Here is a 56,130-nt window from a genome sequence, read left to right on the forward strand (position 1 = left end):
CCGGTGCTGGCGGTCTGCTTCGGCGCCCAGCTCCTCGCCGAGGCCCTCGGCGGCTCCCGGACGACGCTGCCGGCCGCGCGGATCGGATGGCACCCGGTCGACCCGGTCGACGGCCGCCTCCCGGCCGGGCCGTGGTTCTGCTGGAACGCCGAGCAGCTCGTCGCGCCGCCCGGGGCGGAGCTGCTCGCCACCAGCGGGGCCGGGCACGAGGCGTTCGTGGCCGGTCGCAGCGTGGGCGTGCAGTTCCACCCCGAGATGACCGTGGACCTGCTGGAGCGCTGGTACTCCCTCGGCGTGCCGGACGGTCTCGACGCCCACGCGCTCCGGGCGGCGACGGCGGCGCAGGACCCGCAGCGGCTCGCCGAGCGGGCCGAGCGGGTCCTGGCGCTCGCGCTCAGGCCCCCAGGAAGTGCTCCAGGGTGATCGGCAGCGACCGGACCCGCACGCCGGTGGCGTGGTGGGCGGCGTTCGCGACGGCCGCGGCCACCCCGACGATCCCGATCTCCCCGATCCCCTTGGCGCCCACCGGGTTGACGTGCGGGTCGTCCTCGTCGACCCACTCGGCGTCGATGTCGCCGACGTCGGCGTTCGCCGCCACGTGGTAGCCGGCGAGGTCGTGGTTGACGACGTGCCCGCGGGCCGGGTCGACGACGCCCTCCTCGTGCAGCGCCATCGACAGCCCCCACACCATCCCGCCGAGGAACTGCGAGCGCGCGGTCAGCGGGTTGAGGATGCGGCCCGCGGCGAACACCCCCAGCATCCGCGGCACCCGGATCTCCCCGGTGTCGGCGTGCACCGCGACCTCGACGAAGTGCGCCCCGTGCGCGCCCATCGCGTACTCGGCCATCGCCGGGTTGTGCCCGGCGACGCCGTCGGCCTCCGCCGCGTCCTCGGGGTCGGTGCCCCACTTGTCGCGGAACCGGTCGGCGGCGTCGACGATCGCCGTCGCCCAGGACGCGGTGCCCGCGGAGCCGCCGGCCACGGTCGCGTGCGGCAGACCGGTGTCGCCCAGGTTCAGGTCGACCTGCGCGGGTGGCACCCCGAGCGCCTCGGCGGAGATCTGGGTGAGCACCGTGCGGGCGCCCTGCCCGATGTCGGCCGCGGCGATGTCCACCCGGTAGCGGCCGGGCGCACCGGCACCGCCGGCGTCGAACCGGATCGCGGCGGCGGAGCCGGGCATCGCGAAGGACGGGAAGAACGCGGCGGCCACGCCGGTGCCGTGCCACCAGCCGTCGACGAGCCGGGTGCGCGGGCGCGGGTCCCGGTCGGCCCAGCCGAACCGCTCGGCGCCGCGCCGCAGGCAGGCCACGAGGTTGCGGCTGGAGAACGGCCTGCCGGTGTCGGGGTCGACGTCGGGCTCGTTGAGGATCCGCAGCTCGACCGGGTCGATCCCGAGGGCGACGGCGAGCTCGTCGAGCGCGGACTCCGCGCCGAAGCTGCCGGGCGCCTCGCCGGGTGCGCGCATGAACGTCGGCGTGGACAGGTCCAGCGGCACGACCCGGTGCGAGGTCCGCCGGTGCGGCGACGCGTACAGGTGCCTGCTGATCACCGCGGTCGGCTCGCCGAACTCGGCCATCCGCGCCCCGGACTCGACGACGTCGTGGCCGAGCGAGTGCAGCCGCCCGTCGGTCCCGGCGCCGAGCCGGAGGCGCTGCACCGTCGCCGGGCGGTACCCGGTGGTGTCGGTCATCTCGCGGCGGGTCAGCGACAGCTTCACCGACCGGCCGGGGACCGCGCGCGCGGCGAGCACCGCCAGGACCGACCCCGCGTGCAGCGCCCCCTTGGTGCCGAACCCGCCGCCGACGTGCGGCGAGACGACGGTGACGGCGTCGTCGCCGATCCCGAACAGGGCCGCGACCTGGCGTCGCGCGTCCCAGACGGCCTGCGAGGACTCGAACAGCGTGAGGTGCCCGCCGTCCCACCGCGCGACGGTGGAGTGCGGCTCCATCGGGTGGTGGTACTCGATCGGCGTCGTGTAGGTGGCGTCGACCTGCACGGGGGCCTCGTCGAACGCCGTCTCCGGGTCGCCGGTGCGGGTGTCCGGCGGGAACGCGACGACGACCTCGGGGGTGTAGGCCTCGGCCGACCCCGGGTCGAACGCGGTGGTGGCGGGCTCCGCGTCGTAGTCGACGACGACGAGGTCGGCCGCCTCCCGGGCCGCCTCGGCGGTCTCGGCGAGCACCGCGGCGACGTACTGGCCGCGGTGGTGCACGGCGCCGGTCTGCAGGACGGCCTGCTCGGTGTTCGCGCCGTCGTCGAGGCGGGGCGCGGTGTCCGGGGTCAGGACGGCGACCACCCCGGGGACCGCGGCCGCGGCGGTGGTGTCGACCGAGCGGACCCGGCCGCGGGCGATCGTCGCCCCGACGCCGCGCAGGTGCAGCGGTGCGGCGGCGTCCTGCTCGTAGGCGTAGACGGCGTTGCCGGTGACCTTGGCGGGGCCCTCGATCCGGGTGTGCGACGTGCCTGCGGCGCCGTCGGTCGTGGTGCCGGGGGTGACGGTGCTGGTCATGCGGCCTCCGTCCGGTGCGCGGCGAGGCCGCGCAGGGTGGCGGTGACCGTGCCGGCCACCAGCGGGATCTTGAAGGCGTTGCCGCCGACGGCGGTGTCGACGGCGCGGGCGTCGGCGGTCTCGGCCGCCGCGGCGGCGCGGAACGCCTCGTCGGTGGCGGGCCCGCCGAGCAGCGCCTGCTCGGCGCGGTGCGCCCGCCACGGCCGGTGCGCGACCCCGCCGAGGGCGATCCGCACGTCGCGGACGGTGCCGTCGTCGGCGACGTCGAGGGCCGCGGCGACCGACACCAGCGCGAACGCGTACGAGGCGCGGTCGCGGACCTTGCGGTAGGTGGAGTGCGCGGCGACCGGCAGCGCGGGCAGCTCGACCGAGGTGATCAGCTCCCCGTGCTCCAGCACGGTGTCGCGGCCCGGGTCGTCGCCGGGCAGCCGGTGCAGCTCGGTGGCGGCGACGGTGCGCTCCCCGTCCGGGCCGAGGACGTGCACGCGGGCGTCGAACGCGGCCAGCGCGACCGCCATGTCCGACGGGTGGGTCGCGATGCAGCCGCCCTCGGGTGCGCCGAGGATCGCGTGGTGGCGGGCCCAGCCGTGCTGCGCGGAGCAGCCCTGCCCGGGGTCGCGCTTGGTGCAGGGCGCGGTGAGGTCGGCGAAGTAGGAGCAGCGGGTGCGCTGCAACAGGTTCCCGCCGGTCGTCGCCATGTTGCGCAGCTGCCCCGAGGCCCCGGCGAGCAGCGCCGCGGACAGCGCCGGGTAGTCGCGTCGGACCCGCGGGTCCACGGCGACGTCGGTGTTGCGGGCGCCCGCGCCGATGGACAGGCCGCCGTCGGCGGTCGGGGTGATCCCGGTGGGCAGCAGGCCGGTGACGTCGACGAGCGTGCCCGGCTCGACCAGGCCCAGCTTGAGGTGGTCGACGAGGTTGGTCCCGCCGGCCAGGTAGGCGGCGGACGGGTCGGCGGAGACCGCGGCGACCGCGGCCGCGGCGTCGCCGGGACGGGTGTAGGCGAACGGCTTCACCGCGACGCCCCCGTCCCGGTGCCCACGGCACCGACGGCGTCGACGATGCCGGAGTAGGCGGCGCAGCGGCACAGGTTCCCGGACAGGCGCTCGGCGATCTCGGCGCGGTCCAGCACGGCCGGTCCGTCGCCGGACAGGTCGGCGGTGACCGCGCTGGGGTGCCCGGCGCGGGCCTCGTCCAGCATCCCGACGGCCGAGCAGATCTGGCCGGGGGTGCAGTAGCCGCACTGGTAGGCGTCGTGGGCGACGAAGGCCTCGGCGAGCGGGTGCAGGTCCGCACCGGTGCCGAGGCCGTCGGCGGTGGTGACCGCGGCGTCGTCGTGGGCGACGGCGAGCGAGAGGCAGGACAGCACGCGGCGGCCCGGCCCCTGTTCGCCGGGTGCGGCCAGCAGGACGGTGCACGCACCGCACTGGCCGTGGTCGCAGCCCTTCTTGGCGCTGGTCACGCCGAGCCGGTCACGCAGCGCGTCGAGGACGGTGGTCCGGGTGTCGACCGTCAGCTCGTGGCGACGGCCGTCGACGGTGAGGGAGATCGTGGAGTCCACGATGGTGCGCTCCTTCGGGAGACGGAGTGGAGACCTTGAAGCGGAGCCTCCTCCGGAAATATAGGAACGATGTTCCGGTTACGCAACCCGGAGGCCCGCGAGGAAGAAGCCGACGGCGCGGCGGGCGTCGTAGGCGGGATCGGCCTCGGCGCCGAAGCACAGGTTGCCGATCCCCCGCAGCACCTCGTAGGCGGTGACGTCGGACGGCAGCTGCCCGGCCTCCCGTGCCGCCCGGACGATCTCCTCCCCCGCCGGCAGCAGCCGCTCCAGGAACAGCTCGTGCAGCGCGGCGGAGCGGCCGTCGTCGTGGACGAGCATCGCGACCAGCCCGTGCTTGGTGACGAGCAGGTCGACGAACTCCCCGACCCAGGCCGTGAGGGCGTCGAACGGCGTCGGACCGGCGTCGAGGCAGGTCCGTGCGGCCGCCGCGCACCCCTCGACCTGGTGCCGGTAGACGGCGACGACCAGGTCGGGCCGGGTCGGGAAGTGCCGGTAGACCGTCCCCACGCCGACACCGGCACGGGCGGCGATCGCCCGGACCGGCGCGTCGACGCCCGCGGTCACGAACTCGGCCGCGGCGGCCTCGAGCAGGGCGGCACGGCTGCGCCGGGCGTCGGACCGGACCGGTACCCGCTGCACACCCACCGCACACTCCCTTGCCGACCGGAACACTGTTCCGTATCGTACCCGGAACATTGTTCCGTTTCATCTCCCGCAGGAGCCCCCGTGTCCCGAGCGTCCATCGGCATCATGACCGCCCAGATGCAGACCACCTACGACGACCTGCTGCGCGTCTGGCTCGAGGCCGACGAGCTGCCCGGCATCGAGCACGCCTGGCTGTTCGACCACCTCATGCCGATCGGCGGCGACCCGCTGGGGCCGGCCCTCGACGGCTGGACCACCCTGTCCGCGCTGGCCGCACGGACCCGACGGCTGCGTCTGGGCCTGCTGGTCACCAGCAACCGGTTCCGCCCGCCCGCGGTGCTGGCCAAGATCGCGACGACGGTCGACGTCGTCTCCGGCGGGCGGCTCGGCCTGGGCATCGGCGTCGGGTCCCGCCCGGACCACCCGCTCGCCCGCCGCGAGTACGAGGCGCACGGCCTGCCCTTCGCCGCCACCGCCGACGCCGTCACCGCGCTCGACGAGGCCTGCACGGTGATCCGGCGGCTGTGGACCGAGACCGAGCCGTTCGACGTCGACGGCGAGCAGGTGCGGCTCACCGGCGCGTTCGGCAGCCCGAAACCGGTGCAGGCCCACCCGCCGATCGTGATCGGCGGGCGGGCCAGGGCGACGCTGCGGATCGCGGCACGGCACGCCGACGTCTGGAACATCCCCGGCGGCGACCTCGACGACGCCGTCGCCCGCAGCGCGATGCTCGACGGGCTGTGCGCCGACATCGGCCGGGACCCGGCGGAGATCACCCGGTCGATCCACCTGGGCGTCTCCTACGACGACCCGCAGGACGCCCGCGAGCGGGTCTCCGCCGCCGTCGCCGCGGGGTTCGGGCACGTGGTCCTCGGACTGCCCGCGCCGTTCCCCGACGGCGCCGCCCGCTGGGTGGCCGACGAGATCGTCGCGCAGGTTTAGCCGACCGGGTAGTTCGGTCATCTAACTACCATGACCTCCTCCCGGCACGCCCTGATCTCCGGCGCCGGCATCGCCGGCTCCGCGCTCGCCCTGCGCCTGGCCGCGTACGGCTGGCGGACGACCGTCCTGGAGCGCGCGCCGCGGCAGCGCGACGAGGGGCACAACATCGACGTCCGCGGCACCGCCCGCGAGGTCCTGCGCCGCATGGGCCTGGAGGACGCCGTGCGGGCCGCCGGCACCCAGGAGGTCGGCTTCCGTGTCATCGGCGACGACGGGCGCCCGGTCGCCGAGATCCCGATGGACCCGACCGGGTCGACCGACGGTCCGACCGCCGAGCTGGAGATCCTGCGCGGCGAGCTGGCCCGGGTGCTGATCGAGGCCGCGCCGGGGTCCACGACGTTCCGGTTCGGGACCCGGATCACCGGCGTCGAGGACCGGGGCACCGGCGACGGCCCGGCCCGGGTCGCCCTCGACGACGGCACGACCGTCACCGCCGACCTCGTCGTGGTCGCCGAGGGACTGCGGTCGCGCACCCGCGACCTGGTGTTCGACGACGTCACCGTCCGCGAGACCGGTCTGTACGGCGCCTACCTGACGATCCCCCGCACCGCCGACGACGACGCCTGGTGGAACTGGTTCCACGAGACCGGCTCGCGCGGGGTGCACCTGCGCCCGGACAACCTGGGCACCACCCGCGCCATGCTGACCTTCCTGTCCGGGGTGCGCGGCCTGGAGACCCTCGGCGACGCCGACGTCCGCACCGTCCTGCGGCAGACCTTCGCCGACGCGGGCTGGGTCGCCCCGCGGATCCTGCGCGAGCTCGGCGACGGGCCGGACGGAGCGCCGATGTACTTCGACGCCGTCGGGCAGGTCATGACCCCGCACTGGAGCTCGGGACGGGTGGTGCTGCTCGGCGACGCCGCGTACTGCCCGTCGCCACTGGGCGGCGGGGGCACGAGCCTGGCCCTGATCGGTGCCTACGTGCTGGCCGGGGAGCTGGCCTCCCGCCCCGGCGACACCGCGGGTGCGCTGCGCCGCTACGAGGAGCTGCTGCGGCCCGCGACCGAGCAGGCGCAGAAGCTGCCGCCGCTGACGCTGGCCAACCCGCGGACCCGGGCCGGGATCCGGACGCTGCGCACCGCGTTCCGGGCCGTCGCGAGCCCGGTCGGGAAGCGTGTCACCGGACTGCTCGGGGCCACGCCGACCGGCGCGGTCGACGCGTTCCGGCTCCCGGACTATCCGGCGCCGAGCTCGTCGAGCGTGGCGACGACCGCGCGCAGGTAGCGCTCGACGACCGCGCCCTCGTCGTCGGAGAGGCGGCGGGCGACGTCGTCGAGGGCCCGCACGACCGGCTCCCACTGCGCGAGCCGCGCGCGGAAGGACTCCTCCCGCGAGCGCACGGTGACCCGGCGGCGGTCGTGCGGGTCGGGCACCCGCTCGAGGTGGCCGGCCGCCTCGAGCCGGTCGATCAGCGCGGTGGTGGAGGCCGGCCGCAGGTCCAGCCGCCGGGCCAGCTCGGTCGGCCCGAGCGAGCCGTGCACGTCGAGCAGCCGCAGCGCCCACAGGTCGGTCGGGTGCAGCCCCGCCCGCCGGGCCTGCCTGCCGGTGAACTCGTGGGTCGCCCGGTTCACCGCCTCCAGCGCGACGGTCGGGCCGGCGAGCCCCTCCAGCAGGTGTCGTCGCTCGCCCATGCGGCCTCCCGGCGTCGGTCCACGGCACCGTATCCGGACGGGCCCGGCCGCATCCGCGACGGGACCGGTCACGAGCTGGTCACGAATTCGCGACGCCGACCCGGGGACGACTCCCCGCTCGCCACCGCGAAATGGGGATGATTCCGCGTTAACTGATCGACGACCCGCAGGTGACGGCCCTGCGCGACCATCCACCCGATCGGGTGACGACGCATTTCTGCGCACCATTCCCGACGACGACCCGACGATTTCCCGGAACCGCACCGTGCGTAATCTCCGGAATCGTGATCGAGCTGGAGGGGGTCTCCAAGGTCTACCGGACCGGAGCCCTCGAGCTGCGCGCACTCGACGCCGTGGACCTGCACGTCGACGACGGCGACCTCGTCGCGATCATGGGTCCCTCCGGCTCGGGCAAGTCCACGATGATGAACATCCTCGGCTGCCTCGACGTGCCGAGCTCCGGCGCCTACCGGCTCGACGGCATCGACGTCGGACGGATGTCGGACAACCGGCTCGCCGACGTCCGGCTGCAGAAGATCGGTTTCGTCTTCCAGTCGTTCAACCTGCTGCCGCGCACCTCGGCGCTGGCCAACGTGGAGCTGCCGCTGGTCTACGCCGGTGGGCGCGACCGCCGGGGCCGGGCGCGGCGCGCGCTGGAGCGGGTCGGGCTCGGCGACCGCGGCGACCACCGGCCCAACGAGCTCTCCGGCGGCCAGCAGCAGCGCGTCGCGGTGGCCCGTGCCCTGGTCACCGACCCGTCGATGATCCTGGCCGACGAGCCGACGGGGAACCTCGACACCGCCTCGACCACCGACGTCATGAACCTGTTCGTGGAGCTGAACGAGAGCGGCCGCACCGTCGTGCTGATCACCCACGAGCCCGAGGTCGCGGAGTTCGCCAAGCGGGTCGTGACCCTGCGCGACGGCCGGATCGTGGGTGACGAGCGCCGATGACGATCTGGGAGTCCGCGCGGATCGCGGTACGGGGCCTGCGGGCCGGGCCGCTGCGGTCGCTGCTGACGATGCTCGGGATCATCATCGGGGTCGCCGCGGTGATCGTGCTGGTCGCGTTCGGCAACGGTCTGCAGCGCTTCGTCGCCGACGCGTTCGGCCCGCTCGCCAACCAGATCCAGATCACCCCGGACCGCGGTGGCATCAGCGGCAGCGGCACCCCGCGCGACCTCACCGACGCCGACGTGCGCGCCCTGCGCGACCGGGCCTCCGCGCCCGCGGTCGCCTCGGTCAGCCCGACGGTGACCGGCTCGGCGCAGCTGCAGCTGGCCGGTGGCGGGAGCGTCCGCAGCGGCGTGACCGGCGCCGACGCCGACTACCTCGACATCACCAACCGGGAGCTCGTCGTCGGGTCGTTCTTCGACGACCGGCAGGCCACGACCCGGGCGAAGGTCGTCGTGCTCGGCCCCAACCCGGTGGCGACGCTGTTCGGCGGCCGCGCCGGCGACGCGCTGGGCTCGGAGGTGCGGATCGGCCGTACCTCGTTCCGGGTGATCGGCGTGCTCGCCGCCAACGGCCAGCAGGACGACATCGCCGTCATGCCGCTGGGCGCCGCACGCGCCTACCTGACCGGTGGCGGCGACGTCGTCGACCAGATCACCGTGCGCGCGGTGTCCACCGACGCGGTGCCGCAGGCGGTCGAGCAGGTCACGACGGTCCTCGACGACCGGCACCGCATCGACGACCCGCAGGACCGCGACTACACCGTCACCGCGCTGCAGAGCCTGCTCGACCAGTCCTCGCAGGTCCTGAGCTTCGTGACGATCTTCGTCGCGGCAGTCGCGGGCATCTCGCTGCTGGTCGGGAGCATCGGCGTCGCCAACATCATGCTGGTCACGGTGACCGAGCGGACCCGCGAGATCGGCATCCGCAAGGCCATCGGCGCGCGCCGCCGCGCGATCCTGCAGCAGTTCCTCATCGAGGCGATGGTGCTGACCGGCATCGGCGGGGTCATCGGGATCCTGGTCGGCGTCGGCGTGTCCGTGCTGGCCGGGATCGTCCTGCCCCGCCTCGTACCCGACTTCCCCGCCCCGACGGTGTCGGCCGGATCGGTGGTGCTCGCCTTCGGGGTGAGCCTGCTGATCGGGCTGCTCGCGGGCGGTTTCCCCGCCAACCGGGCCGCACGGATGCGGCCCATCGACGCCCTGCGGCACCAGTGACAGCAGCTGAGGAGCACTTCATGACCCGACTGCGGCTCGCGGGCAGCCTGCTGCTCGCCGGACTCGTCGGCCTCACGGCCTGCACCGGAGGGGACCAGCCACCGCCGACGGCCGTCGTCGACCGGGGTGTGGTCTCCACCGGGGTGTCGGCGTCGGGCTCGCTGGTGTCGATCACCCAGCAGAACCTCGGGTTCACCGACGGCGGCCGGATCACCGAGCTGCTGGTCGAGGTCGGCGAGACCGTCGCGGCGGGGCAGCCGCTGGCCCGGCTCGACGACGCCGAGGCCCGGTCGAAGGTCGCCTCCGCGCAGGCCGGGCTGGACCAGCAGCAGGCGTCGCTGGGCAAGCTGACCGGCGCGAACACCGTCGAGGCCGCGCAGGCGTCGCTGGCCTCGGCCGAGTCGGTGCTGGCCGCGACCCGGGACCAGGTCGGCGCGCAGAACGCGGCCAACGACACCGCCGTCGAGCGGGCGAAGGTCCAGCTCGCCTTCGACCGCAAGCAGCTCGCCGCGGCCCAGCAGCAGCTGGAGACCGACCGGCGGGCCTGCAAGCGCTCCGGTGGCAGCACCGCGACCGCCACCCCCGAGCCCACTGCCGACCCGTCCGGCGGCGGACTGCTCGGCGGCCTGTCCGGCGGGTCCGGCGCGTCGGGCGGGTCCGGCCTCGGCGCGGCCACGACCGACCCGGCCTGCACCGCCGTCGCCGCCGACGAGCAGGCCGTGACGACGGCGAAGGGCCAGGTCATCACCTCGCAGACGGCGCTGTCGCAGGCCGAGGGCAGCCGCGACACCGGTGCCGCCTCCGGCCGGGTGTCGATCGCGAACGCCGAGAGCGCGGTGTCCGACGCCCGCTCCCAGCTCACCGGGGCGAACAACGACGCACCGGCCGACGTCGCGGTGCAGGACGCCGTGGTCGCCGACGCCCGCAACACCCTCGCCGACGCCCAGCGCGCCCTCGACGACACCCTGCTGCGCGCCCCGGTCGCCGGCACCGTGTCCGCGATCAACGGCGCGGTGGGCGACGTCGTGCCCGCCGCGAACGCCGCGACCGCGCTCGCCCCCGGCACCGACGCCCGGATCCCGCAGGCCGTCGGGTCGGCCTCGGCGGCCTCGGGCGGCGCGGGAGCCACCGGGGGCGGCGCGTCCGCGGCCGGCGGGGCACCGTTCCTCACCCTCAACGACCTGCAGACCTACCAGCTGGTCGTCCCGTTCGAGGAGAGCGACGCCGCCCGGGTCGCCCCGAACCAGACCGTCGACGTCACCGTCGACGCGCTGCCCGGGGTGAGCCTGCCGGCGACCGTGGTGGCCGTCGCGCCGACCGCGACGCAGCTGTCGGGCGTCGTGAGCTACTACGCGACCGTCGTGCTGAACCGCACCGACCCGCAGCTGCGCGACGGCCAGACCGCGCAGGCCGACGTGCGCACCGAGGCCCGCAACGGGGTGCTGCGGGTGCCGAACACCGCCGTCCGGCAGGAGGGCGGCCGCTCGGTCGTCGACGTGCCCGGCGACGACGGCGCCGCGGTGACCCGGCAGTTCGTCCCCGGCCTGGTCGGCGACCAGTTCACCGAGGTCCGGTCCGGCCTCGACGACGGCCAGCAGGTCCTGCTGCCGCAGGCCACCGTCGAGGCGACGCCGGGCCGCCCCGGCGGCGGGGGCGGGGCGGGCGGGAACTGACCCGCCGGCACGGGTCAGCCGCTCATGCCGCCGTCGATCGCGAAGGTCGAGGACGTGACCATCGCGCTCGCGTCCGAGGCCAGGTAGAGCGCCGCGCGCGCGATCTCCTCGGTGGTGGTGTGCCGCCCGAGCGGGATCATCGCGTCGAAGTCGAGCGCCGCGGCGGCCTGGTCCTTGCCGGTCGCGCGCATCTCGATGTCGTCCTGGAACGGGGTCGAGGTCGGGCCCGGGTGCAGGGTGTTGACCCGGATCCGGCGCGGCGCCAGCTCCTTGGCCGCGGACCTCATCAGCCCGACCTGGCCGTGCTTGGCCGCGACGTAGGCCGACAGGTCGCCGAAGCCGACCAGCCCGACGACGCTGGAGGTGATGACGACGCTGCCGCCGTCGTTCATGTGCGGGGTCGTGTGCTTGAGCATGTGGAACGCGCCGAGCACGTGGATGGCCAGGGTGCGGGCGAACACCTCCGACGGGTAGTCGGTGATCCTCGCCAGCTCCCCGGAGTTGCCCGCGTTGCTGAAGAGCACGTCGTAGCGGCCGTAGTGGGCCGCACCGGCCCGGACCGCCTCGGCGACCGCCGCCTCGTCGGCGACGTCGGCGACGGTGGCGATCGCGTGGTCGGCGCCGAGCTCCTCGGCGGCGGCCTTCAGCCGCGGTTCGTCGATCCCGACCAGGTGCACCCGCGCCCCCTCGGCGACGAAGAGCCGGGCGGCCGCCAGGCCGATGCCGCTCTCCCCTCCGGTGATCAGCGCGACCTTGCCCTCGAGTGCACCCATCGTCGGGTCTCCCTGCGTGGTGTCCGGTGTGTGTCGTCGGCCGACCGGGATCGGCCCCTGATCTCCTACCGGACCGCGGGACCCGGCGTCGACCGCGGAACGGGGTATTCGGTTGTGCATGACCGATCGCGCGGCGCGCCGGCGGGCACCTCCGCCGGGTCCGACGACCGCACCTGCCGGGGCGCCACCCCGTAGCGGGCGCGGAAGGTCCGGGAGAAGTGCGCCGGATCGGTGAACCCCCAGCGCCGCCCGGTCGAGCCGACCGGCTCGCCCGCCAGCAGCGGGTCCCGCAGGTCGCGCAGGCAGCGCTCCAGACGGCGGGCGCGCACCCAGCACGACACCGACGTGCCCTCGGCCCGGAACAGCTCCTGCAGCCGCCGGGTCGACATGTAGTGCGCCGCGGCGACCCGGCCGGGTGAGAGGTCGTCGTCGGCGAGGTGGTCGTCGAGCCAGTCCAGGACCGGGGCGAGCGGCCCGGCCGGGTGCCCGTCGCGACGGCGCTCGGCGACGGCCGCGGCCAGCAGGTCGGTCAGGACCCGGCGGACCCGGGGCGCCCGGGCCCCGGTGAGCAGCTCCTCGGCGCCCGCGAGCTGGCGCAGCATCGGCCCGAGGAGCAGGCCGAGGCCGTCGCGATCGGACATCCGCACCCCGCTGCCCTCCCCCGGGCCGCCGTCCAGGCCCAGGTCGGCGCGCGGCAGCATCAGCACCAGGCTGCGGAACCCCGCCTCGTTGTCCACGGCGTAGGGCAGGTCGACGTCGTAGACGACCATGTCGCCCGGCCGCAGCACCGTGCGGTGCCCGGCCTGGGTGACCACCGAGCGTCCCGCGAGCTGGTAGGACACCTTGCACAGGCCGAGGCGCTCGCCGCCCGGGACGCGCCGCACCGTGTGCGCGGTGCCCGCGGCCAGGTCCCCCAGCACCAGCGGCCCGGACCGCCGGACGACGCCGTGCCCGGTGAACCGGTCGACGGCGCCGTGCGCGGTCAGCCGCAGCGGCGGGAAGTGGTCGCCCACCGTGCGCGACCAGGCGCGGAGGTCGCGGGACGCGGGCGGGGCGGGCCACGTGGCGGTGTCGGTCATCGGTGCCTCCGGGGGGACGGGTGGTGGGCGGCTTGGACCTGGGCGCGGTGCGCCTTGACCGTCGGCGCACGGGTGGGCGGGCGGGACCGGTGGCCGGCGTCGCCGTCGCCGGGACCGCGGCGGGGCCGGATCCGCAGGTCGGCGGCCGGATCGCCGGTGCGGGCCGACGGGTGTGGCCCGTGCGGCGGGGGCGCGGCGGCCCGGCGCGGGGGCCTTGTCGGAGGCACGGGCGCGGACCAGCCTTCTCCCACCCGTGACCGAGGAGAACCCGATGACACCGCGCCCGTCCCGCACCGCGAACCGTCCCGGCACCGCGACCGACCGCGGGGTGCGCCGTGGCTGACCCCGGGCACTCGCTGCGCGGCTCCATCGGCGTCGCGGGGATCGTCTTCCTGGTGGTCGCCGCCGCGGCCCCGCTGACCACCGTCGGTGGCGCGCTGCCCGTGATGCTCGCCGGGTCCAACGGGGCCGGTGTGCCGCTGGCCTACGCGCTGGTCGCGGTGGTGCTGCTGCTGTTCAGCGTCGGCTACGCGGCGATGAGCCACTTCGTCGTCGACGCCGGCGCCTTCTACGCCTACGTCAGCCACGGGCTCGGCGCCCGGCTCGGGCTCGGCGCCGGCGGCCTCGCGCTGCTCGCCTACACCGCGATCCAGGCGGCCGTCTACGGCCTCGCCGCGGTGACACTGCGCGGGATCGTCGTGCAGTTCGGCGGACCGGAGCTGCCGTGGTGGCTGCTCGCCGCACTGCTCGTCGCCGTCGTGGCGCTGCTCGGCTACCGGAGCATCGACGTCGGCGCCAAGGTGCTGGGCACGCTGCTGGTCGTCGAGATCGCGGTGGTCACGGCGCTGGTCGCCGGGATCCTGGTGACCGGCGGCCCGGAGGGCTGGTCGGCCACCTCGTTCGCCCCCTCGACGTTCCTGTCCGGGGCGCCCGGGATCGCGGTCATGTTCGCGGTCGCGTCCTTCGTCGGGTTCGAGGCGACGGCCATCTACGCCGAGGAGGCCCGCGAGCCGCGCCGCACGGTGCCGATCGCGACCTACGTGGCGGTGCTGTTCATCGGCGCGTTCTACACCGTGGCCAGCTGGGCGGTCGTCGTCGCGTTCGGGCCGAGCCGGGTCGAGGCCGCCGCACAGGCCGACCCGACCGGGCTGGTGTTCGCCGCGGCCGCCACCTACGTGGGCCCGTGGTTCGCCGACGTGCTGCCGGTCCTGCTGCTGACCAGCCTGTTCGCCGCGCTGCTGGCCTTCCACAACGCCGTCGCCCGGTACCTGTTCTCCCTGGGCCGCCGCGGGGCGCTGCCCACGGTGCTGTCGCGGACCCATCCCCGCCACGGCTCCCCGCACGTCGGCTCGCTGGTGCAGACCGTGTCCGCGGTGCTCGTGCTGGCGCTGTTCGCCGTCGCCGGCGGTGACCCGGTCACCACGCTGTTCCCCTGGATGTCCGGGCTGGCGACGGTCGCGGTGCTCGTCCTGATGCTGCTCACCGCGGTCGCGGTGCTGGTGTTCTTCGCCCGCACCCGGGCCGACACCCGCACCTGGAACACCCGGGTCGCGCCGACGCTGGGGCTGCTCGGCATCGCCGGGATCCTCTCCCTGGTGCTGGTCAACTTCACCACGCTGATCGGCGGGTCGGCGGGCCTGGCCGGCGTCCTGCTCGCCCTGGTCGTGGTGGTGCTCGTCGGGGGCGTCGTCCTCGGCGGGGCACGGCGCGCGGCCGTCGCACCGGAACCGGCACGCGACGACCCCGCCCTGCACTGACCCGTCCCGCTCCCCCGCACGCCGACCAGGAGGGACCCGCCCGTGACCGGGATCGACACCGTCCACCGCGCCGCCCGCGTCCACACCCCCGACGGCTCTCCCGCCACCGTCCTCGCGACGACCGGCGGGACGATCGTGGCCGTCGGCGGCGACGAGCTGCTCGACGCCGCCCCGGCCGGGGCCCGCCGGGTCGACCACGGCGACGCCGTGCTGGTCCCGGGCCTGGTCGACGTGCACAACCACGTGCTCGTCGCCGGCCGGGCGGAGCTCGCCGAGCTGCGCCTGGCCGGCGACGCCGGGGTCGGGGCCCTGCTCGACGCCGTCGCCCGGCGCGCGGCCGGGCTCCCGGAGGGCGCCTGGCTGGTCGGCGGCGGCTGGGACTGCGGACTGCTCGACGCGCTCGCCGCGCCGGGGGTGCTGTCCCGCCTCGACACCGCCGCGGGACACCGGCCGGTGCTGCTGCGCGACGACAGCTGCCACAACCGCTGGGTCAGCTCGACGGCGCTGGACCGGGCCGGGATCTCCGCGGACACCCCGGGCCCGGCGGGCGGGCGGATCCTGCGCGACACCGACGGCCGCAGCCCGGCGGGGGTGCTCGTCGAGGCCGCCGCGGTCGCCGTCGAGCGGGTCTGCGCCGCCGACGGCGACGGGGTGGACGACGCCGAGGCGGTCCGGCACGCGGTGGGGATCCTGCACTCCCACGGCGTCACCGGGTTCCAGGACGCGGCGTCGTCGCTGCCGCTGCTGCGGGCGCTGCACCGGCTCGACGCCGAGGACCGGCTCGACGCCTGGGCGGTCACCTCGATGCCGGTGCTCGACCCGGTGTTCGGGTCCGCACCGGTCGGCGCCGACCTGGTCGAGCGGGCGCTGCCGCTGGCCGGGCGGCGGCACCGGCCGACGTTCGTGAAGGTCTTCCTCGACGGCATCCCGCCCTCGCGGACCGCGGCGTTCCTCGACCCCTACCTGCCCGACGACACCCACGGCGACGACTGGCGCGGACACACCGCGATGACCACCGAGGAGCTCACCGGGCACCTGCTGGGCTTCGCGGCGATGGGGATCGGGGCCAAGGTGCACTGCACCGGCGACCGGTCGGTCCGGGTGTTCCTCGACGCCGTCGCCGCGGTGCGGGCCGCCGGGCACACCGGCACCCGCTTCCACCTGGCGCACGGGCAGTACGTCGCCGACGCCGACCTGGGCAGGCTCGCCGCGCTGGGTGTCGTCGCGGACCTGTCCCCGGCGCTGTGGTTCCCCTCGCCGGTGGTCGACGCGATCTGCGCCTGCGTGCCGCGGGAGCGGGCGCAGCGCATCCACCCCAACCGGGACCTGCTGCGGTCGGGGGTGCTGCTCGCCGTCGGCTCGGACTGGCCGGTCGTCGGGTCGCCGGACCCGTGGCCGGGCCTGCAGGGGCTGGTCACCCGGGCCGACCCGACCGGCACCGCGCCGGGACGGCTGTGGCCCGAGCAGGCGCTGACCCCGGACGAGGCGCTGCACGCGGCCACCCTCGGCGCGGCCCGGGCCGCCGGGATCGACGACGTCACCGGCGCGCTCACCCCGGGCCGCTCGGCCGACCTGGCCGTGCTCGACGCCGACCCGCTGACCGTGCCGCACGACGAGATCGCCGGGACCCGGGTCCTGGCGACCTGGTTCGCCGGTCGTGAGGTGTTCCGCCGGGAGCACGGGTGAGGCCGCCGGGTCAGTACAGCTCGACGACGAGCCGCGGGGTGCGGGCGCGCGACACGCACAGCGCGATCTGGTCGCCCGCGGCCCGGTCCGCGGCGGACAGGCAGCTGTCGCGGTGCTCGGGCACGCCCTCCACGACGCCGGACACGCAGGAGCCGCAGACGCCCTCCTCGCAGGACCGGAAGACCTCGATCCCGTTGTCGGTGAGCACCTCGAGGATCGACCGGTCCGCGGGGACCTCGAACTCCTCCCCGGTGTCGAGCGCGACGGTGAAGGCGGTGTCGCCGGTGGTGTCGACCTCGGTGGCGGTGAAGTGCTCGACGTGCACCCGGTCGTCGCCGACGACCGGGGCGAACACGGCGCGCACGCCGTCCATGAAGCCCTCCGGCCCGCAGGTGTAGACGGCCGCACCGGGACCGAGCCCGGCCGCGACCGGACCGAGGACGGCGGCGTGCCCGGTGCGCGGGACGCCCAGGTGCAGGCGTACCCGCCCGGCGAAGCCGGTCTCCAGCAGGTCGGCGAAGGCCGCCTCGGACCGGGACCGGGCGAAGTAGTGCAGGGTGAAGTCGGCGCCGGCGCGGTGCAGCGCGTGCGCCATGCCGAGCAGCGGGGTGACCCCGATGCCCCCGGCGACGAGCACGTGCCGGTCGGCCTCGGGGTCGACGCCGAGCAGGTTGCGGGGCGCGCCGATGTGCAGCTCGTCGCCGGGGGCGACCTCGTGCAGCGCCGCCGACCCGCCGCGGGAGGACCGCTCGCGCTTGACCGCGATCAGCAGCGACGCGGCGTCGTCGGGCGGGCCGCACAGCGAGTACTGGCGCAGCACCCCGGTCGGGCCGACGACGTCGACGTGCGCGCCCGCCCGGTGCGGCCCGAACGGCAGCCCGTCCGGGCGCACCAGGCGCAGGCTGCGGATGCCCTCCGCCTCGTCGACGACGTCGGCGACCCGGACCGGGATCGTGGTCATGGCAGGACTCCTCTCGTTCGGTGGCGCGCACGGCGGCGACGCCCTCAGCGCAGGTACAGGCCCCCGTTGGCGTCCCAGCAGGCGCCGGTGACCGAGGCGGCGGCGGGGTCGGCGAGCAGCGCGACCATCCGGGCGACGAACGCCGGGTCGCCGAGCCGCCCGACCGGGACCGACGCGGTGTAGTCGGCGAGCCGGTCCTCCCCGACGATCGCCCGGACGACCGGGCCGTCCTGCGGACCGGGCGAGACCGCGTTGACCGTGACGCCGCAGGCCGCGAGGTCGCGGGCGAACACCTTGGTCAGCGACAGGACCGCGCCCTTGGACGCGGCGTAGTGCCCGCCGGTGGCGGTGCCGCCGTTCTGGCCGGCCAGCGACGCCATGTTGACGATCCGGCCGTAGCCGGCCTCGGCGAGGTGGCGGCCGAACACCTGGCAGGCCCGGAAGGTGCCGTTCACGTTCACCCCGACGACGTCGGCGAGCTCGTCCGCGGTGATCTCCAGCAGCGGGGTGGCGCGGGTGAGCGCCGCGTTGTTGACCAGCACCTGGACCGAGCCGAACGCGTCGAGCACCGCGGCGAGGAGCTCCTCCGCGGCGGCCGGGGCGGCGATGTCGGCGGTGATGCCGACGGCCGTCGCCCCGGACGGGTCGAGCCGCCCGGCCACCGTGCGGGCGGCGTCGCCGTCGAGGTCGGCGACGGCGACCCGGTGGCCGTCGGCGTGCAGCCGCTCGACGACCGCCCGGCCGAGCCCGTTGGCGCCGCCGGTGACGACGGCGACCGGCGCGCTCACGGCGTGCACAGCGCTCACAGCAGGAACCCCGCGGCCGGGACGGCGCTCTCGCTGTTCACCAGCCGGACCACCTTCTGCACGATCCGGTCGCCCGCGGGCCCGTCGGGGGCGAGCCGGATCCGGTGGCGCAGGTCGGCGGCCCAGAGGTCGTGGCGGTCGCGCTTGAACGCGACCAGCACCTGCGCGGAGCGGAGGACGACCTCGGTGCCGCCCGCGGAGCCGGTGACCGACTCGGGCACGAACCGGGACACCGTGCGCACGGTGCGGGCGGCGTCGACGGCAGCGATGGCGTAGCCCTCGGTCATCCGCACGACGCGCATCTGCCGCATCCGGGCGTCGTCGTAGACCATGTTGAGGGTGCCGTCGAAGTCCTCGGTGTCGGGGTCGATCGGCACGACGTAGGTGGCGTCGTCGGCGTAGAGGCTCTCCCACCGCAGGTAGGCGGCCCGGTCGAGCAGCTCGGCCTCACGCCAGACGAGCTCGATCGCGCGGACCACGGCGGGGTCGGTCGTCGGGACCGGCGCCGGGACCCTCTCGGGTGCCTCAGTCATCGCCCATCATCTCCTTCCAGCGCCCGTAGGCGGCGCGCATGCCGGTCTCGTCGGTGACGTGCGCGGTGGGGTGTCCGTCGGCGTCGGCCTTCTCCCGGGCCGAGCCGCGGTTGATCAGGATCGGCATGTCGGGGGCGGCGGCCGCGCCGCGCTGCACCCGGTCCCAGCCCTCGGCGTCGTCGGGGGTGCCGAACCCGAACGGGCCCTGGAAGTGCTCGTGGATGCGCAGCCGGGCGCGGTTGACGGCGTCGAGCTCGGGCGGGCCGTCCGGGCCGATGGCGACGTGCTCGATGACGGTCTCGTCCACCGCGACCGGGCGCAGCACCCGGAAGAACGCCGCGGACAGCGACACGTTCGGGAACAGGTTCAGGTTGAACCCGGTGCCGTGCATCGCGCGCACGACCTTGCGGACCGCGGCCGGGTCCAGGGTGGCCGACAGCTCCTCGACCAGGCCGTCGAAGCGGGCCTGCAGGGGCTCGCTGCCGTCGTCGGCGTCGAGGTCGGAGTGGGCGGGCACCATCTGCATGACGCTGTGCCCGTGGCCGAGGTCGTGGGTGACCGCCGTCGGGTCGGTCATGAACGACATCATGTCGGCGGTCTCGGCGTCGACCGAGGCCATCCACGACCGGTGCACGATCGGGAAGTGGTAGCCGTCGGTGGTGTTCTCCAGCTGGATCTTCCAGTTGCCGCGGAAGGTGAACCGGTGCCTGCCCAGCACCTTGACCGGGTAGCCGCCGCCCTGCTTCATGAAGCGGTCGATCCACAGCCGGGCGTCGCCGAGGAAGGTCTCCAGCGGCTCGGCGTCCGGGTCGAGGGTCGCGAAGACCATGCCGCCGTAGGACTCGGTGCGCAGCCGGCGCAGCGACAGGTCCCGCTTCTCCAGCACGCCCTCGTAGCCGTCGGGGTAGGGGACGCCGCGCAGCGCGCCGTCCAGGCCGTAGGACCAGGCGTGGTACGGGCAGGTGAAGCCGTTGGCCCTGCCCTGCGGCTTCTCGCAGACGCTGGCACCGCGGTGCCGGCACCGGTTGAGCAGGGTGCGGATCTCGCCCTTGCGGTCCCGGGTGACGATCACCGGTTGGCGGCCGACATGGGTGGACTTGAAGGTCCCCGGCCCGGGCAGCTCGCTGGTGTGGGCGACCCACACCCAGGCCCGCTCGAAGATGCGGGTCATCTCCAGCTCGAACAGCTCCGGGTCGGTGTAGAGGCGCCCGGCGACGCGGTCGGTGCGGACGAGGTCGGCGGCCGTGGCGCCGGTGACGTCGGTGGTCATCGGGCGTCCCCTCGGGTGGGCGGCGCGACGTCGTCGCGGACGGTCAGGGCGCGCCCGATGCGGGCCTCGACCTTCGCGAAGCGCCAGAGCTTCGCGTCGCCGTCGCCGACCGCGGTGGTGCGGAACAGGTTGCAGGCGGCCTTGACGGTGTCGGCGGTGTCGACGTCGGCCAGCAGGTAGCAGGTCCACGGCCAGCCGTCGGACGGGCCGACCATGTGCGAGTCGTCGTCGATGTCGCCGATGAAGCCGACCCCGGGCAGCGCCTTGATGCCGTCCATCATGGACACGAACGCGGCCCAGACGTCGCCGGTGGTGATGCCGTCGGTGGGCAGGTCGAAGAAGTTCTGGTTGATGCCGATGCAGAACAGCACCCGCAGCGGTGGGGCGGCCATGGCGGTCTCCTCGGGGTGGTGGCGGTCGGTCAGCGGAAGCCGGGGGTGGTGGCCGGCAGGCCCATGAGGACGGCTCCGGCGGCGTCGAACACCGCGGGGCCGAGGAAGGCGTGCTGCTTGGGCACCAGCGCGTCGCCCGCGAGGTCCTGCAGCGGGTGCGCGGTGTGGATCGGCGCGGTGCCCGAGACCTCGATCAGGCGGGCGACGACCTCGGAGGAGGTGCGGGCCAGGTGCGCCGAGGCCAGCCGCAGCTCGGCGTTCTGCCGGTCGGTGGCCGGGTCCCCGGCCAGCACGGTGTCCCACACCTGCCCGGTGGCCTCGTAGAACCAGGCCCGGGCCGAGCGCAGCTCCGCCTCGGCGCGGGCGACGGCGTCGCGGTAGTACGCCCGGTCCGCCAGCTTGGGCGCGCCGGTGACCCCGGCGTAGCCGCCGCCGACGCGCACGGCGTGGTCGAGCGCGGCGCGGGCCACCCCGGCGCCGACGACCGCGAGCACCTGGGCGGCGTAGGCGATGGTCGGGTAGCGGTAGAGCGGCTCGTCGACGGTCGGGGTGCCGCCGCGCACGAAGGTCCACTCCCGCGGCACCTCCACCCCGCGCACGACCAGGTCGAACGACCCGGTGCCGCGCATCCCGACGACGTCCCACTCGGGGACGATCTCGGCCTGGTCGGGCCGCAGGACCGCGGTGCGGGGCTTGCCGTCGGAGTCGGCGTCGCCGGGCATCCCGACGCCGAGCACGTCGGCCCCGGAGCAGCCGCTGGCGAACTTCCAGCGCCCGTCGAGGCGGTAGCCGCGGGCGGTGGGCTCGCCGGCCTGCGGCGGGAACAGGGCACCGGCGAACGCGACGTCGGGGCCGCCGGCGTAGAGCTGCGCCTGTGTGTCGTAGGGCAGCGCGGCGAGGTAGACCAGCGCGGAGCCGAAGCTCGCGACCCAGCCGGTGGAGCCGTCGACGGCCGAGATCCGCTCGATGCGGTCCAGGAACACCGCGGGCGGCTGCGGCTCGCCGCCGAACACGGCGGGGGTGGCCGAGCGGTAGATCCCGGCCCGCTTCAGGGTCGCGACGAAGTCCCGCGGGACGTGGCGCTGCTCGCGGAACTCGGTACGGCGCACCGCGAGCTCGGCGAGCATCGTGTCGAACGCGGCCTCCGACGCGATCGCCGGTGTGGCCGCGGCCAATTGTGCGCTCACCATCGCACCTCCTTCTCGATTCGCTTTCCGGCATCGAGAGTAGGAATTCCGGTGACGGTCCAGGAATCGGCAACGGCCCCCGCACGAATAGGGGGCCTCCGCAGTGGCGCTAGGGGATTCCTTCAGCGCGGCCCGGGGTGGTCCCCGCCTAGGCTGGGTCGATGGACCAGGTCGAGCCGCAGGCCCCGGAGCTCGTCACCGGCGACTTCGTCGCGATGATGCGGGCGACCACGACGTGCGTGCTGCTGCACGACGCGGCGACCAAGAACATCCTGTGGGCCAACCCGTCGGCCTGCCGGCTGCTCGGCTGGAGCCTCGCCGAGCTGCGCCCGCTCAAGGCCAACCACATGTCGAGCACGGCGCCGCAGTACCACCGGGTGCTCGGCCGGGCCTGGCTGCACGAGGCCGTCGAGCGGGGCAGCAACCGCATCGAGTGGCACTACCGGACCCGCACCGGCCGGGTGGTGCCGACCGACGCCGTCGCGGTGCGGGTGGAGCTCGCGCAGGGGCCCGCGATCCTGGTGCAGTTCCGCGACATCGAGCACGAGCAGGGCCTGGAACGCGAGCTGCGGCGCACCACGTCGTCGATCGATGCGCTGGCCCGCCACACCTCGACGATCGCACTCACCCTGGACCCGTCGGGAGCGATCCGGTTCGCCACCGACACCGCGCTGGAGCTGTTCGGGATGGACCCGGGCGCCCCGCTCGGGCACCTCGACCGCTACGGCCGGCTGCGCCGCGACGGCCGCCCGGCGGCGCTGGACGAGCTGGTCGGGCTGGCCGACCCGACGGTGCCGGTGCAGCTGGAGGTGCCCGGCCCCCGGGGCGGGCCGGTGTGGCTGGAGGGCACCCTGGAGCGGCTGGCCGAGCCCTCCGACGACGGGACCGACCCCGCGTCCGGGCTGCTCATGATCCTGCACGACGTGTCGGGGCGGGTGCTGGCCGAGGCGGCCCGCGAGCGCGCGGCGCACCGGGAGAACTACCTGGCCCGTTACACCGCGATGGGCGACATGGCGATGGCGATCGCGCACGAGCTGGGCCAGCCGCTGGCCGCCGCGGGCAACTTCCTCGACGGCACCCGCCGGCACACCGAGGAGCTCGTGCGGGGCGGTGCGCTGTCCGCGACCGACGCCGACCGGATCGGCTACGGCCTGGGCAGCGCGCTGCGCCAGATGGGCCGGGCGAGCGCGATCGTGGCGGCCGTGCGGGCGTTCGTCGGGCACCTGGAGCACACCGAGCAGGTCCTCGACCTGCACGACGTCCTCGACGACTGCCTGTGGTTCGTCGGGCTGCGCGCCGACCCGGCCGGGGTCCGGGTGCGGGTGGAGCGCCACCCGGGCCCGCTGCGGGCGCGCTGCGAGCGGGTCCTGACCGGGCAGGTGCTGCTGAACCTGTGCTTCAACGCGGTCGAGGAGACGGCCGACCTCCCGCCGGAGCGCCGCGAGCTGGTCGTGACCACCGCCGTCGACGGCGACGAGGCCGTGGTCACCGTGGCCGACCGCGGACGCGGGATCGACCGGGACCCGTTCGCGGAGTCGTTCTCCTCCAAGGAGCACGGCAGCGGCATCGGGCTGGCGCTGAGCTACCGGATCATCACCCGCCAGCACGGCCGGATCTGGGCCGCACCGCGCGCCGGGGGTGGCACCCGGTTCGGGTTCGCGCTGCCACTCGTCGGAGACGAAGGGAATTCCCTAGGCGGTTCCGGGTGATTGTCGATATCGGCCGGGCGCGTTCCGCGCGTACGTTCGCAATGGTCGAGAAACGCCCGAGAACCCACCGGAGGAAATCGTGTCCGAGCCGACCCCGTCCCCGTCCGATTTCCGTTCCGCAATGGCGAACCTGTCCGCCGCGGTCAACGTGATCACCACCGACGGCCCGCGGGGCCGGGCCGGGATGACCGTGAGCGCGGCCTGCTCGGTGACCGACACCCCGCCGACCGTGCTGGTGTGCGTCAACCGGTCCAGCCGGTCGCACGCGGTGCTCGTCGGCAACGGCCGGATCTGTGTGAACGTGCTCGGCGACGACCACGCCGACCTGGCCCTGCACTTCGCCGGCGCGACCCGGGTGCCGACCGCGGAGCGGTTCGCGACCGGCTCCTGGGACCACGACACCCACGGGGTCCCGGTGCTGCGCGACGCGGCGGCCGCGCTCGTCGGCACCGTGCGCAGCGCGCGGGACCAGGGCACCCACACCGTGCTGTTCGTCGAGATCGAGCACGTGAGCACCCGCGACGGCGGTGGTGGGCTCGTGTACTTCCAGCGGTCCTTCCACCCCGTCGGCACGTCCCGCCTGAGCGCCTGACCCACCCCGAGGAGCGTCCGTGAGCCCGTCCGCACCGCCGACCCGGCTGACCCTGACCTGCTACGTCGACACCCACGGCCACGGCTGGCGGCACGTCGACCTGTTCGAGCACGACGCGGACGGGCGCGAGCTGGGCTGGGTGCACTGGCAGGTCGGGGCCGACGGCCCGGACGCGGCCGACGCGGCCACCGCGCGGACGGAGCCGCAGCTGCGTCGCACCACCCCGTGGCGGCACCGGGTCGGGCCGAGCGGCACCGACTTCTGGGAGGCCGACGCCGAATGGGTGCGGTCGTGACGCCGTGGTCGCTGCGGGCGGCCGTGCGCGACGGGGCGACCGGCGCCGTGGACGCCGCGCGCCGCGCGATCGCCGCGACCGAGCCGGAGGTCCGCGCCTGGGTCGAGCTCGACCCCCACCCCGCGGCCGCTGCCGCCACGGGGGCGCTCGGCGGGATCCCCCTCGGGGTGAAGGACATCGTCGACGTCGCCGGGCTGCCCACCCGCTGCGGCTCGGTGCTGCGCTCCGGTGCCGCCCCGGCTGCCGGCGACGCCGCGATCGTCGCCGCGTGGCGCCGCGCCGGTGCCGTCCCGGTCGGCAAGACCGTCACCACCGAGTTCGCGTACTTCTCCCCCGGCCCGACCGCCAACCCGGCCGCGCCGGGCCACACCCCGGGCGGGTCGTCCAGCGGGTCGGCCGCCGCGGTCGCCGCCGGGCACGTCCCGCTGGCGCTGGGGTCGCAGACCGCCGGGTCGGTGACCCGCCCGGCCGCCTACTGCGGGATCGCCGCGCTGGTCATGAGCCGGGGCCGGTTCCCCGTCGACGGTGTCACCGGGCTGGCCCCCAGCCTGGACGCGCACGGCGTGCTGGCCGCGGGGGTCGACGACCTCGCGTGCGCCTGGGCCGCGCTGACCGGCGAGCCCGACCCGGCCGCGCGGGCACCGCGGGCGCCCCGGCTGCTGCTGTGCACGGCCGGGCCGCTGGAGCCGTCGATGCGGGCCACGCTGGACGGCGCCGCCGATCGGCTGCGGGCCGCCGGGGCGGTCGTCGACCCGCTGGACGGGGTCGACGTGGACGCCCTCACCGTCGCGCACCCGGTCGTCATGGCGTTCGAGGCGGCCCGCGAGCGCGCCGCGGAGCTCGCCCACGCCGGGTCGCTGAGCGTCCCGCTGGCCGAGCTGCTGGCGCGCGGCGCGGCGATGCCGGAGGCGGAGTACCGCGCCGCCCGCGACCGGGTCGCCCGGCACGGCGACGCGCTCGCCGCTGCCGTCGACGGCTACGACGCGGTGCTCGCCGCCGCCGCGCCGGGACCCGCCCCGTACGGGCTGGGCGCCACCGGGGACCCGGTGTGCAGCCGTCCGTGGCAGGCGCTCGGGCTGCCCGCGGTCACCGTGCCCGGCCTGCGCGACGACGCCGGGCTCCCGCTGGGGGTCCAGCTCGTCGGCCGGGCCGGGCACGACGGCGACCTGCTCGCCACCGGCTGCCGGGTCGCCGGCGTGCTCAGACCTCGACCCGGTGGGTGAGGATGTCGCGGACCAGCGTGCCGAGGCTCTCCGCCCCGGTCTTGGCCTTGATCCGGGCCCGGTGCACGTCGACGGTCTTGACGCTGGTGCCCAGCCGGTGCGCGACCGCCTGGCTGGCCATCCCCTCGATGACCAGGGCCAGCACCTCGCGTTCGCGCGGGGTGAGCGTCTCCACCCGCTCCCGGACCGCGGCGCGGGCCGCGTGCGCGGCGAACAGCTCGCGCGCGCGGCCCTGCTGGTGCTGGACGACCTCGAGGATGCGCTGGGTGTCGTAGGGCTTCTCCAGGAAGTCCACCGCTCCCCCGCGCAGCGCGCGCACCGACATCGGGATGTCGCCGTGCGCGGAGCAGAACACCACCGGGCCCGGGTACTCGCGGGCGACCAGCTCCTCCTGGAGCTGGAACCCGCTCATCCCCGGCATCCGCACGTCGACGACGACCACCGCGGGCTCGGCCGGGTCGAACTCGGCGAGGAAGGTGGTCGCGTCGGGGTAGTCCAGCGCCTGGATGCCGACGCTGCCGAGCAGGAAGCGCAGCGACTGGCGCAGGTCGTCGTCGTCGTCGACGACGTGGACCACGGGGTCGACCGGGCCGGCGGTCCCGGCCCGGTCGGTGTCCCGTCCCGAGGTCACGGCCGCATCAGGACCGACGCCGACGGGTGGTCGCTCGCGAAGCCCGCCGGCAGCGGCGCCACGAAGACGTTCTCGGTCCGGGTACGCGAGATCAGCCATCGGCCGTCGACCTTCCGGAAGGCGTTGTTGAGCCGGCTCGACCGCAGCAGCGCGGTGCCGTCGGAGAACAGCCAGGGCTGCATGTGGATCCACTGGCCGTCGGCGGTGTCACCGTGCACGTGGATCTGCTCGGAGGTGAGGTAGTGGGCGTTGAGCAGCAGCGCGGGATCCCGCTTCTCACCCCAGAAGGACCGGAAGTGCGCCCGCACGGCGTCCGCTCCCTCCGCCCGTCCGAACTGGCCGTCGTAGTACTCGCCCACACCTTCCCAGACGGCGTCGTCGGTGTAGAGGCTCATGACGAGCTCGATCCGCTCCTCGTCGCCGGTCACGCCGTACTCGGGGATCGGGGTGTCGCAGAGCCACATGTAGCGGGCCTGCAGGCGCCGGATGTCGGCCTCGGCCTCCAGCACCTCGACCCGGTGGGCCAGTGCCTCCAGCGTGATGGCCCCGGTGGTCGTGTCGGTCGCGGTCATGGACGTGCTCCTCACAGGACGACGGTGACGGTCTTGGTCTCGGTGTTCGCGAGGACCCCCTCGTGGCCGAGCTCGCGGCCCAGGCCGCTGGCCTTCACCCCGCCCCAGGGCAGCTGCGGGGCCAGCGGCGACCAGCCGTTGACGCCGACGGCGCCGGCCTCCAGCTGCGCGGCGACGGTGTGCGCGCGGCCGACGTCGCGGGTCCAGACGGTGGCGGCGAGGCCGTAGGCGGAGTCGTTGGCCAGGTCGACGGCCGCGGCGTCGTCGTCGAAGCCGATGACGGTGCCGACCGGGCCGAAGATCTCCTCGCGGGCGACGGTGAGGTCGTTGGTGCCGGCGAACACCGTCGGCGCGACGAAGAAGCCGGGTCCCGGCGGGACCTCGCCACCGGCGACCGGGGTGGCGCCCTCGGCGCGGCCCGCGCCGACGTAGCCGAGCACGCGGTCGCGCTGCGCGGCGCTGACCAGCGGGCCCATCGTCGTCGCCGGGTCCAGGGGGTCCCCGAGGACCTGGGCGCGGGCGGCCTCGGCGAGGCCGGCGACGACGTCGTCGTACACCGAGCGGTGGACCAGCACCCGGGTGCCCGCCGCGCAGACCTGTCCCTGGTTGGTGAACAGGCCCGCGGCGATCCCGGCGACGGCGGCGGTGAGGTCGGCGTCGCCGAACACGATCTGCGGGGACTTGCCGCCCAGCTCGAGGGTGGTGCGGGTCAGGTGGGTGGCGGAGTGGCGCAGGATCCGGCGGCCGACCGCGGTGGACCCGGTGAAGCTGACCTTCGCGACGCCGGGGTGGCACACCAGCGCCTCGCCGACGACGCCGCCCGGCCCGGGCAGCACCTGCACCGTCCCGGGCGGGAACCCTGCCTCGCCGACCAGTCCGGCCAGGTGCAGCACGGCCAGCGACGCGTCCTCGGCCGGCTTGACGACTACCGTGTTGCCGCAGGCCAGCGCGGGGGCGAGCTTCCAGCCGAGGATCATCAGCGGAGCGTTCCACGGCACGATCGCGGCGATCACGCCGAGCGGCTCGCGACGGGTGTAGGACAGGGTGCGGGCGCCGAGGTACCCGTCGGTCGGCAGCACCTCCCCGGTGATCTTGTCGGCCCAGCCGGCGTAGTACCGCAGCGTCGCGACCAGGTTCGGCACGAACAGCCCCGCCGCGACACCGAGCGGGGCGCCCATCTCGCGCGACTCCAGCCGGGCGAGCTCGTCGGCGTCGCGCTCGACGAGGTCGGCCAGCCGGGTCAGCAGCGCCCCCTTCCCCGACGGCGGGACGGCCGCCCACTCCCCGCGGACCGCGCGGCCCGCGGCGGCCACCGCGGTGTCGACGTCGGCGGTGTCGGCGGCCGCGACGTGGGCGAGGACCTCCCCGGTCGCCGGGTTCACGGTCGGGAACGTCCCGCCGCCGCCCGGGCGGCGGGCGCCGTCGAGCAGGAGGTCGGCGGTCGGGGTGAGCGTGCCGGTCATGCGGGGCTCCCGGGGGTGGTGGCGTCGGTGGCGCAGCACCCGTCGGCCGGGCGGCCGTGCGCGCCGAGGTCGGGCACGTCGAGGGTGGGGTTGCGGTCGAAGAAGCCGTCCGGCCTGAGGCGGAACCCGGCGTGGTCGACCGGCATGACCGGCCAGTCCTCGGGGCGGACGAAGTGGGTGAGGCCGAAGGTGTGCCAGAGCACGACGTCCTCGCCGTCGACGGACCGGTCGCCCGCGGTGTAGGCGGGCAGCCCGTCGCCGCCGGGGTTCTGGTTGACGGTGTAGCCGGCGGGCCAGAGCTGGTCGCGGTCGTAGCGGCTGACCCACAGGTGGTGGCGGGCGAACGCGGCGCGCGCGGCGATCGGGGACGCCGGGTCGGCCAGCAGCGTCGGGTACCCCTGCGGGAGCAGCGCGTACGCGGTCGGGGCGCCGAACCGGTTGGTGCGCTCGGTGCTGCAGATCCGCCAGACCCGGTTGCGGTCGTTCGCGGCGTCGCGGCGGACCGTGCCCTCGGTGCGCAGCCGGGTGCGGCGGCGGGCGATGGCGTTGCCCCACGGGTTGGCCCCGCCCATCGGCACGCCGACGGCCTCCTGCTCCTCGACGGTGTTGCGGACGCCGTCGACGGTCATGTCCAGCCGGGCGGAGAACAGGTGCTGGTGCACCGGGGCGCCGAGGCCGGGGCCGACCGGGTCGAAGTGCGGGTCCTCCCCGTCCCAGCCGGACGGGAACGGGATGCCGGTGGCCTTGGCCTCCAGCTCGATCGTGCCGTCGAGGTAGAGGTACCAGTAGAAGCCGTAGTCGTAGTTGCCGACGGTGCCGAAGAACGACACGACCATCCGGCGCTGGCGCCGGGTGTGGGTCTGCCCGGTGAAGATGTCGTTGTGCTTCCAGAGGATGCCGGTGTCCTCCTCGTGCAGGCAGATCGCGTTGCGGATGGTCCGCGGGCGGCAGTGGTCGTCGACGACGACGGTGTCGACGTAGGTGATGTCGCCCAGGCAGTCGCAGCCCAGCTCCAGGGAGTTCGCGAGCCGGCCGAACTGGTACTCGCCGAGGTCGAAGTAGTTCTGCCAGCCGTGGGTGGGGCCGGGGTCGCCGTAGTTGACGACCATCTCCGCGATCGACGCGCGGTAGGCGACCGGGCGGCCGGCGAAGGACAGCTGGTGCAGCGTGAGTCCCTCGCGGCCGTTGAACCCGAGCCGGACGGTCCAGTTCTGCCAGCTCAGCACGCCGTCGTCGGTGAGGGTGAACGAGACGCCCTCGGGCTGGGTGATCGAGATCGGCTTCAGGTCGGTGCGCTCCGGGCCGCGGACGGCCGGGTCGGCCCAGTCGCCGGACTCCTGGGGCACGTGCTCGACGTGGGTCTCCACCACGCGCAGGACCCGCCGGGCGTCGACGTCGACGTGCGCGACCACGCCGCCGACCGGGTGCGCCCACGGCGGGGTGGACGGGTCGGGCTGGACGAACGACAGCACCCGGTAGACCCGGCGGCCGACCTCGTCGTCGTAGCCGAACACCCCGGCCGACAGCGGCACCGGGCGGACGGTGGAGACGTCGGTGACCCCGCGCCGGGCGAGCGCGGCGAGCCAGCCCTCGTCGGCCTTCACGATGGCGTCGACCAGCGCGTAGTCCTCGTCCAGGCACGGCCCGACGCCGACCTGCGCCGGGTCCAGCGCCACGTCGGACACGACCCGGCCGCCACCCAGCTCGACGACGACCGAGTGCAGCGCGAGCGGTTCCAGCCGGGTCAGCAGCAGCGACACCTCACGCGGCAGCGGGGTGACGCCGTCCCAGGCCAGGACGTCGGCCTTGTCCGGCTCGCACGGCATCACGTAGGAGAAGCGGGTGTCGGGGGTGAGCAGGCCCGCGTCGTCGACGATCTCCCGCGCGCGGTCGACCTCGGCAGCGGTGAGCATCGACAGCGGGTGGGCGGCGGCGACGGTGGTCTGCGGCGGGGCGTCGACGGACATGGGGGTCCCTTCGCGTCGGTGGGAGGGGTCAGACGGAGGCGGGCGACGGCTGTGCGCCGGCCCGTGCGGCGAGACGGCGCGGTGCGGTCTCGGGCAGTGCGGCGAGGCAGACCAGCGACAGCACCAGCGCGCAGGCCAGGTAGTAGCCGATGTTCACGGCGTCGCCGGTCCAGGCGAGGATCCGGTTCGCGACCAGCGGGGAGATCCCGCCGCCCAGCACGGCGCCGACGTGGAAGGCGATGCCCATCCCGGTCTGGCGCTGCTCGCGCGGGAACAGCTCGCCGAAGTAGACGTACATCGGTCCGAACAGGATCCCGGTGGCGGCGAAGCCCAGGCACATGGCGAGGGTGACCGCGCCGACGGTGCCCTGCGCGGACAGCGGGAAGATCGACAACGCGGCGACGGCCGAGAGCACCGCGCCGGACATCATCACCGGGCGGCGGCCGAACCGGTCCGAGGCGAGCGCGCCGACGACGTTGAACACCCCGTGCAGGACCAGCGCGAGGATGGCGCCGTTGACGATCGGCTGGCGCGGCAGGCCGAGCCCCTCCGGGGCGGCGGCGGTCGCGTAGGACAGCATGAAGATCGACAGGGCGAACGTCGTGGAGTTGAGCCCGATGTTGACCCCGGCGGCCAGCAGCACCCGCCGCCACCGCGAGCGCAGCACCTCGACGACCGGCGCGCGCCGGGCCTCCAGCGCCCCCGACGCGTGCAGCGCCCGGAACTCCGGGCTCTCCCGGACCCCGCGGCGCACCCAGATGCCCAGTGCCAGCACGACCCCGCCGAACAGGAACGGCAGCCGCCAGCCCCAGTCCGCGACGTCCTGGGCGGGCAGGAACAGCACGAACATGAACGCGACATTGGCCAGGATCGTCCCGACCGGGGAGCCGAGCGCGGTGAACACGCCCCACAGCGCGCGTCGCTCCGGTGGGGCGTGCTCCATCGCCAGCGTCGCGGCGCCGCCGGTCTCGCCGCCGCGGCACAGCCCGTGCACCAGGCGCAGGCAGACCAGCAGCACGGGCGCGGCGACGCCGATGGTCGCGTAGCTCGGCAGCAGCCCCATCAGGACGGTCGCGGCCCCCATGCCGAGGAAGGTCATCATCAGCGCGGTGCGCCGGCCGCGGCGGTCGCCGACCCAGCCGAACAGGACCGCGCCGAGCGGGGCCATGAGGAACCCGGTGCCGAAGGTCGCCAGACCCATGAACGTGCTGAACCACGGATCGCCCGTGCGGAAGAACGTATCGGTGAACACGAGCGCGGTCGCGGTGCCGTAGATCGCGAAATCATAGAATTCGAGCGAGGTGCCGACACCACTGGCGACGGCGACGCGGAGCAGGCTGGAACGGGGCGGCGCAGGGTCCGGTGCGGTGGTCATGGAGCGGGTCCCCCGGTTCGGGTCGGCGGATCGGCGGGGTGGACGCGCAGCTCAGCGGGGTCGCTGTGCGACGCGGCACACGGTCCACCGAGACAACACCGGCACCGTCGGGCGCTCCATCGGAAGTTGGGCCAACCCGGCTGAAGATTTCCCCCATGCCGCCCGAGGGAATCGACACTGGCCCGCCGGGAATCGCGCGCCCTAGCGTCGGCGTGCGATTCACACCGACGGTTCCGGGAGGATTTCCGATGCGTTTCCCGCACGAGACGGCCCCGGCCCCCGCCGACGCGCTCGTCGACCGGGTGACCCGGTCGTTCGACGCCTGCCCCGACCCGCGGCTGCGCGAGGTGCTGGTGTCGCTGGTGACCCACCTGCACGCCGTCGTGCGCGAGGTGCGGCTCACCGAGGACGAGTGGGCGGCCGCGGTCGCGTTCCTCACCCGCTGCGGGGAGGTCACCGACGAGCACCGCCAGGAGTTCGTGCTGCTCTCCGACGTGCTCGGCCTGTCGATGCAGACGATCACGGTGAACGACCGCGCCGAGGGCGGGGTCACCGAGGCCACGGTCTTCGGACCCTTCTTCGTCGAGGGCTCCCCCGAGGTCCCGCTCGGCGGCGACGTCGGCGGCGGCGCCCGCGGCGAGCCGTGCCTGGTCGAGGGCACCGTCACCGACGACGCGGGCCGTCCCGTCCCGGGCGCCCGGATCGAGGTGTGGGAGGCCGACGACGACGGCCGCTACGACGTCCAGTACGACGACGGCCGGGTCGCGGGCCGCGCGCACCTGTTCAGCGACGCCGAGGGCCGCTACCGGTTCTGGGGTGTCACCCCGACCCCGTACCCGATCCCGCACGACGGCCCGGTCGGCGCGCTGCTCGCGGCCGCGGGCCGGTCCCCGATGCGGGCGGCCCACCTGCACTTCCTGGTCACCGCGCCGGGCCGGCGCCGGCTGGTGACCCACATCTTCGTGCGCGGCGACGCGCTGCTGGACCACGACGCCGTGTTCGGGGTGCGGGACTCGCTGGTCACGACGTTCGAGCGCCGCCCGGCCGGGACGCCGGCACCGGACGGCCGGGTCCCGGACGGGACGTGGACCCGGGCCCGGTTCGACATCGTGCTCGGGACCGCGGACTGATCACCGGGCCCGGTCGGCGGCCGCGCGCTCGCCGGTGCCGGTGCCGGTGCCGCTGCCGGTGTCGCCCCCGGCCGTCGCCGGGATGGTCCGCCAGGCGACGACCGCGGCGGCCAGGGTGACGGCCGCGGCGATCAGCGAGGTCGTCTGCATCGCCGTGGTGAACGCCGTGCGGGCGCCGTCGAGGACCGGCGAGGCCGGGTCGAGGGCGTGGGTGCCCGCGGCGAGCGAGTCGGTCACCGCGGCCCGCGCCGCCGGGTCGAGCCCGTCGGGCAGCGCCAACCCGGCGCGGTACACCAGCGACACCACCGACCCCAGCACCGCGACGCCCATCGCCACCCCCAGCTCGAGCGCCGTCTCGGAGATGGCCGAGGCAGCACCGGCCTTGCGGGGCGGCACCGACGAGACCACCGCGTCGGTGGTGAGCGTCTGGGTCAGGCCGACCCCGAGACCGAGCGGCACCAGCGCGAGGGCGAGCCAGACGTAGCCGGCGAGGCCCTCGGTGACCGCGACGGCGACCAGGCCACCGGTGACCAGCGCCAGGCCGGCCGCGATCGCGCGGCCCAGCCCGAGCCGGCGGGAGAACCGCCCCACGACCGCCACGACGGCGATCGCCGACAGCGTGGTGGGCAGCTCGCCGAGCCCTGCCTGCAGGGGGGAGAACCCGCGCACGAGCTGCAGGTACTGGGAGAAGAAGAACAGCGTCCCGATCAGCGCGAACACCGCCATGAACCCGGCGAACACCGATCCGGCGAAGGCGGGGCGGGCGAACAGCGACACGTCGATCAGCGGGACCGGCAGGCGTCGCTGACGGCGGACGAACAGCACACCGGCACCGGCACCGGCGGCGAGCGCGGCGACCCCGGCGACGTCGACCCCGGCGGCGACGGCGTGCTTGACCGCCCACACCACCGGCACGATCGCGGCCATCGACAGCAGCGCCGAGACCAGGTCGAACGGGCCCGGCGCGGGGTCGCGGGACTCGGGCAGCAGCCACGCACCGGCCACGACCAGCACGACCATGATCGGCACGTTGATCAGGAACACCGAGCCCCAGGAGAAGTGCTCCAGCAGCGCGCCGCCGACCAGCGGCCCGACCGCGGCGCCGCCGCTCGCCGCGGCGGCCCAGGCCGCGATCGCCCGGGCCCGCTCGGCCGGGTCGGTGAACACGGTGCGGATCAGCGACAGCGTCGAGGGCATCAGCGTCGCCCCGGCGACGCCGAGCAGCAGCCGGGCCGCGATCAGCATGGAGGGGCTGGTGGACAGCGCCGCGAACAGCGACGCCGCACCGAACGCCGCGGCGCCGACGAGCAGCAGCCGCTTGCGCCCGACGCGGTCGGCCAGCGAGCCCATCACGACGAGCAGCCCGGCCAGGGCGAGGGAGTAGACGTCGCCGATCCAGAGGACCTCGGTCGCCGTCGGCGACAGGTCCGCGGTCAGCGAGGGCACCGCGAGGTAGAGCACGGTGTTGTCGATCGCCAGGACCAGGACGGCGATCGACAGCACCGCGAGGGCCGCCCAGCGGCGGCGGGGCGTGAGCTCCCGGGGAGCGACGACGTCGGACATGCGTGAAACTGTACCGACTGGTCGGTGAAGTTTCGACGTAGTCTCCGCCTCGCCGACCCGGGACGGGAGGATGGACCGATGGGTCGCACGTCCGGACGGTCCCCCGAGGACACCCGCAGGCTGGTGCTCGACGCCGCGGGCTCCGCCATCCGCCGCGGCGGCGTCGGTGCGACCCTCGACCTCGTCGCGCGCGAGGCGGGGGTCTCCAAGGGCGGGCTCGTCTACCACTTCCCCAGCAAGACCGCGCTGCTCGTCGCGCTGGCGCAGGTGGAGCTCGACACCTTCCGCGACGCCGTCCACGCCCACCTCGACCGCCCCGAGGGGACACCGGGCCGGCTCGTGCGCGCCTACGTGCGGGCGAGCCTGGCCCCGGTCGACGAGGGCGAGGCGCTGGAGCGGTTCACGCTGATCGCGCAGCTGCTGGCGGTGCCGGAGGTCCTCGACCTGGCCCGGGTCGACGACGAGCGCTGGCAGGCCGCGCTCGCCGCGGACGGGGTGCCGGAGGCGACGCGCACGCTGGTCCTCGCCGCCGCCGACGGGATCGGCGGCCGCCCACTGTGGGCGGCGGACCTGGCCCCGCCGGCGCGGGCCCGGCTGGAGGCGGACCTGCTCGGGATGGTGGACGCGGCGCTGGAGCACTGAGCGGCCGTCACGTTCGTCGGACCACCCGACCCGTTCGCCGAGACGCCGGTGGCGATCGTTCCACCGTGCACCGATCGCTGCCAGGGTGAATCCCGCCAACCGTCCGACGCGGCCGTGGGGCCGCAGTGAGAAGGGACCACCGTGGGCGACATCGCCGGCAAGGTCGACAAGGCGTACGAGGACAAGAGCGTGGCCGAGCTGGCCGACGCCCCCGTGGACGCGCTCAAGGGCGTCTCCGAGGGCGACGCGAAGCTCCTCAAGGAGGCGTTCAACATCACGACCGTCCGTGACCTGGGCACCAACAAGTTCTTCCTCTGGGCGCAGGCGATCAGCAAGCTCGCGGACTGAGCACCCCGGTGCGGGGCGGTGCGGGCGCCACTGCCGCACCGCCCCGCACCCCGCGGCGGACACACACTCTTCACACGGTTACCCCGCGCGGCCCTACCCCGGTCCGGCCCGTACTCCCTAGCTTGTCCCCACACCCGGCGGTCCCCGCCGGTGCGGACGCGCCCAGGAGGACGACATGGCCCAGGACCCGTCGGCCTACCTGGAGCGACGCCGGCTGCGGACCGGGGCGGCGGGCTGGGTCCTGCTCGCCGGGCTCGGCGTCAGCTACGTCATCTCCGGCGACTACTCGGGCTGGAACTTCGGCCTCGCCCAGGGCGGGTTCGGCGGGCTGCTGATCGCCGGCGTCGTCATCGCGGGCATGTACTTCGCGATGGTGCTGGGCATGGCCGAGCTGTCCTCGGCGCTGCCCGCCGCGGGCGGCGGCTACACCTTCGCCCGCCGCGCGCTGGGCCCGTGGGGCGGGTTCGCCACCGGCACCGCGATCCTCATCGAGTACGCCATCGCCCCCGCGGCGATCGCCACCTTCATCGGCGCCTACGTCGAGTCGCTGGGCCTGTTCGGGATCACCGACGGGTGGTGGGTCTACCTCGCCGCCTACCTGCTGTTCATCGGCATCCACATCGCCGGTGTCGGCGAGGCGCTCAAGGTCATGTTCGTGATCACCACGGTCGCCGTGCTGGGACTGGTGGTGTTCGCCGTCGCCGCGGTGCCGCTGTTCGACACCGCGAACCTCGTCGACATCGCGCCGACCGCGGCCGCCGGAGCGTCGCCGTTTCTGCCGTTCGGCTACCTGGGGATCTGGGCGGCGGTGCCGTTCGCGATCTGGTTCTTCCTCGCGCTGGAGGGCGTCCCGCTGGCTGCGGAGGAGGCACGCGACCCCGAGCGGAACGTGCCCCGCGGGATCGTCGCCGCGATGCTGGTCCTGCTCGTCACCGGGGCGCTGGTGCTGGTGCTCGCGACCGGCGCGCTCGGCGCGCAGGCGCTGTCGGAGTCGGGCAACCCGCTGGTCGAGGCGCTCGGCGGGTCGACCGCGGGGGTCGTGGTCAACTACGTCGGGCTTGCCGGGCTCGTCGCGAGCTTCTTCTCGATCATCTACGCCTACTCCCGCCAGACCTTCGCGCTGTCACGCGCCGGGTACCTGCCGCGGGTGCTGTCGGTGACCAACGGCCGCAAGGCCCCCACGCTCGCCCTGATCGTCCCCGGCGCGATCGGCTTCCTGCTCTCGCTCACCGGGCAGGGCGCGGTGCTGCTCAACATGGCGGTGTTCGGCGCGGCCCTGTCCTACGTGCTGATGATGGTCAGCCACATCGTGCTGCGCCGGACCGCGCCGGAGATGCCGCGGCCCTACCGGACCCCCGGCGGCGTTGTCACGACCGGGTTCGCGCTGGTCGTCGCCGTGCTCGCGGTCATCGCGACGTTCCTCGTCGACCCGGTCGCGGCGGGCGCGACCCTCGGCGCCTTCGCCCTGTTCATGCTGTACTTCGCGCTCTACTCCCGACACCACCTGGTCGCCGCGGCCCCCGACGAGGAGTTCGCGGCGCTGGCACAGGCGGAGGCCGAGCTCACGTGACGACCCGCAGGGCCTCCGTCGGGGGGCACACCCACGAGTTCGCGGACCTGCGGGCGCTGCTGGCCGCGGCCACCCCGGAACGCTCCGGGGACGTGCTGGCCGGTGTCGCCGCCCGCTCGGAGTCCGAGCGCGTGGCCGCCCAGACGGTGCTCGCCGACCTGCCGCTCGCGACGTTCCTGGAGGAGCAGGTCGTCCCCTACGACGACGACGAGGTGACCCGGCTGATCGTCGACTCGCACGACCGCGCGGCGTTCGCCCCGGTCGCGTCGATGACCGTCGGCGGGTTCCGCGAGCACCTGCTGGACCCGTCCACCGACACCACCGCGCTCGCGCCCGGCCTGACCCCGGAGATGGTCGCGGCGACGGCCAAGCTGATGCGGCTGCAGGACCTGATCGCCGTCGCGCGGCGCACCCCGGTCGTCACCGCGTTCCGCTCGACGGTCGGGCTGCCCGGCACGATGGCGACCCGGCTGCAGCCCAACCACCCCACCGACGACCCGGCCGGGGTGACCGCGTCCATCGTCGACGGGCTGCTGCTCGGCTGCGGCGACGCCGTCATCGGCATCAACCCGGCGACCGACTCGCCGCAGCGCACCACCGACCTGCTGCACCTGATCGACGAGGTGCGCACCCGCTACGACATCCCCACCCAGTCCTGCGTGCTCGCCCACGTCACGACCTCCATCGAGATCATGGAGCGCGGCGCCCCGGTGGACCTGGTGTTCCAGTCCGTCGCCGGCACCGAGGCGGCGAACACCGGGTTCGGGGTGACCCTGGCGATGCTGCGCGAGGCGCACGACGCGGCGCTGTCGCTGGGCCGGGGCACCGTCGGCACGAACTGCATGTACTTCGAGACCGGGCAGGGCTCCGCGCTGTCGGCCGACGCCCACCACGGCGTCGACCAGCAGACGCTGGAGGCGCGGGCCTACGCCGTGGCCCGCGCATTCGACCCGCTGCTGGTCAACACCGTCGTCGGGTTCATCGGGCCGGAGTACCTCTACGACGGCAAGCAGATCACCCGCGCCGGGCTGGAGGACCACCTGTGCGGGAAGCTGCTGGGTGTCCCGATGGGTGTCGACGTCTGCTACACCAACCACGCCGAGGCCGACGCCGACGACACCGACGCCCTGCTCACGCTGCTCGGCGCGGCGGGCTGCTCGTTCGTCATCTGCGTGCCCGGCGGCGACGACGTGATGCTGCACTACCAGTCGCTGTCCTTCCACGACGCGCTCTACGCCCGGCAGGTGCTGGGTCTGCGCCCGGCGCCCGAGTTCGGGACGTGGCTGTCCACGATGGACATGCTGGCGCCGGACGGGCGACTCAAGGAGCTCGCGCCGTCCGCGGTCCGGGCGCTCACGGCAGGTGTGCGGTGAGCGGGTCCGACCCGCTGGAGCTGCTGCGGGCCTCCACCCGGGCGCGGGTCGCGCTCGGCCGGGCCGGGGACGCGCTGCCGACCGCGCGGCTGCTGGAGCTGCGGGCGGCGCACGCCGCGGCCCGCGACGCCGTGCACACCCCGCTCGACGTCGACGCGCTCGCCGACCGGATCGCCGCGCTCGGGGTGGACACGCTGCGCGCCGCCGGGGCCCCGGCCGACCGCACCGAGTACCTGACCCGGCCCGACCTGGGCCGCCGCCTCGCCGACGGCACCGACCTGCCGCGCGGGGAGCACGACGTGGTGCTCGTCGTCGCCGACGGGCTCTCGCCCCGCGCGGTCGCCGAGCACGCCCCCGGGATGCTGGCCGAGATCCTCGACCGGCTCGACGGGTGGCGGGTGGCGCCGGTCGTCGTCGCCACCCAGGCCCGGGTCGCGCTCGGCGACGAGATCGCGACCGCGGTCGGGGCGCGGCACGTCGTCGTGCTCGTCGGGGAGCGGCCGGGGATGAGCTCGGTCGACTCGCTCGGGCTGTACTTCACCTACGACGCCCACCGGGGCCGCCGCGACTCCGAGCGCAACTGCATCTCCAACGTCCGCCCGCCGCACGGCACCGGCTACGCCGCCGCCGCGACCACGCTCGCCCTGCTGATGAGCGAGGCCCGGCGGCTGAAGCTGTCCGGGGTCGCGCTCAAGGCCGATCCGGCGCTGCCCCCGGGCGCTCCGGACGGCTGAACACCGCGGGCCGCTTCTCCAGGAAGGCCGCCATCCCCTCCGCCCGGTCCGGCGTGGCGAACAGCGCGTGGAAGGTCCGGCGCTCGAACCGCAGCCCCTCGGCCAGCGAGGTCTCCAGCGCGACGGCCACGGCCTCCTTCGCCGCGGCGGTGGCCGTCCGCGACATCCCCGCGATCGTGGACGCGACGGCGAGGGCCTCGTCGAGCAGGGTGTCCGCCGGGACCACCCGGCTGACCAGGCCGGACCGCTCGGCCTCCGCGGCGTCCATGGTGCGCCCGGTGAGGCACAGGTCCATCGCCTTCGCCCGGCCCACCGCGCGGGTGAGCCGTTGCGAGCCGCCGATCCCGGGGATGACCCCGAGCCGGATCTCGGGCTGCCCGAACCGGGCGGTGTCGGCGGCGACCAGCACGTCGCACAGCATCGCGAGCTCGCACCCACCGCCGAGCGCGTGCCCGGCGACGGCCGCGACGAGCGGGGTGCGCAGCCCGGTCAGGCCGTCCCAGCCGGCGAACAGGTCGGTCGCGACGACCTCGGCGTGCGACAGCCCGGCCATCTCGGCGATGTCGGCCCCGGCGGCGAACGCCCGGTCCGAGCCGGTGATCACCACCGCACCGACGGCCGGGTCGGCGTCGAAGGCCCGCACGGCGGTGATCACCTCGTGCATGAGCTCCTGGTTCAGCGCGTTGAGCGCCTTCGGCCGGTCCAGCCGGACCAGCCCGACCCCCTCGGCCGGGGTGCTGACGACGATGGTGGTGTACCCGGTCACGACTGGTCCCTCCGGATGTCGGTGATGATCGCCGAGAAGTCCTGGGTGCGCGGGTCGCGCGCGGTGAACTCGGCGTAGCGCTCGGTGGCGCGCCTGCCGACCGCGGTGTCGACGCCGGCCTCGGCGGCCGCGGCGTCGGCGAGCCGCAGGTCCTTGAGCATGAGCTGGGCGGCGAACCCGCCGGTGAAGTCCCGGTTGGCCGGGCTGGTGGGCACCGGACCGGGCACTGGGCAGTTGGTGTCGACCGCCCAGCACCGGCCGGACGAGGTGGACAGGACGTCGTAGAGGGCCTGCGGTTCCAGCCCGAGGCGCTCGGCCAGCACGAACGCCTCGGCGACCACCACCATCGACGCGCCGAGCACCATGTTGTTGCACATCTTCGCGACCTGGCCCGCGCTCGGCCCTCCGCAGTGGACGGTGCGCTTCCCGAGCACGGCGAGGACCGGCCCCGCCGCGTCGACGGCGGCCTGCTCGCCGCCCACCATGAAGGTGAGCGTCCCGGCCTCCGCACCCACGACGCCGCCGGAGACGGGGGCGTCGACCGACGGGTGCCCGGTCGCGGCGGCCCGCGCGTGGGCCGCCCGGGCGGAGGCGACGTCGATGGTCGAGCAGTCCACGAACAGCGCGCCGTCCGGTGCGGCCGGGAGCAGCTCGTCGTGGACGGCCAGCACGTGCTCGCCGGTGGGCAGCATGGTGATCACCACCTCGGCGTCGCGGACGGCGTCGGGGCCGGTGGGGCGCACCGTCACCCCGGCGGCGGCCGCGGTGTCGCGGGCCGCCGGGGCCGGGTCGTACCCGGTGACCTCGTGCCCGGCGGCGACCAGGTTGGCGGCCATCGGGCCGCCCATGTTCCCCAGTCCGACGACGGCGATCCGGCTCATCGGTCCTCCCCCAGTCCCAGCTCGTCGGTGTCGGTGAGCGGCGCGAAGAAGCCGTCCACCAGGGTGTCGTCGACCTGTTCGAGCACCGGTGGGTTCCAGCGCGGGTTGCGGTCCTTGTCGACGACCTGCGCGCGGATCCCCTCGACCATGTCCGGTTCGGTGAGGCAGCGCAGCGACACCCGGAACTCCTGGTCGAGCGCGTGCTCCAGCGACGGGAGCCGGCGCGCCCGGCGGACCGACTCCAGCGCGACCTTCACGCACGACGGCGAGCGCTGCCCGATCGTCTTGGCGGTGTCCTCGGCGTCGGGCACGCCGGACGCCGAGAGCCGGGCGACGATCTGCTCGGCGGTGCCGTCGGCGTAGCAGCGGTCGATCCACCAGCGCGACGCGCCGAGCCCGGCCTCGGGCTCGGGGGCGGCGAGGTGCTGGAGCAGGTGCCCGAGGTGCTCGTCGAACGCGGCGCCGGTCACCCGGACGTCGCCGAGCGCGGCGAGCAGTGCCGGGACGGTGTCGGTCGGCAGGTACCAGTCGGCCAGGCCCATGGCCAGGGCGTCGCCCGGGCCGAGCCGGCACCCGGTCAGCGCGGCGTGCGTACCGAGCTCACCGGAGGCACGGCCGAGCAGCCAGGTGCCCCCGACGTCCGGGACGAACCCGATCCCGGTCTCGGGCATGGCGATCTGCGTGCGTTCGGTGACGATCCGGTGGCTCGCGTGGGCCGAGACCCCGACCCCGCCGCCCATGACGAGCCCGTCCATGACCGCCACGAACGGCCGGGGGTAGCGGGCGATCCGGGCGTTCAGCCGGTACTCGTCGCGCCAGAAGTCCCGGGTCGCGGTGCCGCCGGCCCGCGCGTCGTCGTGGATGGCGCGGATGTCGCCGCCCGCGCACAGGCCGCGCTCGCCCGCGCCGGTCAGCAGCACGGCGCCGATCCCGTCGTCGTGCTCCCAGTCGTCGAGGGCCGCGGCGATCGCGCGGACCATGTCGTGGGTCAGGGCGTTGATCGCCCGGGGCCGGTCGAGCTCGATGTGCCCGATCCGGCCGGTGCGGGTGAGGCGCACGTCGCCGCAGGTGGTCACTGGTCCGCTCCCATCAGTCCGCGGGAGACGATCACGCGCATCACCTCGTTGGTGCCTTCGAGGATCCGGTGCACGCGCAGATCCCGCACGATCTTCTCGATGCCGTACTCGGCGAGGTAGCCGTAGCCGCCGTGCAGCTGCAGGGCGGTGTCGGCGACGTCGTGGCCGGTGTCGGTGGCCAGCCGCTTGGCCATGGCGCAGAGCCGGGTCGCCCCGGGTTCGTCCGCGTCGAGGGCCCGGGCCGCGCGGTGCAGCAGCAGCCGGGCCGCGGTGAGCTCGGTGTGGGCGTCGGCGACCCGGAACCGCAGCCCCTGGCGCCACGCGAGCGGGGCCCCGAACGCGGTGCGGTCGGTGAGGTGGGCGACGGCCCGGTCCAGCGCGGCGCGGGCCCCGCCGAGCGAGCAGGCGCCGATGTTGAGCCGGCCGCCGTCGAGCCCGCCCATCGCGATCCGGAAGCCCTCGCCCTCGGCCCCGAGCCGGTCGTCGTCGGACACCCGCACCCCGCGCAGCACGACCTGCCGGGTGGGCTGGGCGTTCCACCCCATCTTGGGCTCGTCCGGGCCGAACGCGAGCAGGTCGCGGGCGACGAGGAACGCGCTGATGCCGGCGGCGCCGGGCCCGCCGGTGCGGGCGAACACCAGGTAGCGGTCGGAGGTGCCCGCACCGGAGATGAACTGCTTGACGCCGTCGAGGACCCAGTCGTCGCCGTCGCGGACGGCGGTGGTGCGCAGGGCCGCGGCGTCGGAGCCGGCGTCGGGTTCGGTGAGGCAGTAGGAGGCGAGCTCGTCCATCGCGCACAGCGCGGGCAGGTACCGCTCGCGCTGGGCGGCGGTGCCGTGCCGGTCGACCATGCCGGTGACCATGTTGTGGATCGACAGGTACCCGGCCAGCGACGGGCAGCCGGTGGCCAGCGCCTCGAACACCAGCGCGGCGTCCAGCCGGGACAGTCCCGTCCCGCCGTGGTCCTCCGCGACGTACAGCGCGGCCATGCCCAGCTTCGCGGCCTCGCGGAGCACGTCGACCGGGAAGTGCTTGTCGCGGTCCCACGCCACCGCGTGCGGCGCGAGGCGCTCGGCGGCGAAGGTCTCGGCCGTGGCGACGAGGTCCCGCTGGAGGTCGGTCAGCTCGGCGGTCTCGGCGTACCGGGCGGTCACGACATCGTCGGGATCACGAAGGAGGCGCCGTCCTTGATCCCGGAGGGCCAGCGCGAGGTGACGGTCTTGGTGCGGGTGTAGAAGCGGAACGCGTCCGGGCCGTGCTGGTTGAGGTCGCCGAATCCGGAGGCCTTCCAGCCACCGAAGGTGTGGTAGGCGATCGGGACCGGGATCGGCACGTTGACGCCGACCATGCCGGTCTCCACCTTCGCCGCGAAGTCGCGGGCGGCGTCGCCGTCGCGGGTGAAGATCGCGACGCCGTTGCCGTACTCGTGGGAGTTCGCGATCCGCAGCGCCTCGGCGTAGTCGGCGGCCCGGACCACCGACAGCACCGGGCCGAAGATCTCGTCGCGGTAGAGGCCCATGTCGGTGGTGACCCGGTCGAACAGCGTCCCGCCGACGAACCAGCCGCCCTCGGCGCCCTCCGGTGCGGGCACCCCGCGCCCGTCGACGACGAGCTCCGCGCCCTCGTCGACGCCCGCGTCGATCGCGCCGGTGACCCGCTCGACCGCGTCGGCCCCGACCAGCGGCCCGAGGTCCGCGGTCTCGGAGTCCGAGCGGCCCAGGACCAGGCCACGGGCGCGTTCGGCGAGCTTGGCGACGAGCCGGTCGGCGGTCTCCTCCCCCACCGGGACCGCCACCGAGATCGCCATGCAGCGCTGTCCGGCCGAGCCGAACGCGGCGCCGGACAGGGCGTCGGCGGCCTGGTCGAGGTCGGCGTCGGGCAGCACGACGAGGTGGTTCTTCGCCCCGCCGAAGCACTGCGCGCGCTTGCCGTGCGCGGTGGCGGTCGCGTACACGTGCCGGGCGATCGGGGTGGATCCGACGAACCCGACGGCGGCGACGTCGGGGTGCACCAGTAGGGCGTCGACGGCCTCGCGGTCACCGTGCACGACGTTGAGCACGCCCGGGGGAAGCCCGGCCTCGGCGAAGAGCTCGGCGATCCGGACCGGCACCGACGGGTCGCGCTCGGACGGCTTGAGGATCACCGCGTTGCCGCAGGCCAGCGCGGGTGCCGCCTTCCACAGCGGGATCATGGCGGGGAAGTTGAACGGCGTGATCGCCGCGACCACGCCGAGCGGCTGGCGCATCGAGTAGACGTCGATGCCCGGTCCGGCGTCGGTGGAGTACTCCCCCTTGAGCAGGTGCGGGGCCCCGGCGGCGAACTCGACGACCTCGAGCCCGCGCTGCAGGTCGCCGCGGGCGTCGGGGAGCGTCTTGCCGTGCTCGGAGGACAGGAGCGCGGCCAGCTCGTCGGCGTGGGCGTTCGCCAGCGCCAGGAAGCGGAGCAGGACCCGCGCCCGGCGCTGGGGGTTCCACGCCGCCCACTCCCGCTGCGCGGCCACCGCGGTGCGCACGACGTCGTCGACGTCGCCCGCGCCGGCGAGCCGGACCCGGCTGCGGACGGTTCCGTGGTTGGGGTCGAAGACGTCGGAGAATCGCGCGGACGCACCCGTCCACGGTTTTCCGGAAACGAAATGGTCGATGACCTCGGACATGGGCGTGCCCCGTTCGACGAGATGGGAAAGGAGCCGGAACGGCGTCCGCGACAGCGTCCGCCTTGGCCCCACGACCATAAAGTCGGACGTCCATCTATGTCCACTGCCTGCGTGGATGTGTTCCGGAACACCATTCTTCGTCGAATTCCGGGCATGCCGAGAACCGGACGGGGCATCGGACCCGTCCGGTTCTCTGACGCGTATTCAGGGTGTCATCGAATGGCGTCCACCTCCCGCCGGGACTTCCCGTCGTACTGCGCGACGGGACGGATCAGGACGTTGTGTGCGGCCTGTTCGATCACGTGCGCGGTCCAGCCGCTGATCCGCGACATCGCGAACAGCGCGGTGAACAGCGGGGTGTCGAACCCCATGAGGTGGAACAGCGGACCCGCGGCGTAGTCGAGGTTGGGGCGCAGCCCCTTCTCGCGGAGCATCGCGCCGGCGAGGACCTCGTAGTGCGCCATCAGGTCCCGGCCGCCGCGCATCTCCGCGACCCGTCGCATCTGCGCGTGCAGCGCGGGCACCCGCGAGTCGCCGCGCTTGTAGACCCGGTGCCCGAAGCCCATCACCCGCTCGCCGGCCTCGAGCCGGGCGGCCAGCCAGTCGTCGACGTGGTCGGGGTCGCCGATCTCGGCGAACTGGGTCATCACGGCCTCGTTCGCCCCGCCGTGCAGCTCGCCCTTGAGCGCTCCGAGCGCGGCGACGACCGCGCTGTAGAGGTCCGACCGGGTGGAGGTGACGGTCCGGGCGGCGAAGGTGGAGGCGCTGAAGCCGTGGTCGGCGTAGAGGATCATGGCGATCTCGAACGCCCGCACGACCTCCGGTTCGGGGACCTCCCCGAAGGTCATGTGGAACACGTTCTCGGCGTGGCCGAGGCCGGGGTCCGGTGGGATGGGGTCCAGGCCGCGGCGACGCCGCTGGTCCAGCGCGACGACCGTCGGCAGCACCGCGAGCAGCTCCACGGCCTTGTCCGCACTCGCGTCGGTGGAGCGGTCCGCCGTCGCGGGGTCGGCGGCGCCGATCCGGCTCACGGCGGTGCGCAGCACGTCCATCGGGTGGCAGTCGGTCGGCAGCGACAGCAGCATCGCCTCGCACGCGGGGTCCAGCGCCCGCAGCGACCGTTCGCGACGCTCCAGCGCGGCGAGCTCCGCCGCGTCCGGCAGCTCGCCGGTCCACAGCAGGTGCGCCACGTCGAGGAAGGTGTGGCGCTCGGTCAGCCCGGGCGCCGGGTAGCCGCGGTAGAGCAGCACGTTGCGGCAGGGGTCGACGTCGGAGATCGACGTCGTGTCGGCGACGACCCCCACCAGGCCGCGCCGGACGTGGGTGTCCCTCGGGTTCTCGGTCATCGGTGTCCTCCTCCGGCGGGAGCCGCGGCGCGGTCCCGGGTGCGGTCGCCGCCGTGGGCTCCGGGCGGGAGCGCGCCGGCGGGACCTCGTGGTGTTCCTGCGTCGCGCGGGTCCCGGCGGCCACGGTCGGTGGCGGCCGGGGCCCGCGGGCCGGTGACGGGGTGGATCACGACGTCCATGCCGAGGGCGGCGAGCTGCGTGACGGTGGGCAGCAGGACGGGGGTCGGGTCGCCGCCGGTGACCGTGGTCGCGGTCACGAGCAGCGGGACGGCGAGGGCCTCGCGCAGGACCGTGTACGCGGTCCGCGACACGGGCGCCTCGACGACGATCACGTCCGCACCGGCGCCGACACAGGCGCGGGCACGGTCGATGGTCTCGATCAGGCCGCCGGCGGCGCCGGCGGTGGTGCGGACCCCGATCAGGAGGTCCGGGTCGTGGCGGACCCGCACGGCGGCGCGGACCCGGGCCGCGACGTCGTCGGCCGCGTGGTCGGCGGGATCGGTGTCGTCGAGGTGCACACCGGACGCGCCGGCGGACTCGAACCGGGCGACGTCGTCGGCGTCGCCGTCACCGCCCAGGTCCACGAGGACCGGCAGCGGGGTGGCCCGCACGATCCGCGCGGTCAGCGCGACCGGCTCCTCCATGCCCGCGGTCGCCGCCGTCACGTGGACGCCGTCGAGGCCGAGTGCGGCGACCTGACGCGCGGCCGCGGTGGTGGTGACGGTCTGGAAGCGCAGCGGTCGCGCCCCCGGCCGGGCACGGCCGAGCGCCGCGCGCAGCCCGGTCCGCCTGCGGACCGGGGGGACGTCGGTCTGCAGCATCAGCGCACCCGTTCAGCCGTGGAACTGCTCGGACTCGGTGGACCCGGCCAGCGCCGTCGTCGACGACTCCGGGTTGACCGCGGTGGAGACCGCGTCGAACCAGCCGGTGCCGACCTCGCGCTGGTGCTTGATCGCGGTGTAGCCGTCGGCCTCGGCGGCGAACTCACGCTCCTGCAGCGCCACGTAGGAGGTCATGCCGTTCGCGGCGTAGCCCTTGGCCAGGTCGAACATCGAGTGGTTGAGCGCGTGGAAGCCGGCGAGGGTGATGAACTGGAACGCGTAGCCCATCGCGCCCAGCTCACGCTGGAAGCGGGCGATCGTGTCGTCGTCGAGGTGCTTGCGCCAGTTGAACGACGGCGAGCAGTTGTAGGCGAGCAGCTGGTCCGGGAACTGGCCCTTGATCGCCTCGGCGTACTTGCGCGCCAGCTCCAGGTCCGGCACCGAGGTCTCCATCCACAGCAGGTCGGAGTACGGCGCGTAGGCCAGACCGCGGGTGATGCAGGGCTCGATGCCGCCGGTGACCCGGTGGAAGCCCTCCGCGGTGCGCTCGCCGGTGAGGTAGGGCCGGTCACGCTCATCGACGTCGGAGGTGATCAGGTTGGCGGCCTGGGCGTCGGTCCGGGCGACGATCACCGACGGCACGTCGGCGATGTCGGCTGCGAGCCGCGCCGCGTTCAGCGTGCGGACGTGCTGCGAGGTCGGGACCAGCACCTTCCCGCCCAGGTGCCCGCACTTCTTCTCCGACGCGAGCTGGTCCTCCCAGTGCACGCCCGCCGCCCCGGCGGCGATCATGGCCCGCATCAGCTCGAAGGCGTTGAGCGGACCGCCGAAGCCCGCCTCGGCGTCGGCGACGATCGGCACCAGCCAGTGCGGGTCGTCCCCGCCGTCGGCGGCGGCACGGCCCTCCAGGGTGCTGATCTGGTCGGCCCGCAGCAGCGCGTTGTTGATCCGGCGCACCACCGACGGCACCGAGTTCGCCGGGTAGAGGCTCTGGTCGGGGTAGGTCTGCCCGGCCAGGTTGGCGTCGGCCGCCACCTGCCAGCCGGACAGGTAGATCGCCTCCAACCCGGCGCGCACGCTCTGCACCGCCTGGTTGCCGGTCAGCGCGCCGAGTGCGTGCACGTAGTCGCGCTCGTGCAGCAGCCGCCACAGCCGCTCGGAGCCCAGACGGGCCAGGGTGTGCTCCTCGCGGACGCTGCCGGCCAGCGCCACCACCTCCTGTGCGGAGTGCCCGCGGGTGGTCCCGGCCCAGCGCGGGTCCTGCGCCCACTGCCGCTCCAGCTCGTCGATCCGCTCCTGGCGATGGGTCCCGGTCATGTCGTGCTCCTCTGCGAAGGTCTCGTCCGTGTCCGCGCTCACGGCCCGGCCGGTGGTGACCGGAGGGTGTGGCGATCTCTCGAACGGGGTGCGACCAGCATCGGAGCCGGGACCGGGGTCCGGCGACGGTGGCGACCTGCCAACTCCTGCGCATCTTCCGGCCGGATTCTGCGAAGGTTGCGAAGGGTGTCCTCGGCTACAGTCCGCAGCATGGCGACCTCAGGCATCCCGGGGACCCGGTTGCGCGCGCTGCGCGAGACCCGCTCGATGAGCCAGGCCCAGCTGGCCCGCACCCTGGAGATCTCGCCCAGCTACCTCAACCAGATCGAGCACGGCTCGCGCCCGCTGACGGTGCCGGTCCTGCTACGGATCACCGAGGTGTTCGGCGTCGACGCGGCGTTCTTCGCGGCCCGGCGGCCCGAGCGTCTCGTCGCCGAGCTGCACGAGGTGTTCGCCGAGACCACCTCGGCCGCCGGGTCGGTCCCGGTGGGCCAGATCGAACGGCTGGCCGCGGAGCTGCCCTCGGCCGCCGACGCGGTGCTGGAGCTCTACCGGCGCTGGCGGCGCGCCGACGAGCACCTGGCCGCGGCGGCCGACGGCCCGCGCGACGGCAGCGACCGGGTCCGGTCGGCGTCCCCGCACGAGCAGGTGCGCGACTACTTCTACCGGCGCCGCAACCACGTCGCCGAGCTCGACGACGCCGCCGAGACCCTGGCCACCGGGATCGGGGTCCGGCGCGGCGAGGTGCGGCGCGCGCTGGCGGAACGGCTGCGCAGCGTGCACGGCGTCGGCATCGCCGGGCTGGAGGACGACCGCGGCGGCGCCGGCGAGCTGCACCGCTACGACCCCGTCGACCGGGTGCTGCGGCTCTCGCCCACGCTGCGCGCCGGGCAGCAGGCGTTCCGGATGGCGACCCAGCTCGCCCTGCTGGAACACGACGACACGATCGAGGCCCTCGCCGCGCAGGAGCCCGTCGACGCCGACACCCACACGCTCACCCGGATCGGCCTGGCCCGGTACTTCGCCGCCGCCCTGACCCTGCCCTACGGCGAGTTCCGCACGACGGCGGAGACCTTCCGCTACGACATCGAGCGCCTGTCCGACCACTTCGGACAAGGCTTCGAGACGATCGCGCACCGGCTGTCGACGCTGCAGCGCCCGTCGGAGCCCGGGGTCCCGTTCTCGTTCGTGCGGGTGGACCGGGCGGGGAACATGTCCAAGCGCCAGTCCGCGACCGGCTTCCACTTCTCCCGCGGCGGCGGGACGTGTCCGCTGTGGAACGTCTACCGCGCCTTCGCCTCCCCCGGCGAGATCGACGTGCAGGTCGCGGCCATGCCCGACGACGCCCGCTACCTCTGGGTCGCGCGCACCGTCACCGGCTCGCAGCGCCGCTGGGGGCGGCCGGGCAAGACGTTCGCGATCGCGTTGGGCTGCGAGCTGCGCCATGCCCACCGGCTCGTCTACTCCGACGGGCTCGACCTCGACAACCCCGCGGCGGCCACCCCGATCGGCGCGGGGTGCCGGGTCTGCAGCCGGACCCGCTGCCCCCAGCGGGCCTTCCCGCGGCTCGACCACGCGACCCAGATCCTGGAGGACCGCAGCACCTTCGTGCCCTATCCGGTGTCGACCGGCGGCTGAGCGGCCCGGGCCGCCACCGCCGCCAGCCCCCGCAGGACGGGGCGCAGCTCGTCGAGGGTCAGGCGGGCGGGCTGGACGTGGCAGAGCAGCTCGGTGGCGTGGGGCAGGCACGGGTCGGCGGCGAGCGCGGCGAGGACCTCGGGGCCGGTCCCGGCGTGGACGTTCCCGGCGGCGAACCAGGCCGACGGATCGTGCCCGCGCCGGGCGACGTGCGGGGCGAGCAGGGCGTGGACGGCCGCACGGGACGCGCCGGGCAGCACCGGCCGCGACAGTCCCACCCGGGCTCCCCCGGCCGCGCGGAACCGCCCGAGCAGCCGGGCCGAGCGGTGGTCGTCGGGGCCCGCGGGCCCGGAACGGCGACCGGGCAGCAGCCCCAGGCCGTGCCGGACCGCCGTGTCGACCCCACCCGCCGACGACGTCGCCAGCCACACCCGGTCCCGCAGCCCCGGGGCCGCCGGCGTGACGGCACCGGTCAGCGCGTCGAGGGCCTCGTCGAGCCGGGCGTGCCGCTGCGCCGGGTCGGCCCCGAACGCCTCCGACACCCCCGGGTCCGACCCGGCACCCAGCCCGAGCTCCAGCCGGCCACCGCTGAGCACGTCCACCGTGGCCGCGTCCTCGGCGAGCCGTAGCGGGTGCTCCAGCGGCGCGACGACGACGGCCGTGCCCAGCCGGATGCGCGCGGTACGGGCCGCGACCGCGGCGAGGACGACCAGCGGCGAGGACACGTGGCCCTGCTGGGCGCCGAGATCGTGCTGGGCGACCCAGAACGAGGAGAACCCGAGCTCCTCGGCGAGCACCGCGAGCCGGACGGTGTCGTCCAGCTCGGACGCGGCGTCGCGGGGGCCCGCGCCGTGGGTGAGTACGCCCCATCTCACACCAGACACTGTGGACATCTGAGCAGGTTTTCATACATTGGTCCGGTGTTCCGCCCCCGACTCCGCGCCGCGACCGCCGCGCTCACCGCCCTCCTGCTGACCGGCTGCGGCGCCGCGGTCACCGACGCCCCCACCGCGGGCGCCCCGGCCGCCGGGTTCCCGGTCGTCGACGACAACTGCGGCGTCACCACGACCTACCAGGCGCCGCCCACCCGCGCGGTCACCCTGACCTCGAACGCCACCGAGCTGCTGCTCGAGCTGGGCGTGGAGCGGTCGATGGTCGGCACCGCGTACCTGAAGAACCGGCCGATCGGCGAGCGCTACGCGCAGGCGTACGCCTCCGTCCCGGTGCTCGCGCCGGGTCAGCCGTCGCTGGAGCAGCTGCTCGCGGCCGAGCCCGACTTCGTCTACTCCGGCTACCCGGACGGCTTCTCCGAGTCGAACGGACACACCCGCGCCCGGCTCGCGGAGCTGGGGATCGACACCCACCTCAACCCCGAGTCCTGCCGCGAGGGACGCTCCGGGTTCGAGGACCTGTTCGGGGAGATGACCCGCATCGGGGCGATCTTCGGGGTGCCGGAGCGGGCCGGGCAGAGCGTCGACGCCCTGCGCACGCGGCTCGACGCCGTCGCCGAGCGGCTGGGGACGGTCGAGCCGGTCGACGTGTTCGTCTACAACAGCGGCACCGACGCCCCGCGCACCGCGGGCGGGCGGGCCCTGCTCACCGACATGATCGAGCGCGCCGGCGGCCGCAACGTGTTCGCCGACCTCGACCAGCGCTGGGGCGAGGTGTCGTGGGAGCAGGTCGCGCGGCGCGCCCCCGACGTCGTCCTGATCTACGACTACCTGGACCCGAGCGTCGAGTCGAAGATCGCTACGCTGCGGGCGACCCCCGCGGTCGCCGGGCTGCCCGCGCTGACGCGCCCCTTCCCCACCGTCCCGCTGTCGGAGGCCCAGCCCGGCCCGCGGTCGGTCGACGCCGTCGAACGGCTGGCCCGCGAGCTGCACCCCGACCGGTTCCGGTGACCCGGCGGGAGCAGCTCGTCGCGGCACTGCGCCCGGACGGTCCGCTCCCCGCGACCGGGCCGGCACCACGCGGCACCGCCGGGCACGGCCGTGTGTCGACGACGGCGGCGGTGGCCGTCCTCGGCGTGCTGCTGGTCCTCGCCGCAGGCCTGGCCCTGACGACGGGCTCGGTGTCGGTGCCGTGGTCGCAGACCTGGCGGATCCTGGCCCACCGGCTCGGTGGCACCGCCCTGGTGCCCGACCCGGACTGGTCCCGGGCCGAGGACCTGATCATCGCCGACACCCGGCTGCCCCGGGTGCTGCTCGCCGGGCTGGTCGGCGCGGCGCTGACCGTGGCCGGGATGGTCCTGCAGGCCGTGGTGCGCAACCCGCTGGCCGGCCCGGGCGTGATCGGGGTGTCGTCGGGCGCGGCGACCGGCGCCGTCGTCGTCATGCGGTTCGGGCTGCTCGGTGCGGGGGCGCTCACCCTCAACGTGGCCGCCTTCGCCGGGGCGCTGCTCACGCTCGCCGTCGTGCTGGCGGTCGCCCGCTCGGCCGGGCGGATCACCGTGCTGCGGCTGATCCTCGGCGGGGTCGCGGTCGGGTCGGTGCTGTCCGCGCTGACCAGCCTGCTGGTGCTCACCGCGCCGAGCCCGACGCTGGCCTCCCAGGTCCTGTTCTGGACCCTCGGCGGGTTCGGCGCCGCCCGCTGGGAGGTGCTGGTCGTCCCGGCCGTCGTGCTCGCCGCCGGGGTGACGGTGCTGGTGTCGCGCTCCCGCGACCTGGACCTGCTGCTGGCCGGCGACGAGAGCGCCGGTGCGCTGGGGCTCGACGTGCACCGGTTCCGGCAGGCGATGTTCGTCGTCGTCGCGGTCCTGGTGGGGGTGACCGTCGCGGTCAGCGGGGTGATCGGGTTCGTGGGCCTCATGCTGCCGCACGTCGTGCGGTTCCTGGTCGGTTCCGGGCACCGGCGGGGCCTGCCGGTCGCGGTGCTGGTCGGCGCGCTGTTCACCGTGCTCGCCGACCTCGTCGCCCGGACCGTCGTCATCCCCGAGGAGCTGCCGGTCGGCATCGTGACCGCGCTGGTCGGCGGACCGTTCTTCGTGTGGCTGCTGCGCCGCGACGGCCGCAGGCAGGACGCCCGGTGACCCCGCTGGAGATCCGCGACGTGCACGTCGTCGCCGGGCGGGCGACCCTCGTCGACGGGGTCTCGCTGTCGGTCGGGGCCGGCGAGGTCGTCGGGCTGCTCGGCCCGAACGGCAGCGGCAAGTCCTCGCTGCTGCGCACCGTCTACCGGGTCGGGGTCCCGGCGTCCGGCTCGGTGCTGGTCGACGGCTCCGACGTCCGGAGCCGCCCGGCCCGGTGGGTGGCGCAGCGGGTCGGGGTGGTCCTGCAGGACATGCCGTCGGACTTCCCGCTCACCGTGCGCGAGGTCGTCGCGATGGGGCGCTCGCCGCACAAGCGCCCGCTCGCCGCGGACGACCCCGTCGACCACGCCCTGGTCGGCTCCGCCCTGGAGCTGCTCGACCTCACCACCCTGGCCGGGCGCCGGTTCGCCACCCTGTCCGGCGGCGAGCGGCAACGCACCCTGGTCGCGCGGGCGCTGGTCGGGCGGCCCGCGCTGCTGGTCATGGACGAGCCGACCAACCACCTCGACGTCCGCCACCAGCTGGCGCTGCTGGAGCTCGTCCGCGAGCTGGGCCTGCCCACCCTGGTGGCGCTGCACGACCTGAACCTGGCCGCGCGCTACTGCGACCGGCTGTGCCTGCTCGACGCCGGGCGGGCCGTGGCGACGGGGACCCCCGCCGAGGTGCTGACACCCGAGCGGATCTCCGCGGTGTACGGCGTCACCGCGACGGTGCTGGACCATCCGTCGGCGGACTGCCCGCTGGTCGTGCTCTCCCCCTGAGTGCGCCCGGCCGGCCGGTCAGCGCCGGGTGAACACCGCGGGCCTGCGGTCCAGCACACCGCGCACCGCGTCGCGGTGGTCACGGGTCCCGGCCAGCCGGGTGAAGTGCGAGGCCTGCAGCGCGCGGGCGCCGTCGGCGTCGAGGTCGTGCGCACGGCCGACCGCGGCCTTGGTCGCCTCGACCGCCAGCGGTGCCCGGGTGGCGATCCGGTGCGCGCGCCCGCACGCGGTCCGCAGCAGGTCGCGCGCCGGGACGACCGTGCCGACCAGCCCGGTCCGCAGCGCGGTCGCCGCGTCGCAGCGCTCCCCGGTCAGCAGCATCTCCCGGGCCGGTCCGAGACCGATGAGCCGCGGCAGCCGCCAGACGCTCATGATCAGCCCGACGTTCACGCCCGCCGCGACGAAGAACGCGTCGTCGGCCGCGACGCGGATGTCGCAGGCCAGCGCGAGCTCGAGCCCACCGCCGACCGCTCCCCCGGTGACGGCGGCGACCACCGGGACCCGCAGCTCCTCGATCCGGTCGGTGAGCCGCAGGACCCCGTCCAGGAAGTCCGCGGAGCTGCCGTCGTCGCGGGCCCGTCGTTCCTCGCCGAGGTGCCCGCCCGCACTGAAGTGGCCGACCCCGGTGAGGACGAGCGCCCGGACCGCGGTGTCGGCCTCCACCGCGTCGAGCGCGCGCCCGACCGCCGCCCGTACCGGGGCGGAGAGCGCGTTGGCGGGCGGATGGTCCAGGGTGAGGACGGCGACGTACGGGCCGTCACGGGTCAGTCGCACCCCCGGTGGGTCCACCGGGTACTCGGTCGGGGCGGTCGGGTGGAGGCTCATGGGCACCTTCCGGGCGACGGCACCCCGGCCCGCCCGTGATCGACGGGCGGGCCGGGGTGCGGGGAACCGGCGGTCGGCCGGTGGCGGGACGGCACCGGGTCAGGCCGGGCCGGGCACCTCGCGGCGGGCGGCGCCCTCGTACGCCGCGAGCGGGCGGATCAGCGAGTTCGCGGCCAGCTGCTCGGAGATGTGGGCGGTCCACCCGGTGATCCGCGACATCACGAACAGCGGCGTGAACATCGGGATGTCGAACCCCATCAGGTGGTAGAGCGGGCCCGCCGGATAGTCGAGGTTGGGGTGCAGGCCCTTCTCCCGCAGCATCGCCGCGGCCAGCGCCGAGTGGGTGGCCAGCAGCGTGCCGGCGCCGCGGAGCTCGACGACCTGTTCCAGCGCCGCCTGCAGGGTCGGCACCCGCGAGTCGCCGCGCTTGTAGACGCGGTGCCCGAAGCCCATGATCTTCTTCTTCTGCGCGAGCGCGTCGGCCAGCCACGCCTGCGCGGCGTCCGGGCCGTCGATCCCGGCGAGCATGTGCATCACGGCCTCGTTCGCGCCGCCGTGCAACGGCCCCTTGAGCGCACCGATCCCGGCGACGACGGCGCTGTAGAGGTCCGACAGCGTCGAGGTCACCACGCGCGCGGTGAACGTGGAGGCGTTGAAGCTGTGCTCGGCGTAGAGGATCATCGAGACCTCGAACGCCCGGACGACCTCCGGTTCCGGGACCTCCCCGAAGGTCATCCGGAAGAAGTTCGCCGCGTAGCCCAGGTCCGGGTCGGGCGCGATCGGGTCCAGTCCGCGCCGGCGCCGCTGGTCGATCGCGACGACGGTCGGCAGTGCGGCCAGCAGCCGCAGCGACTTCTGCGCGTCGGCGGTCGGGTCGTCCTCCTGGGCGTCCTCGGAGCCGAGCCAGCTCACCGCGGTGCGCAGGGTGTCCATCGGGTGGCAGGTGGTGGGCGTCGACAGCAGCAGCGCCTGCAGGCTGCGGTCGATCGGGCGCAGTGCCCGCTCCTGCGCCTCCAGCCGGGCCAGCGCCGCCGGGTCGGGCAGCTCGCCGTGCCACAGCAGGTGGGCGACGTCGAGGAAGCCGCGGTGCGCGCAGAGGTCCTGCACCGGGTAGCCGCGGTAGAGCAGCGAGTTCGTGTCGGCGTCGACCTTCGAGATCGCCGTGGTGTCGGCGACGACGCCGGCCAGTCCCTTGCGGACCTCGGGCGGGGTGTCGATGACGGTCATGCGGGGTCCTCCTCCTGGTATCCGGCGAGGCGGGCGTCGAAGGCCGCGTACTCGTCGTAGCCGAGCAGCTCGTAGAGGCGTGCGCGGGTCTGCATCCGGTCGACGACGCCGGACTGGGTTCCGGTGCGCCGGATCTCGGCGAGCCCGGCCTCGGCGGCGCCCATGGCCAGCCGCAGCAGGGTCACCGGGTAGATCACGACGTTCATCCCGAGCCGGGCCAGGGTGTCCGCCGTGAGCAGCGGGCTCCTGCCGAACTCGGTCATGTTCGCCAGCAGCGGGACGTCGAGCGCGTCGCGGAACGCCGCGTACTCGCTCTCCGAGGTCAGCGCCTCGACGAACACCATGTCCGCGCCGGCGTCCACGTAGGACCGGGCACGGGCGACGGCGGCGTCGAGCCCCTCGACGGCGCGGGCGTCGGTGCGCGCGCAGAGCACGAGGGCGTCGTCGTGGCGGCCCCGCACGGCGGCCCGGATCCGGGTGCACATGTCCTCGGTGGACACGAGCTCCTTGCCCGCGAGGTGGCCGCAGCGCTTCGGGTCGACCTGGTCCTCCAGGTGCAGGCCGGAGACGCCGGCGTCCTCGAAGGACTGCACGGTGCGCGCGACGCACGCCGGGCCGCCCCAGCCGGTGTCGGCGTCGACGAGGGTCGGCAGGTCGGTCTGCCGGGCGATCGTCGCGGCCCGGGCGGCGACCTCGGTGGCCGTCGTCAGCCCGACGTCGGGCAGCCCCAGCTCCGCCGACAGCACCGCACCGGAGACGTAGGCGCCGTCGAAGCCCTGGTCGGCGACGAGCATCGCCGACAGCGCGTTGAACGCCCCGGGGAACTGCAGCAGCCGCCCGCTCGCCAGCGCCTCGCGGAACGCCACCCGGCGCCCGTGCGCGGTGGTGGTCGTGCCGAGCATCAGAACACCCCGCGGCCCGGGGCGCCCGCGAGCGACACCGGGACGACGGTCAGCTCCCCCAGCTCGCCCG

General features: G+C 75.0%; 54 protein-coding genes (2 of these 54 only partly in view). 22 read left to right on the plus strand and 32 right to left on the minus strand.

Annotated features, from left to right (window positions below; genetic code table 11):
* Positions 1-423 carry the 3' portion of a type 1 glutamine amidotransferase gene (locus tag DMP17_RS38595; protein ID WP_226350445.1) on the plus strand. The gene continues 264 nt to the left of window position 1, outside the view, so 423 of the gene's 687 nt are visible here — the last part of the coding sequence; the start codon falls outside the window, past its left edge; its stop codon occupies positions 421-423.
* Here DMP17_RS38595 and DMP17_RS38600 read toward each other — a convergent pair.
* From DMP17_RS38600 to DMP17_RS38615, 4 genes are all read right to left on the minus strand, one after another.
* Positions 395-2,509 carry a xanthine dehydrogenase family protein molybdopterin-binding subunit gene (locus tag DMP17_RS38600; protein ID WP_226366500.1) on the minus strand — a complete coding sequence of 705 codons (2,115 nt, stop codon included), beginning with the start codon at positions 2,507-2,509 and terminating at the stop codon, positions 395-397. The genes DMP17_RS38595 and DMP17_RS38600 overlap by 29 nt on opposite strands.
* Positions 2,506-3,522, minus strand: a complete 1,017-nt coding sequence (locus DMP17_RS38605) for an FAD binding domain-containing protein (RefSeq protein ID WP_226366501.1) — start codon at positions 3,520-3,522, stop codon at positions 2,506-2,508. The genes DMP17_RS38600 and DMP17_RS38605 overlap by 4 nt, the downstream gene beginning before the upstream one ends.
* Positions 3,519-4,067, minus strand: a complete 549-nt coding sequence (locus tag DMP17_RS38610) for a 2Fe-2S iron-sulfur cluster-binding protein (protein ID WP_062396781.1) — start codon at positions 4,065-4,067, stop codon at positions 3,519-3,521. Before DMP17_RS38610 ends, DMP17_RS38605 begins: the two co-directional genes overlap by 4 nt.
* 78 nt (positions 4,068-4,145) lie before the next feature.
* On the minus strand, positions 4,146-4,712 hold the full coding sequence (locus DMP17_RS38615) for a TetR/AcrR family transcriptional regulator (RefSeq protein WP_337832100.1): 567 nt from the start codon (positions 4,710-4,712) through the stop codon (positions 4,146-4,148).
* Positions 4,713-4,829: 117 nt separating this feature from the next.
* Between DMP17_RS38615 and DMP17_RS38620 the strand changes: the two genes are divergently transcribed.
* Complete coding sequence (locus DMP17_RS38620; RefSeq protein ID WP_337832794.1) at positions 4,830-5,654, plus strand: LLM class flavin-dependent oxidoreductase; 825 nt, start codon at positions 4,830-4,832, stop codon at positions 5,652-5,654.
* 30 nt (positions 5,655-5,684) lie between these two features.
* Positions 5,685-6,938 (plus strand): FAD-dependent monooxygenase, encoded by a 1,254-nt coding sequence (locus tag DMP17_RS38625; RefSeq protein WP_337832101.1) that lies wholly within the window; start codon positions 5,685-5,687, stop codon positions 6,936-6,938.
* Here DMP17_RS38625 and DMP17_RS38630 read toward each other — a convergent pair.
* Complete coding sequence (locus DMP17_RS38630; RefSeq protein WP_226350440.1) at positions 6,890-7,345, minus strand: MarR family winged helix-turn-helix transcriptional regulator; 456 nt, start codon at positions 7,343-7,345, stop codon at positions 6,890-6,892. The genes DMP17_RS38625 and DMP17_RS38630 overlap by 49 nt on opposite strands.
* 284 nt (positions 7,346-7,629) lie before the next feature.
* Here DMP17_RS38630 and DMP17_RS38635 point away from each other — a divergent pair, with 284 nt between their 5' ends.
* The 3 genes from DMP17_RS38635 to DMP17_RS38645 are packed head-to-tail and all read left to right on the plus strand — an operon-like array spanning position 7,630 to position 11,188.
* Positions 7,630-8,298 (plus strand): ABC transporter ATP-binding protein, encoded by a 669-nt coding sequence (locus tag DMP17_RS38635; RefSeq protein ID WP_073577370.1) that lies wholly within the window; start codon positions 7,630-7,632, stop codon positions 8,296-8,298.
* Positions 8,295-9,515, plus strand: a complete 1,221-nt coding sequence (locus DMP17_RS38640) for an ABC transporter permease (RefSeq protein WP_161151480.1) — start codon at positions 8,295-8,297, stop codon at positions 9,513-9,515. Before DMP17_RS38635 ends, DMP17_RS38640 begins: the two co-directional genes overlap by 4 nt.
* 20 nt (positions 9,516-9,535) lie before the next feature.
* On the plus strand, positions 9,536-11,188 hold the full coding sequence (locus DMP17_RS38645) for an HlyD family efflux transporter periplasmic adaptor subunit (RefSeq protein WP_337832102.1): 1,653 nt from the start codon (positions 9,536-9,538) through the stop codon (positions 11,186-11,188).
* 14 nt (positions 11,189-11,202) lie between these two features.
* On the opposite strand, the gene DMP17_RS38650 is transcribed toward DMP17_RS38645, so the two are convergent.
* Together DMP17_RS38650 and DMP17_RS38655 are read right to left on the minus strand one after the other, a co-directional pair.
* Positions 11,203-11,961: an SDR family NAD(P)-dependent oxidoreductase gene (locus DMP17_RS38650; RefSeq protein ID WP_226350438.1), complete on the minus strand. Its 759-nt coding sequence runs from the start codon at positions 11,959-11,961 to the stop codon at positions 11,203-11,205.
* 65 nt (positions 11,962-12,026) lie between these two features.
* Positions 12,027-13,040, minus strand: a complete 1,014-nt coding sequence (locus DMP17_RS38655) for a helix-turn-helix domain-containing protein (protein ID WP_337832103.1) — start codon at positions 13,038-13,040, stop codon at positions 12,027-12,029.
* Between the two features lie 335 nt (positions 13,041-13,375).
* On the opposite strand from DMP17_RS38655, the gene DMP17_RS38660 reads away from it, so the two are divergent.
* Positions 13,376-14,797 (plus strand): APC family permease, encoded by a 1,422-nt coding sequence (locus DMP17_RS38660; RefSeq protein ID WP_337832104.1) that lies wholly within the window; start codon positions 13,376-13,378, stop codon positions 14,795-14,797.
* A 42-nt stretch (positions 14,798-14,839) separates the two neighbouring features.
* Positions 14,840-16,483: an amidohydrolase gene (locus DMP17_RS38665; protein WP_337832105.1), complete on the plus strand. Its 1,644-nt coding sequence runs from the start codon at positions 14,840-14,842 to the stop codon at positions 16,481-16,483.
* Between the two features lie 10 nt (positions 16,484-16,493).
* Here the strand turns inward: DMP17_RS38665 and DMP17_RS38670 are convergent, their stop codons facing one another.
* Genes DMP17_RS38670 through DMP17_RS38695 form a run of 6 tightly spaced genes read right to left on the minus strand, consistent with a single transcriptional unit; the run spans position 16,494 to position 21,635 of the window.
* The gene (locus tag DMP17_RS38670; RefSeq protein ID WP_337832106.1) at positions 16,494-17,444 is read right to left on the minus strand and encodes a PDR/VanB family oxidoreductase; all 951 of its coding nucleotides are present in this window, start codon (positions 17,442-17,444) and stop codon (positions 16,494-16,496) included.
* 44 nt (positions 17,445-17,488) lie between these two features.
* Complete coding sequence (locus DMP17_RS38675) at positions 17,489-18,250, minus strand: SDR family NAD(P)-dependent oxidoreductase (protein WP_308016773.1); 762 nt, start codon at positions 18,248-18,250, stop codon at positions 17,489-17,491.
* Entirely contained in the window at positions 18,247-18,783 is a 537-nt protein-coding gene (locus DMP17_RS38680) for an aromatic-ring-hydroxylating dioxygenase subunit beta (RefSeq protein WP_226366509.1), read from the minus strand. The genes DMP17_RS38675 and DMP17_RS38680 overlap by 4 nt, the downstream gene beginning before the upstream one ends.
* A complete protein-coding gene (locus DMP17_RS38685; RefSeq protein WP_226366510.1) occupies positions 18,776-20,053 on the minus strand; it encodes an aromatic ring-hydroxylating oxygenase subunit alpha in 1,278 nt (425 codons plus the stop codon). Before DMP17_RS38685 ends, DMP17_RS38680 begins: the two co-directional genes overlap by 8 nt.
* A complete protein-coding gene (locus DMP17_RS38690; RefSeq protein WP_226366511.1) occupies positions 20,050-20,445 on the minus strand; it encodes a hypothetical protein in 396 nt (131 codons plus the stop codon). The genes DMP17_RS38685 and DMP17_RS38690 overlap by 4 nt, the downstream gene beginning before the upstream one ends.
* Before the next feature lie 29 nt (positions 20,446-20,474).
* Positions 20,475-21,635 (minus strand): acyl-CoA dehydrogenase family protein, encoded by a 1,161-nt coding sequence (locus DMP17_RS38695; RefSeq protein ID WP_337832107.1) that lies wholly within the window; start codon positions 21,633-21,635, stop codon positions 20,475-20,477.
* Positions 21,636-21,793: 158 nt separating this feature from the next.
* Here DMP17_RS38695 and DMP17_RS38700 point away from each other — a divergent pair, with 158 nt between their 5' ends.
* From DMP17_RS38700 to DMP17_RS38715, 4 genes are all read left to right on the plus strand, one after another.
* Entirely contained in the window at positions 21,794-23,341 is a 1,548-nt protein-coding gene (locus DMP17_RS38700; RefSeq protein WP_337832108.1) for a PAS domain-containing sensor histidine kinase, read from the plus strand.
* 79 nt (positions 23,342-23,420) lie between these two features.
* A complete protein-coding gene (locus tag DMP17_RS38705) occupies positions 23,421-23,933 on the plus strand; it encodes a flavin reductase (protein ID WP_337832109.1) in 513 nt (170 codons plus the stop codon).
* Positions 23,934-23,952: 19 nt separating this feature from the next.
* Positions 23,953-24,228 (plus strand): hypothetical protein, encoded by a 276-nt coding sequence (locus DMP17_RS38710; RefSeq protein ID WP_224401762.1) that lies wholly within the window; start codon positions 23,953-23,955, stop codon positions 24,226-24,228.
* On the plus strand, positions 24,213-25,451 hold the full coding sequence (locus tag DMP17_RS38715; RefSeq protein WP_337832110.1) for an amidase: 1,239 nt from the start codon (positions 24,213-24,215) through the stop codon (positions 25,449-25,451). The genes DMP17_RS38710 and DMP17_RS38715 overlap by 16 nt, the downstream gene beginning before the upstream one ends.
* On the opposite strand, the gene DMP17_RS38720 is transcribed toward DMP17_RS38715, so the two are convergent.
* From DMP17_RS38720 to DMP17_RS38740, 5 genes are read right to left on the minus strand one after another with little or no spacing between them, the layout of a single operon-like run.
* A complete protein-coding gene (locus DMP17_RS38720; protein ID WP_337832111.1) occupies positions 25,429-26,082 on the minus strand; it encodes a response regulator transcription factor in 654 nt (217 codons plus the stop codon). The genes DMP17_RS38715 and DMP17_RS38720 overlap by 23 nt on opposite strands.
* Positions 26,079-26,654 (minus strand): nuclear transport factor 2 family protein, encoded by a 576-nt coding sequence (locus tag DMP17_RS38725; RefSeq protein WP_226366518.1) that lies wholly within the window; start codon positions 26,652-26,654, stop codon positions 26,079-26,081. Before DMP17_RS38725 ends, DMP17_RS38720 begins: the two co-directional genes overlap by 4 nt.
* 11 nt (positions 26,655-26,665) lie before the next feature.
* Positions 26,666-28,117, minus strand: a complete 1,452-nt coding sequence (locus DMP17_RS38730; protein WP_337832112.1) for an aldehyde dehydrogenase family protein — start codon at positions 28,115-28,117, stop codon at positions 26,666-26,668.
* Positions 28,114-30,084 carry a primary-amine oxidase gene (locus DMP17_RS38735; RefSeq protein ID WP_337832113.1) on the minus strand — a complete coding sequence of 657 codons (1,971 nt, stop codon included), beginning with the start codon at positions 30,082-30,084 and terminating at the stop codon, positions 28,114-28,116. The genes DMP17_RS38730 and DMP17_RS38735 overlap by 4 nt, the downstream gene beginning before the upstream one ends.
* Before the next feature lie 28 nt (positions 30,085-30,112).
* Positions 30,113-31,459 carry an MFS transporter gene (locus DMP17_RS38740; protein ID WP_337832114.1) on the minus strand — a complete coding sequence of 449 codons (1,347 nt, stop codon included), beginning with the start codon at positions 31,457-31,459 and terminating at the stop codon, positions 30,113-30,115.
* A gap of 248 nt (positions 31,460-31,707) precedes the next feature.
* On the opposite strand from DMP17_RS38740, the gene DMP17_RS38745 reads away from it, so the two are divergent.
* Positions 31,708-32,589 carry a dioxygenase family protein gene (locus DMP17_RS38745; RefSeq protein WP_226366522.1) on the plus strand — a complete coding sequence of 294 codons (882 nt, stop codon included), beginning with the start codon at positions 31,708-31,710 and terminating at the stop codon, positions 32,587-32,589.
* On the opposite strand, the gene DMP17_RS38750 is transcribed toward DMP17_RS38745, so the two are convergent.
* Positions 32,590-34,152 (minus strand): MFS transporter, encoded by a 1,563-nt coding sequence (locus DMP17_RS38750; protein WP_337832115.1) that lies wholly within the window; start codon positions 34,150-34,152, stop codon positions 32,590-32,592.
* Between the two features lie 78 nt (positions 34,153-34,230).
* Between DMP17_RS38750 and DMP17_RS38755 the strand changes: the two genes are divergently transcribed.
* The 5 genes from DMP17_RS38755 to eutC all read left to right on the plus strand — a co-directional run bounded on the left by DMP17_RS38755 (position 34,231) and on the right by eutC (position 38,819).
* Positions 34,231-34,794: a TetR/AcrR family transcriptional regulator gene (locus DMP17_RS38755; RefSeq protein WP_226366524.1), complete on the plus strand. Its 564-nt coding sequence runs from the start codon at positions 34,231-34,233 to the stop codon at positions 34,792-34,794.
* A 141-nt stretch (positions 34,795-34,935) separates the two neighbouring features.
* A complete protein-coding gene (locus DMP17_RS38760; RefSeq protein WP_226350435.1) occupies positions 34,936-35,142 on the plus strand; it encodes a hypothetical protein in 207 nt (68 codons plus the stop codon).
* A 175-nt stretch (positions 35,143-35,317) separates the two neighbouring features.
* Positions 35,318-36,712: an ethanolamine permease gene (eat, locus tag DMP17_RS38765; RefSeq protein WP_337832116.1), complete on the plus strand. Its 1,395-nt coding sequence runs from the start codon at positions 35,318-35,320 to the stop codon at positions 36,710-36,712.
* Positions 36,709-38,085 carry an ethanolamine ammonia-lyase subunit EutB gene (locus DMP17_RS38770; protein WP_226350433.1) on the plus strand — a complete coding sequence of 459 codons (1,377 nt, stop codon included), beginning with the start codon at positions 36,709-36,711 and terminating at the stop codon, positions 38,083-38,085. Before eat ends, DMP17_RS38770 begins: the two co-directional genes overlap by 4 nt.
* A complete protein-coding gene (eutC, locus tag DMP17_RS38775; RefSeq protein ID WP_226366526.1) occupies positions 38,082-38,819 on the plus strand; it encodes an ethanolamine ammonia-lyase subunit EutC in 738 nt (245 codons plus the stop codon). The genes DMP17_RS38770 and eutC overlap by 4 nt, the downstream gene beginning before the upstream one ends.
* Here eutC and DMP17_RS38780 read toward each other — a convergent pair.
* The 8 genes from DMP17_RS38780 to aceA all read right to left on the minus strand — a co-directional run bounded on the left by DMP17_RS38780 (position 38,776) and on the right by aceA (position 47,679).
* Positions 38,776-39,585, minus strand: coding sequence for an enoyl-CoA hydratase (locus DMP17_RS38780; RefSeq protein WP_337832117.1), 810 nt, complete (start codon positions 39,583-39,585; stop codon positions 38,776-38,778). The genes eutC and DMP17_RS38780 overlap by 44 nt on opposite strands.
* Positions 39,582-40,466 carry a 3-hydroxyisobutyrate dehydrogenase gene (gene mmsB / locus DMP17_RS38785; protein WP_337832118.1) on the minus strand — a complete coding sequence of 295 codons (885 nt, stop codon included), beginning with the start codon at positions 40,464-40,466 and terminating at the stop codon, positions 39,582-39,584. Before mmsB ends, DMP17_RS38780 begins: the two co-directional genes overlap by 4 nt.
* Positions 40,463-41,542, minus strand: a complete 1,080-nt coding sequence (locus DMP17_RS38790; protein ID WP_337832119.1) for an enoyl-CoA hydratase/isomerase family protein — start codon at positions 41,540-41,542, stop codon at positions 40,463-40,465. The genes mmsB and DMP17_RS38790 overlap by 4 nt, the downstream gene beginning before the upstream one ends.
* Positions 41,539-42,696, minus strand: a complete 1,158-nt coding sequence (locus DMP17_RS38795; RefSeq protein ID WP_337832120.1) for an acyl-CoA dehydrogenase family protein — start codon at positions 42,694-42,696, stop codon at positions 41,539-41,541. The genes DMP17_RS38790 and DMP17_RS38795 overlap by 4 nt, the downstream gene beginning before the upstream one ends.
* The gene (locus DMP17_RS38800) at positions 42,693-44,195 is read right to left on the minus strand and encodes a CoA-acylating methylmalonate-semialdehyde dehydrogenase (RefSeq protein WP_226366530.1); all 1,503 of its coding nucleotides are present in this window, start codon (positions 44,193-44,195) and stop codon (positions 42,693-42,695) included. Before DMP17_RS38800 ends, DMP17_RS38795 begins: the two co-directional genes overlap by 4 nt.
* A 212-nt stretch (positions 44,196-44,407) precedes the next feature.
* Entirely contained in the window at positions 44,408-45,541 is a 1,134-nt protein-coding gene (locus tag DMP17_RS38805) for a bifunctional 2-methylcitrate synthase/citrate synthase (RefSeq protein WP_226366531.1), read from the minus strand.
* Positions 45,538-46,362 carry an isocitrate lyase/phosphoenolpyruvate mutase family protein gene (locus DMP17_RS38810; protein ID WP_226366532.1) on the minus strand — a complete coding sequence of 275 codons (825 nt, stop codon included), beginning with the start codon at positions 46,360-46,362 and terminating at the stop codon, positions 45,538-45,540. The genes DMP17_RS38805 and DMP17_RS38810 overlap by 4 nt, the downstream gene beginning before the upstream one ends.
* Positions 46,363-46,374: 12 nt before the next feature.
* Positions 46,375-47,679, minus strand: coding sequence for an isocitrate lyase (gene aceA / locus DMP17_RS38815; protein WP_337832121.1), 1,305 nt, complete (start codon positions 47,677-47,679; stop codon positions 46,375-46,377).
* Between the two features lie 210 nt (positions 47,680-47,889).
* Between aceA and DMP17_RS38820 the strand changes: the two genes are divergently transcribed.
* Positions 47,890-49,317: a short-chain fatty acyl-CoA regulator family protein gene (locus tag DMP17_RS38820; protein WP_337832122.1), complete on the plus strand. Its 1,428-nt coding sequence runs from the start codon at positions 47,890-47,892 to the stop codon at positions 49,315-49,317.
* Here the strand turns inward: DMP17_RS38820 and DMP17_RS38825 are convergent.
* Positions 49,293-50,192, minus strand: coding sequence for an LLM class flavin-dependent oxidoreductase (locus tag DMP17_RS38825; protein ID WP_337832123.1), 900 nt, complete (start codon positions 50,190-50,192; stop codon positions 49,293-49,295). The two genes, DMP17_RS38820 and DMP17_RS38825, sit on opposite strands and share 25 nt — an antisense overlap.
* A gap of 45 nt (positions 50,193-50,237) precedes the next feature.
* On the opposite strand from DMP17_RS38825, the gene DMP17_RS38830 reads away from it, so the two are divergent.
* Genes DMP17_RS38830 through DMP17_RS38840 form a run of 3 tightly spaced genes read left to right on the plus strand, consistent with a single transcriptional unit; the run spans position 50,238 to position 53,106 of the window.
* A complete protein-coding gene (locus DMP17_RS38830; RefSeq protein WP_337832124.1) occupies positions 50,238-51,218 on the plus strand; it encodes an ABC transporter substrate-binding protein in 981 nt (326 codons plus the stop codon).
* Positions 51,215-52,345 carry a FecCD family ABC transporter permease gene (locus tag DMP17_RS38835; RefSeq protein ID WP_337832125.1) on the plus strand — a complete coding sequence of 377 codons (1,131 nt, stop codon included), beginning with the start codon at positions 51,215-51,217 and terminating at the stop codon, positions 52,343-52,345. Before DMP17_RS38830 ends, DMP17_RS38835 begins: the two co-directional genes overlap by 4 nt.
* Positions 52,342-53,106, plus strand: a complete 765-nt coding sequence (locus tag DMP17_RS38840) for an ABC transporter ATP-binding protein (RefSeq protein WP_226350420.1) — start codon at positions 52,342-52,344, stop codon at positions 53,104-53,106. The genes DMP17_RS38835 and DMP17_RS38840 overlap by 4 nt, the downstream gene beginning before the upstream one ends.
* 18 nt (positions 53,107-53,124) lie before the next feature.
* On the opposite strand, the gene DMP17_RS38845 is transcribed toward DMP17_RS38840, so the two are convergent.
* The 4 genes from DMP17_RS38845 to DMP17_RS38860 form a co-directional block, all read right to left on the minus strand.
* On the minus strand, positions 53,125-53,931 hold the full coding sequence (locus tag DMP17_RS38845) for an enoyl-CoA hydratase/isomerase family protein (protein ID WP_337832126.1): 807 nt from the start codon (positions 53,929-53,931) through the stop codon (positions 53,125-53,127).
* Positions 53,932-54,030: 99 nt separating this feature from the next.
* Complete coding sequence (locus tag DMP17_RS38850) at positions 54,031-55,158, minus strand: bifunctional 2-methylcitrate synthase/citrate synthase (RefSeq protein WP_226350418.1); 1,128 nt, start codon at positions 55,156-55,158, stop codon at positions 54,031-54,033.
* Entirely contained in the window at positions 55,155-56,060 is a 906-nt protein-coding gene (gene prpB, locus DMP17_RS38855; protein ID WP_337832127.1) for a methylisocitrate lyase, read from the minus strand. Before prpB ends, DMP17_RS38850 begins: the two co-directional genes overlap by 4 nt.
* On the minus strand, positions 56,060-56,130 hold the final stretch of the coding sequence (locus tag DMP17_RS38860; RefSeq protein ID WP_226366537.1) for an MmgE/PrpD family protein. The gene runs 1,441 nt beyond the window's last position; the window shows 71 of its 1,512 coding nt (coding positions 1,442-1,512); the start codon falls outside the window, past its right edge; the stop codon is at positions 56,060-56,062. Before DMP17_RS38860 ends, prpB begins: the two co-directional genes overlap by 1 nt.

The organism is Pseudonocardia sp. TMWB2A, from assembly GCF_017312135.1.

Coding starts and splice junctions, on each gene's coding strand:
- DMP17_RS38845 (WP_337832126.1), bottom strand. CDS start 53,931: ATGAGCCTCCACCCGACCGCCCCGACCGAGTACCCGGTGGACCCACCG.
- DMP17_RS38730 (WP_337832112.1), bottom strand. CDS start 28,117: ATGACCGGCACGCTCACCCCGACCGCCGACCTCCTGCTCGACGGCGCC.
- DMP17_RS38670 (WP_337832106.1), bottom strand. CDS start 17,444: ATGACCACGATCCCGGTCCGGGTCGCCGACGTCGTCGACGAGGCGGAG.
- DMP17_RS38690 (WP_226366511.1), bottom strand. CDS start 20,445: ATGGCCGCCCCACCGCTGCGGGTGCTGTTCTGCATCGGCATCAACCAG.
- DMP17_RS38820 (WP_337832122.1), top strand. CDS start 47,890: ATGGCGACCTCAGGCATCCCGGGGACCCGGTTGCGCGCGCTGCGCGAG.
- aceA (WP_337832121.1), bottom strand. CDS start 47,679: ATGACCGGGACCCATCGCCAGGAGCGGATCGACGAGCTGGAGCGGCAG.
- prpB (WP_337832127.1), bottom strand. CDS start 56,060: ATGCTCGGCACGACCACCACCGCGCACGGGCGCCGGGTGGCGTTCCGC.
- DMP17_RS38745 (WP_226366522.1), top strand. CDS start 31,708: ATGCGTTTCCCGCACGAGACGGCCCCGGCCCCCGCCGACGCGCTCGTC.
- DMP17_RS38725 (WP_226366518.1), bottom strand. CDS start 26,654: ATGACCGCGACCGACACGACCACCGGGGCCATCACGCTGGAGGCACTG.
- DMP17_RS38735 (WP_337832113.1), bottom strand. CDS start 30,084: ATGTCCGTCGACGCCCCGCCGCAGACCACCGTCGCCGCCGCCCACCCG.
- DMP17_RS38810 (WP_226366532.1), bottom strand. CDS start 46,362: ATGCTGCAGACCGACGTCCCCCCGGTCCGCAGGCGGACCGGGCTGCGC.
- DMP17_RS38625 (WP_337832101.1), top strand. CDS start 5,685: ATGACCTCCTCCCGGCACGCCCTGATCTCCGGCGCCGGCATCGCCGGC.
- DMP17_RS38680 (WP_226366509.1), bottom strand. CDS start 18,783: ATGACTGAGGCACCCGAGAGGGTCCCGGCGCCGGTCCCGACGACCGAC.
- DMP17_RS38715 (WP_337832110.1), top strand. CDS start 24,213: ATGGGTGCGGTCGTGACGCCGTGGTCGCTGCGGGCGGCCGTGCGCGAC.
- DMP17_RS38650 (WP_226350438.1), bottom strand. CDS start 11,961: ATGGGTGCACTCGAGGGCAAGGTCGCGCTGATCACCGGAGGGGAGAGC.
- DMP17_RS38620 (WP_337832794.1), top strand. CDS start 4,830: ATGCAGACCACCTACGACGACCTGCTGCGCGTCTGGCTCGAGGCCGAC.
- DMP17_RS38695 (WP_337832107.1), bottom strand. CDS start 21,635: ATGGTGAGCGCACAATTGGCCGCGGCCACACCGGCGATCGCGTCGGAG.
- DMP17_RS38755 (WP_226366524.1), top strand. CDS start 34,231: ATGGGTCGCACGTCCGGACGGTCCCCCGAGGACACCCGCAGGCTGGTG.
- DMP17_RS38630 (WP_226350440.1), bottom strand. CDS start 7,345: ATGGGCGAGCGACGACACCTGCTGGAGGGGCTCGCCGGCCCGACCGTC.
- DMP17_RS38805 (WP_226366531.1), bottom strand. CDS start 45,541: ATGACCGAGAACCCGAGGGACACCCACGTCCGGCGCGGCCTGGTGGGG.
- DMP17_RS38800 (WP_226366530.1), bottom strand. CDS start 44,195: ATGTCCGAGGTCATCGACCATTTCGTTTCCGGAAAACCGTGGACGGGT.
- DMP17_RS38740 (WP_337832114.1), bottom strand. CDS start 31,459: ATGACCACCGCACCGGACCCTGCGCCGCCCCGTTCCAGCCTGCTCCGC.
- DMP17_RS38750 (WP_337832115.1), bottom strand. CDS start 34,152: ATGTCCGACGTCGTCGCTCCCCGGGAGCTCACGCCCCGCCGCCGCTGG.
- DMP17_RS38655 (WP_337832103.1), bottom strand. CDS start 13,040: ATGACCGACACCGCCACGTGGCCCGCCCCGCCCGCGTCCCGCGACCTC.
- DMP17_RS38700 (WP_337832108.1), top strand. CDS start 21,794: ATGGACCAGGTCGAGCCGCAGGCCCCGGAGCTCGTCACCGGCGACTTC.
- eat (WP_337832116.1), top strand. CDS start 35,318: ATGGCCCAGGACCCGTCGGCCTACCTGGAGCGACGCCGGCTGCGGACC.
- DMP17_RS38685 (WP_226366510.1), bottom strand. CDS start 20,053: ATGACCACCGACGTCACCGGCGCCACGGCCGCCGACCTCGTCCGCACC.
- DMP17_RS38640 (WP_161151480.1), top strand. CDS start 8,295: ATGACGATCTGGGAGTCCGCGCGGATCGCGGTACGGGGCCTGCGGGCC.
- mmsB (WP_337832118.1), bottom strand. CDS start 40,466: ATGAGCCGGATCGCCGTCGTCGGACTGGGGAACATGGGCGGCCCGATG.
- DMP17_RS38645 (WP_337832102.1), top strand. CDS start 9,536: ATGACCCGACTGCGGCTCGCGGGCAGCCTGCTGCTCGCCGGACTCGTC.
- DMP17_RS38600 (WP_226366500.1), bottom strand. CDS start 2,509: ATGACCAGCACCGTCACCCCCGGCACCACGACCGACGGCGCCGCAGGC.
- DMP17_RS38850 (WP_226350418.1), bottom strand. CDS start 55,158: ATGACCGTCATCGACACCCCGCCCGAGGTCCGCAAGGGACTGGCCGGC.